At 72.3% G+C, this 56251-nt stretch carries 52 protein-coding genes and 1 pseudogene (1 of these 53 cut by a window edge); 32 read left to right on the top strand and 21 right to left on the bottom strand.

The genetic code is table 11. The features are described 5' to 3' along the window. Nucleotides 1-26: the 5' end (the start) of a DUF6343 family protein gene (locus ACH4OA_RS32840; RefSeq protein ID WP_397945780.1), read on the bottom strand. It extends 403 nt beyond the left edge of the window; the window shows 26 of its 429 coding nt (coding positions 1-26); it begins with the start codon at nucleotides 24-26; its stop codon lies beyond the left edge, outside the window. Nucleotides 27-185: 159 nt separating this feature from the next. Between ACH4OA_RS32840 and ACH4OA_RS32835 the strand changes: the two genes are divergently transcribed. After that, nucleotides 186-878 carry a class I SAM-dependent methyltransferase gene (locus ACH4OA_RS32835; protein ID WP_397973023.1) on the top strand — a complete coding sequence of 231 codons (693 nt, stop codon included), beginning with the start codon at nucleotides 186-188 and terminating at the stop codon, nucleotides 876-878. Between the two features lie 119 nt (nucleotides 879-997). Beyond that, on the top strand, nucleotides 998-1447 hold the full coding sequence (locus tag ACH4OA_RS32830; RefSeq protein ID WP_397940743.1) for a DoxX family protein: 450 nt from the start codon (nucleotides 998-1000) through the stop codon (nucleotides 1445-1447). A 216-nt stretch (nucleotides 1448-1663) separates the two neighbouring features. Here the strand turns inward: ACH4OA_RS32830 and ACH4OA_RS32825 are convergent, their stop codons facing one another. Next, a complete protein-coding gene (locus tag ACH4OA_RS32825) occupies nucleotides 1664-2512 on the bottom strand; it encodes a S4 domain-containing protein (protein ID WP_397973021.1) in 849 nt (282 codons plus the stop codon). Between the two features lie 122 nt (nucleotides 2513-2634). Between ACH4OA_RS32825 and ACH4OA_RS32820 the strand changes: the two genes are divergently transcribed. Further along, nucleotides 2635-3342 carry a uracil-DNA glycosylase gene (locus tag ACH4OA_RS32820; protein WP_397973019.1) on the top strand — a complete coding sequence of 236 codons (708 nt, stop codon included), beginning with the start codon at nucleotides 2635-2637 and terminating at the stop codon, nucleotides 3340-3342. Nucleotides 3343-3418: 76 nt separating this feature from the next. Here ACH4OA_RS32820 and ACH4OA_RS32815 read toward each other — a convergent pair whose 3' ends face one another. Next, nucleotides 3419-3874 (bottom strand): GNAT family N-acetyltransferase, encoded by a 456-nt coding sequence (locus ACH4OA_RS32815; protein WP_397940813.1) that lies wholly within the window; start codon nucleotides 3872-3874, stop codon nucleotides 3419-3421. Nucleotides 3875-4214: 340 nt separating this feature from the next. Between ACH4OA_RS32815 and ACH4OA_RS32810 the strand changes: the two genes are divergently transcribed. The 3 genes from ACH4OA_RS32810 to ACH4OA_RS32800 all read left to right on the top strand — a co-directional run bounded on the left by ACH4OA_RS32810 (nucleotide 4215) and on the right by ACH4OA_RS32800 (nucleotide 7335). Next, nucleotides 4215-6143, top strand: coding sequence for an FUSC family protein (locus tag ACH4OA_RS32810; RefSeq protein WP_397973017.1), 1929 nt, complete (start codon nucleotides 4215-4217; stop codon nucleotides 6141-6143). Between the two features lie 138 nt (nucleotides 6144-6281). Beyond that, entirely contained in the window at nucleotides 6282-6926 is a 645-nt protein-coding gene (locus tag ACH4OA_RS32805; protein ID WP_397940749.1) for a DUF899 domain-containing protein, read from the top strand. A 235-nt stretch (nucleotides 6927-7161) separates the two neighbouring features. Beyond that, nucleotides 7162-7335: a hypothetical protein gene (locus ACH4OA_RS32800; protein ID WP_365877052.1), complete on the top strand. Its 174-nt coding sequence runs from the start codon at nucleotides 7162-7164 to the stop codon at nucleotides 7333-7335. Between the two features lie 91 nt (nucleotides 7336-7426). On the opposite strand, the gene ACH4OA_RS32795 is transcribed toward ACH4OA_RS32800, so the two are convergent. Further along, nucleotides 7427-7831 carry a hypothetical protein gene (locus ACH4OA_RS32795; RefSeq protein WP_397940815.1) on the bottom strand — a complete coding sequence of 135 codons (405 nt, stop codon included), beginning with the start codon at nucleotides 7829-7831 and terminating at the stop codon, nucleotides 7427-7429. 80 nt (nucleotides 7832-7911) lie between these two features. Next, nucleotides 7912-8601 (bottom strand): ATP-binding protein, encoded by a 690-nt coding sequence (locus ACH4OA_RS32790; protein WP_397973014.1) that lies wholly within the window; start codon nucleotides 8599-8601, stop codon nucleotides 7912-7914. 216 nt (nucleotides 8602-8817) lie between these two features. Here ACH4OA_RS32790 and ACH4OA_RS32785 point away from each other — a divergent pair, with 216 nt between their 5' ends. Beyond that, nucleotides 8818-9678, top strand: coding sequence for a helix-turn-helix transcriptional regulator (locus tag ACH4OA_RS32785; RefSeq protein WP_365877048.1), 861 nt, complete (start codon nucleotides 8818-8820; stop codon nucleotides 9676-9678). Further along, nucleotides 9679-9933: a DUF397 domain-containing protein gene (locus ACH4OA_RS32780; RefSeq protein ID WP_365877046.1), complete on the top strand. Its 255-nt coding sequence runs from the start codon at nucleotides 9679-9681 to the stop codon at nucleotides 9931-9933. Between the two features lie 195 nt (nucleotides 9934-10128). On the opposite strand, the gene ACH4OA_RS32775 is transcribed toward ACH4OA_RS32780, so the two are convergent. Both ACH4OA_RS32775 and ACH4OA_RS32770 read right to left on the bottom strand, forming a co-directional pair. After that, nucleotides 10129-11616 (bottom strand): glutamate synthase subunit beta, encoded by a 1488-nt coding sequence (locus ACH4OA_RS32775; protein ID WP_397973011.1) that lies wholly within the window; start codon nucleotides 11614-11616, stop codon nucleotides 10129-10131. A 726-nt stretch (nucleotides 11617-12342) separates the two neighbouring features. After that, a complete protein-coding gene (locus tag ACH4OA_RS32770; protein WP_397973008.1) occupies nucleotides 12343-13038 on the bottom strand; it encodes an NAD(P)-dependent oxidoreductase in 696 nt (231 codons plus the stop codon). A 146-nt stretch (nucleotides 13039-13184) separates the two neighbouring features. On the opposite strand from ACH4OA_RS32770, the gene ACH4OA_RS32765 reads away from it, so the two are divergent. Then, nucleotides 13185-13529: a winged helix-turn-helix transcriptional regulator gene (locus tag ACH4OA_RS32765; RefSeq protein ID WP_397973005.1), complete on the top strand. Its 345-nt coding sequence runs from the start codon at nucleotides 13185-13187 to the stop codon at nucleotides 13527-13529. 43 nt (nucleotides 13530-13572) lie between these two features. Further along, on the top strand, nucleotides 13573-14205 hold the full coding sequence (locus ACH4OA_RS32760; protein WP_397940759.1) for a uridine kinase: 633 nt from the start codon (nucleotides 13573-13575) through the stop codon (nucleotides 14203-14205). Nucleotides 14206-14340: 135 nt separating this feature from the next. On the opposite strand, the gene ACH4OA_RS32755 is transcribed toward ACH4OA_RS32760, so the two are convergent. Further along, nucleotides 14341-15468, bottom strand: coding sequence for a magnesium and cobalt transport protein CorA (locus ACH4OA_RS32755; RefSeq protein WP_397973003.1), 1128 nt, complete (start codon nucleotides 15466-15468; stop codon nucleotides 14341-14343). A 194-nt stretch (nucleotides 15469-15662) separates the two neighbouring features. On the opposite strand from ACH4OA_RS32755, the gene ACH4OA_RS32750 reads away from it, so the two are divergent. Then, nucleotides 15663-16457: a methyltransferase domain-containing protein gene (locus tag ACH4OA_RS32750; protein WP_397973001.1), complete on the top strand. Its 795-nt coding sequence runs from the start codon at nucleotides 15663-15665 to the stop codon at nucleotides 16455-16457. 49 nt (nucleotides 16458-16506) lie between these two features. Here the strand turns inward: ACH4OA_RS32750 and ACH4OA_RS32745 are convergent, their stop codons facing one another. Beyond that, on the bottom strand, nucleotides 16507-17436 hold the full coding sequence (locus ACH4OA_RS32745) for a carbohydrate kinase family protein (protein WP_397973039.1): 930 nt from the start codon (nucleotides 17434-17436) through the stop codon (nucleotides 16507-16509). Next, complete coding sequence (locus ACH4OA_RS32740) at nucleotides 17421-18329, bottom strand: pseudouridine-5'-phosphate glycosidase (RefSeq protein WP_397972998.1); 909 nt, start codon at nucleotides 18327-18329, stop codon at nucleotides 17421-17423. Before ACH4OA_RS32740 ends, ACH4OA_RS32745 begins: the two co-directional genes overlap by 16 nt. A gap of 99 nt (nucleotides 18330-18428) precedes the next feature. On the opposite strand from ACH4OA_RS32740, the gene ACH4OA_RS32735 reads away from it, so the two are divergent. Further along, a complete protein-coding gene (locus ACH4OA_RS32735) occupies nucleotides 18429-18857 on the top strand; it encodes a VOC family protein (protein WP_397940765.1) in 429 nt (142 codons plus the stop codon). Nucleotides 18858-18965: 108 nt separating this feature from the next. On the opposite strand, the gene ACH4OA_RS32730 is transcribed toward ACH4OA_RS32735, so the two are convergent. Both ACH4OA_RS32730 and ACH4OA_RS32725 read right to left on the bottom strand, forming a co-directional pair. After that, nucleotides 18966-19520, bottom strand: a complete 555-nt coding sequence (locus tag ACH4OA_RS32730; RefSeq protein ID WP_365872723.1) for a methylated-DNA--[protein]-cysteine S-methyltransferase — start codon at nucleotides 19518-19520, stop codon at nucleotides 18966-18968. A 42-nt stretch (nucleotides 19521-19562) separates the two neighbouring features. Beyond that, entirely contained in the window at nucleotides 19563-20435 is an 873-nt protein-coding gene (locus ACH4OA_RS32725; protein ID WP_397940767.1) for a glycerophosphodiester phosphodiesterase, read from the bottom strand. 278 nt (nucleotides 20436-20713) lie between these two features. Between ACH4OA_RS32725 and ACH4OA_RS32720 the strand changes: the two genes are divergently transcribed. From ACH4OA_RS32720 to ACH4OA_RS32700, 5 genes are all read left to right on the top strand, one after another. Further along, on the top strand, nucleotides 20714-21592 hold the full coding sequence (locus tag ACH4OA_RS32720; RefSeq protein ID WP_397940769.1) for an MHYT domain-containing protein: 879 nt from the start codon (nucleotides 20714-20716) through the stop codon (nucleotides 21590-21592). 40 nt (nucleotides 21593-21632) lie between these two features. Continuing rightward, nucleotides 21633-23771, top strand: a complete 2139-nt coding sequence (gene uvrB, locus ACH4OA_RS32715) for an excinuclease ABC subunit UvrB (RefSeq protein ID WP_397972996.1) — start codon at nucleotides 21633-21635, stop codon at nucleotides 23769-23771. 171 nt (nucleotides 23772-23942) lie between these two features. Further along, entirely contained in the window at nucleotides 23943-24518 is a 576-nt protein-coding gene (locus ACH4OA_RS32710) for a TerD family protein (protein WP_365872715.1), read from the top strand. Between the two features lie 277 nt (nucleotides 24519-24795). Further along, nucleotides 24796-25797 carry a TerC family protein gene (locus tag ACH4OA_RS32705; protein ID WP_365872713.1) on the top strand — a complete coding sequence of 334 codons (1002 nt, stop codon included), beginning with the start codon at nucleotides 24796-24798 and terminating at the stop codon, nucleotides 25795-25797. 59 nt (nucleotides 25798-25856) lie between these two features. After that, on the top strand, nucleotides 25857-26957 hold the full coding sequence (locus tag ACH4OA_RS32700; RefSeq protein ID WP_365872711.1) for an ionic transporter y4hA: 1101 nt from the start codon (nucleotides 25857-25859) through the stop codon (nucleotides 26955-26957). A gap of 27 nt (nucleotides 26958-26984) precedes the next feature. Here ACH4OA_RS32700 and ACH4OA_RS32695 read toward each other — a convergent pair whose 3' ends face one another. Continuing rightward, entirely contained in the window at nucleotides 26985-28256 is a 1272-nt protein-coding gene (locus ACH4OA_RS32695; RefSeq protein WP_397972994.1) for an MFS transporter, read from the bottom strand. Between the two features lie 209 nt (nucleotides 28257-28465). Between ACH4OA_RS32695 and aroQ the strand changes: the two genes are divergently transcribed. Beyond that, nucleotides 28466-28939, top strand: a complete 474-nt coding sequence (gene aroQ, locus ACH4OA_RS32690; RefSeq protein ID WP_365872707.1) for a type II 3-dehydroquinate dehydratase — start codon at nucleotides 28466-28468, stop codon at nucleotides 28937-28939. 14 nt (nucleotides 28940-28953) lie between these two features. On the opposite strand, the gene ACH4OA_RS32685 is transcribed toward aroQ, so the two are convergent. From ACH4OA_RS32685 to ACH4OA_RS32665, 5 genes are all read right to left on the bottom strand, one after another. Further along, a complete protein-coding gene (locus tag ACH4OA_RS32685) occupies nucleotides 28954-29736 on the bottom strand; it encodes an amino acid ABC transporter ATP-binding protein (protein WP_397972992.1) in 783 nt (260 codons plus the stop codon). 10 nt (nucleotides 29737-29746) lie between these two features. Next, on the bottom strand, nucleotides 29747-30652 hold the full coding sequence (locus ACH4OA_RS32680; protein WP_397973036.1) for an amino acid ABC transporter permease: 906 nt from the start codon (nucleotides 30650-30652) through the stop codon (nucleotides 29747-29749). A 2-nt stretch (nucleotides 30653-30654) separates the two neighbouring features. Continuing rightward, a complete protein-coding gene (locus tag ACH4OA_RS32675; protein WP_365872701.1) occupies nucleotides 30655-31539 on the bottom strand; it encodes an ABC transporter substrate-binding protein in 885 nt (294 codons plus the stop codon). A gap of 473 nt (nucleotides 31540-32012) precedes the next feature. After that, on the bottom strand, nucleotides 32013-32669 hold the full coding sequence (locus ACH4OA_RS32670) for an MBL fold metallo-hydrolase (protein WP_397940778.1): 657 nt from the start codon (nucleotides 32667-32669) through the stop codon (nucleotides 32013-32015). A 64-nt stretch (nucleotides 32670-32733) separates the two neighbouring features. Further along, nucleotides 32734-33420, bottom strand: coding sequence for a maleylpyruvate isomerase family mycothiol-dependent enzyme (locus ACH4OA_RS32665; protein WP_397945788.1), 687 nt, complete (start codon nucleotides 33418-33420; stop codon nucleotides 32734-32736). Nucleotides 33421-33645: 225 nt separating this feature from the next. Here ACH4OA_RS32665 and uvrA point away from each other — a divergent pair, with 225 nt between their 5' ends. Next, nucleotides 33646-36699, top strand: coding sequence for an excinuclease ABC subunit UvrA (gene uvrA / locus ACH4OA_RS32660; RefSeq protein ID WP_397972989.1), 3054 nt, complete (start codon nucleotides 33646-33648; stop codon nucleotides 36697-36699). A 204-nt stretch (nucleotides 36700-36903) separates the two neighbouring features. Here the strand turns inward: uvrA and ACH4OA_RS32655 are convergent, their stop codons facing one another. Both ACH4OA_RS32655 and ACH4OA_RS32650 read right to left on the bottom strand, forming a co-directional pair. Continuing rightward, nucleotides 36904-37824: a carbohydrate kinase gene (locus tag ACH4OA_RS32655; protein ID WP_397972986.1), complete on the bottom strand. Its 921-nt coding sequence runs from the start codon at nucleotides 37822-37824 to the stop codon at nucleotides 36904-36906. Further along, nucleotides 37821-38948: a LacI family DNA-binding transcriptional regulator gene (locus ACH4OA_RS32650; protein ID WP_397972984.1), complete on the bottom strand. Its 1128-nt coding sequence runs from the start codon at nucleotides 38946-38948 to the stop codon at nucleotides 37821-37823. The genes ACH4OA_RS32655 and ACH4OA_RS32650 overlap by 4 nt, the downstream gene beginning before the upstream one ends. A gap of 371 nt (nucleotides 38949-39319) precedes the next feature. On the opposite strand from ACH4OA_RS32650, the gene ACH4OA_RS32645 reads away from it, so the two are divergent. Next, complete coding sequence (locus ACH4OA_RS32645; protein ID WP_397940788.1) at nucleotides 39320-39742, top strand: Rieske (2Fe-2S) protein; 423 nt, start codon at nucleotides 39320-39322, stop codon at nucleotides 39740-39742. An 87-nt stretch (nucleotides 39743-39829) separates the two neighbouring features. Here ACH4OA_RS32645 and ACH4OA_RS32640 read toward each other — a convergent pair whose 3' ends face one another. Next, nucleotides 39830-40777: a hypothetical protein gene (locus ACH4OA_RS32640; protein WP_397940790.1), complete on the bottom strand. Its 948-nt coding sequence runs from the start codon at nucleotides 40775-40777 to the stop codon at nucleotides 39830-39832. 545 nt (nucleotides 40778-41322) lie between these two features. On the opposite strand from ACH4OA_RS32640, the gene uvrC reads away from it, so the two are divergent. From uvrC to ACH4OA_RS32580, 12 genes and pseudogenes are all read left to right on the top strand, one after another. After that, the gene (uvrC, locus tag ACH4OA_RS32635) at nucleotides 41323-43509 is read left to right on the top strand and encodes an excinuclease ABC subunit UvrC (RefSeq protein WP_397940792.1); all 2187 of its coding nucleotides are present in this window, start codon (nucleotides 41323-41325) and stop codon (nucleotides 43507-43509) included. Continuing rightward, a complete protein-coding gene (gene rapZ, locus ACH4OA_RS32630; RefSeq protein ID WP_397945792.1) occupies nucleotides 43506-44591 on the top strand; it encodes an RNase adapter RapZ in 1086 nt (361 codons plus the stop codon). The genes uvrC and rapZ overlap by 4 nt, the downstream gene beginning before the upstream one ends. Then, nucleotides 44588-45655, top strand: a complete 1068-nt coding sequence (yvcK, locus tag ACH4OA_RS32625) for a uridine diphosphate-N-acetylglucosamine-binding protein YvcK (protein WP_365872681.1) — start codon at nucleotides 44588-44590, stop codon at nucleotides 45653-45655. Before rapZ ends, yvcK begins: the two co-directional genes overlap by 4 nt. After that, a complete protein-coding gene (gene whiA, locus ACH4OA_RS32620; RefSeq protein ID WP_030583311.1) occupies nucleotides 45646-46635 on the top strand; it encodes a DNA-binding protein WhiA in 990 nt (329 codons plus the stop codon). The genes yvcK and whiA overlap by 10 nt, the downstream gene beginning before the upstream one ends. 574 nt (nucleotides 46636-47209) lie before the next feature. Next, complete coding sequence (locus tag ACH4OA_RS32615; RefSeq protein ID WP_397972982.1) at nucleotides 47210-50164, top strand: M14 family zinc carboxypeptidase; 2955 nt, start codon at nucleotides 47210-47212, stop codon at nucleotides 50162-50164. A 298-nt stretch (nucleotides 50165-50462) separates the two neighbouring features. Further along, nucleotides 50463-51470 carry a type I glyceraldehyde-3-phosphate dehydrogenase gene (gene gap / locus ACH4OA_RS32610; protein WP_365872677.1) on the top strand — a complete coding sequence of 336 codons (1008 nt, stop codon included), beginning with the start codon at nucleotides 50463-50465 and terminating at the stop codon, nucleotides 51468-51470. 136 nt (nucleotides 51471-51606) lie between these two features. Then, a complete protein-coding gene (locus tag ACH4OA_RS32605; RefSeq protein WP_397972980.1) occupies nucleotides 51607-52818 on the top strand; it encodes a phosphoglycerate kinase in 1212 nt (403 codons plus the stop codon). Nucleotides 52819-52857: 39 nt separating this feature from the next. Further along, nucleotides 52858-53613: a triose-phosphate isomerase gene (gene tpiA, locus ACH4OA_RS32600; protein ID WP_365872741.1), complete on the top strand. Its 756-nt coding sequence runs from the start codon at nucleotides 52858-52860 to the stop codon at nucleotides 53611-53613. Nucleotides 53614-53720: 107 nt separating this feature from the next. Beyond that, nucleotides 53721-53948, top strand: coding sequence for a preprotein translocase subunit SecG (gene secG, locus ACH4OA_RS32595; RefSeq protein ID WP_365872673.1), 228 nt, complete (start codon nucleotides 53721-53723; stop codon nucleotides 53946-53948). Nucleotides 53949-54200: 252 nt separating this feature from the next. Next, nucleotides 54201-54536, top strand: coding sequence for an RNA polymerase-binding protein RbpA (locus tag ACH4OA_RS32590; RefSeq protein ID WP_010352468.1), 336 nt, complete (start codon nucleotides 54201-54203; stop codon nucleotides 54534-54536). A 207-nt stretch (nucleotides 54537-54743) separates the two neighbouring features. Continuing rightward, the gene (locus tag ACH4OA_RS32585) at nucleotides 54744-55937 is read left to right on the top strand and encodes an MFS transporter (RefSeq protein ID WP_397973034.1); all 1194 of its coding nucleotides are present in this window, start codon (nucleotides 54744-54746) and stop codon (nucleotides 55935-55937) included. Between the two features lie 52 nt (nucleotides 55938-55989). Next, nucleotides 55990-56251, top strand: a pseudogene (locus ACH4OA_RS32580) (glucose-6-phosphate isomerase); the annotation flags it as partial.

Below are 56251 nucleotides of genomic sequence, written 5' to 3'. Positions count from 1 at the left end.
GTCGCCGGTTCACTGCCCGTACGCATCGGCTCATCGCTCCTGTCCACAACGTACTCTTCGGCGACGAATCGGATCAATCGGGCGACACCTGCTTAATCTGGCCCGGCCCGGACCGCCGAGTGACTCGAACGGGTGAACCGCGGCGAGAGGGGAACGGGCGTGCGGACGCGGGCCGTTGTCCGGGCATGAGGATCGAGACGCGTGAGGGATACGAGGGCACGGGGCCGGGACCCGTCACCCCGGACGGCTGCGCGGTCGAGCTGTACGCACGGCTGCCGGTGGGCGACGAGCCGGACATCATCGCCGCGGCGGTGCCGGCCGGGGCGCACATCCTGGAGCTGGGCAGCGGAGTGGGCCGGGTGACCCACCCGCTCCTGGAGCGCGGCTTCACGGTGACGGCGGTGGACGAGTCCGCCGACATGCTGGCCCGGATCCGCGGAACACGCACGATACGCCGTCCGATCGAGCGCCTCGACCTGGGCGAGCGGTTCGACGTGGTGATGCTCGCGTCCTTCCTGGTGCACGCCGGTGACGAGGAGGTGCGCAGGGGCCTGCTGCGCACCTGCGCCCGGCACGTGGCGCCGGGCGGCTGCGTGCTGATCCAGCGGGAGGGCGCGAACTACCACACCGACGTGCCCAGGGAGCGGGTCGACCCGAGGGGCTTCACCGTCCGGATCGTGTCCGTGGAGCCGGCGGGGGACGGGGTGAACTCGGTCCACGCGGAGTATCTGTTCCCGGACGCGGTGTGGACCCAGACGTTCCTGTCCCGGCCGCTGACGAAGGAGCGGTTCGAGTCGGCGCTGGCGGAGGCAGGACTGAAGACGGACGCCTATCTGACACCGGACGGTATATGGGTCAGGGCCGTACCCGTCGCGTGACGGGCGCCGGGCCGCCGGACCTCCCGCACGAGCGATTCCGCGGCGACGGCCGATGAGTTCCCGGCGCGCGACCGGTCTACCCAGGCGAAAGCAACCGGCACGTCCACCAGGAGACCTCCATGTCCGAGACCACCGCTGCCGCCGGCTCCACGACACCCGCGGCCTCCGCCGGCCCCCGCCCGGCCCGGACGCGCGCCGCCCTGGTCACGCTGCGGGCCGTGCAGGTGCTGCTCGCCCTGTTCTTCGGCGTCGCCAGCGCCCTGCCCAAGCTGATAGCGCACCCGACCGCCGTCGAGTCCTTCGACAGGATCGGCTGGGGCAGCGGGGGCATGTACCTCATCGGCGCGCTGGAACTCGCCGGGGCGGTCGCACTGTTGGTGCCGGTGCTCCAGTCCCTGGCGGCGGTCGCCCTCGGCGCGCTCATGGTGGGAGCGTTCATTGTCCAGCTCACCGTGTTCGACGGCCAGAACGCGGCGACCCCGCTGATCCTGATAGCGCCCCTCGCCCTGATCGCCTGGACCCGCCGCGCCCACACCAGGGACCTGCCGCGGCTGCTGAACCGGCGGTGACACCCTCACCGGGGGCGTCATGTGGCCGTCGCTGTGCACTTGCCTGGCGGTAGAGGGGTACGGAGCCGCCGGCCTGCTGGCCTGCCTGGTCTCACGGGCGGGCGTGGGAGCACGGTCTCGTTGGCCGTTGGCCGTTGGCCGTTGGCCGGGCGCGGGTCGTTGGGTGCACGGTCTGGTTGGCCGCGCGCAGGCACGGGGTTGTTCGGTGTCTCTCGCTTACCGCCCGCGCCGTCGCCCGCCGGTTCCGCCACGGTCACTGGTTCCGCCACGGTCATCGGCGCTGCCACGACCGCTGCCACGGCCTCGGTCGCCGGCACCGGCGCGGCCACTGCCACGGCCGCGGTCACCAGCGCCGCCACGGCCGTCCGATCCGCCACGGCCGCCGGAGGGCCCGGGGCCACCCGCGCCGCTGACGCCGCCGGCCGCGGCGAGACCGGCGAAACCGCCGGGGGCGCCGGCGCTGAGGCTGCGGAGGCGTTCCAGCTCGCGGCGGTCCCGCTTGGTCGGGCGGCCGGTGCCCCGGTCGCGGAGGCCGGCGGGGGCGACGGCCTCGCGGGGCGGGGGCGGAGGGGAGTTGTCGATGTAGCACTGCGCGGCCACGGGCGCCCCGACCCGCTTGCGGATCAGGCGCTTGACGATCACGATCCGCTCGCGGCCCTCGTGCCGCAGCCGTACCTCGTCGCCGACGCGCACGGAGTAGGCGGCCTTCACCCGCTCGCCGTTCACGTGCACGTGCCCGCCCCGGCAGGCGGTGGAGCCGAGGGAGCGCGTCTTGATCAGCCGGACGGCCCAGATCCAGCTGTCGATACGGACGGTCTCGCCCTTGCCGGGCCCGGCGGCCTCGGCGGCGGCCACCGCGGCGGCGACCTTGGGGTCGAGCGGCTGCCGGGCGGGGGCGGCTCCCTCCACGGGGGGCGGGCCCTCGGTGGGGGCCGGCCCTTCGGTGGGAGGCAGGCCCTCGGTCGGGGGCGGGCCCTCGGCGGGGGAGGGGCCCGTGCCGTCCGGCAGGCCGGTCACGTCGGCGGTCCCACGGTCCACGTTCTCGTCCGCATCCTCGGAAGCCATGCCCCGACCTTAACGCCCTGGCGCCGCTGAGCCGGAAGCGTTTTCGCGGCTCCGGGCCGGGCGGGGCACCCCGCTTCCTTCCGGCCGCGTGACCCGGGCGGGCCGGGGCATACGGTGACGGTATGGACGACAGCAGCGCCCTCGCCCAGCTTGACCGGCGCGTCTCCGGCTGCCGGGCCTGCCCCCGGCTGGTCGAGTGGCGTGAGGAGGTGGCCCGTACGAAACGGGCCGCGTTCGCCGACTGGACGTACTGGGGGCGGCCGGTCCCCGGGTTCGGCCCCGCCGACGCCCGGCTGGCGATCATCGGTCTGGCCCCGGCCGCGCACGGCGGCAACCGCACCGGCCGCATGTTCACCGGTGACCGCTCGGGAGACGTGCTCTACCAGGCGCTGTACGACGTGGGGCTCGCCTCCCAGCCCACCTCCGTCAGCGCCGACGACGGTCTGGAGCTGTACGGCGTGCGGGTCACGGCACCCGTGCACTGCGCCCCGCCCGCCAACAAGCCGACCCCCGGCGAGCGCGACACCTGCCGCCCCTGGCTGGTGCAGGAACTGGGGCTGCTGCGACCGACGCTGAAGGCCGCGGTCGTCCTCGGCGCCTTCGGCTGGCAGGCCGCGCTGCCCGCGTTCGCCGAGGCGGGCTGGACCGTGCCCCGGCCCCGCCCGGCCTTCGCCCACGGCGCCTGGGTCGCGCTGGACGGCCTGGACCTCTTCGGCTGCTTCCACGTCAGCCAGCGCAACACCTTCACCGGCAAACTCACCACCGGCATGCTGCGCGAGGTCCTGACCACGGCGGCGGAGGCGGCCGGACTGCCGTACCGGCCGGGGTGACGGAGCCAGGGCCGCGTCTCACGCCGGCTCCCCCGGTTTCCGTCCACGGGCGCCAGACGCCTGCCCCGCTTCCGCTTCAGGGGCGCCAGACGTAGCGGACGTCCGGTTCGCGTTCCTCGTTGCGGCTGCCGTCGGTGCGCTCCACGGCGGTGAAGCCGTGCCGTTCGTAGAAGCGGTGGGCGGGCTCGTTCACCTGGAAGGTCCACAGGAACAGCCCGTCCGGGCTGCGCTCCTTGGCCAGTGCGACGAGCCGGTCCCCGATGCCCCGCCCGCGCCACCCGGGGTCCAGGTACAACTGGTCGAGCGACTCGCCGTCCAGCACCATCATGCCGACGATCCCGGCCCCGGCCGTCTCCGCCACCCAGGTGTCCAGCGCGGGCACCACGACGTCCCGGAACCAGCCGCGTACGGCGTCGTCGCCGTGCGGCCGGACGACCGTCGGCAGCGCGGCGCCGAAGGACCGCAGATAGACGTCGGCGACGGCGCGCGCGTCGGCGGCCCCGGCGGGGCGCAGCACGACCGGGTCCGGCACCGGGGCCGGACGGCCGGAGGGACGGGAGCGGGGGCGGGTCACGCGCCGGATCACGGAAGCGGCTCCTACGAGGATCGGCGGACAGTGGTCCCGCCAGGCGAACAGTCTTCCGATGATCGGACCTCACGGTCCCGGGCGCATCCGAAATACCGGCGCCCGAAGCCGGCGGGACCCGCGCCGGGGCATTGCGTTCATAAAGAAAACAGCCGGACCGGCAGCTTTCACACGGGCGAAACGTGAGCGTTCCGTTTGCGGAGGGAACGCGATCTACCGTAGGAGCACACCCACCGGCCACCGTCGTCCGAAGGCTCACCCCGCCCTCGTCCCGAACAGGAGCCCCGTGACCCGGCCCGCCGTACCCCTCTGGCTCGCCCACGCCTTCCGTGCCCAGCGCGGCCCCGTGCCCTGGAGCGCGGTGTGCCGGGGCGCGCTCGCCGCCGGGCCGTCGCTGCTCGCCGGGATGGCCCTCGGCCGGACGGCCGCCGGGGTGCTCGCCGCCATCGGCGCGATGCTGGCCGGCATCAACGACCGGCCGGGCAGCCGCCGGGCCTCGGTACGACGGCTCGGGGTGCCCGCGCCGGCCGGGGCGCTGGGGCTGCTCGCCGGCACCTGTGCCGGACAGGAGCTGTCCGCCGTACCGCTGACCCTGGTGCTCGCCGCGCTGGGCCTGGCCGCCGGGGCCGTCAGCGCGATCGGGCCCGTCGCCTCCGCCGCCGGCACCCAGCTCCTCGTCGCCGCGGCCGTCGGCGCCGGGATGCCGGCGGCCGAGCCCGGCTGGCAGCGGGCCCTGGCCTTCCTCGCCGGCGCCGGCTGGCTGCTCGTCCTGCGGCTGGTGCTGCCCACGCCCGGCTCGCTCGCCGGTGACGTCCGGTACGACGCGGAGCGCAACGCGGTCGCCGACGTGTACGACGCCATCGCCGCGCTCGTCGAGGCGGCGGGCGGGGAGCGGGCCACGGCCCGGCGGGCGGCGCTGACCGCCGCGCTCGACCACGCCCAGGACGCCCTCGCCGGGCCCCGGCTGCGCCGGTACGCCGGGTCCGCCGCCGAACGCCGGCTGCACGCGCGGTTCGCCGCGGCCCTGCCCCTCGCCGAGGCCGCCACCGCCCTGTACTGGACCGGCGAGCCCCTGCCGGCGCGGGCCGCGGAAGGCGCCCGGCGGCTCGCCGTGGCCGTCCGCCACAACGCCCGCACCGGCCCGCTGCCCGCCCCGCACCTCCCGCCCACCCGGCTGCGCTCTGGTGAAGCAGCGCTGGTGGGAGCCCCGGCGCTGCCCGCTCTGCGTGCCCTGGACGACGCCCTGCTGCGCGCCGCCGAGGCCTTCGACAGCGGCGAGGGCGCGCACCGCGGGCTGCTCGGCCGGCGACGGGGCGTGCGGCAGGCGCTGCGGGTGGCGCTCGGTGCCGGCGGGCGCGAGTACGGCCTGCGCGTCGCCCTCTGCTTCGGCGCCAGCGCCGCCATCGCCCAGGCCCTGCACCACACCCGCTGGTACGGGCCGCACGCGCACTGGTACTGGCTGCCCGCCACGGCCGTCTTCCTCGTCAAACCCGATCTCGGTCCGCTGGCCTCGCGGGTGCTGTGCCGGGCCGCCGGTACGGTGCTCGGCGCCCTGGTGTTCGCCGGCCTCGCCGCGCTGCTGCCCCGCCCGGCGGGCCTGATCGCGCTGGTGGCGCTCTGCGGCGCACTGATACCGGTCGCCACCCGGCACTTCGCGGCGCTCACCGCCGTCGCCACCGTCCTCGTGCTCGCCCTGGTCATGGCCGGCGGCGAACCGCAGGCGTCGGTCAGCCGGATCGGCGAGACCCTGCTGGCCTGCGCGCTCGTCCTGGTCGTGGGGCACCTGCCGATGCCGGGGGCACGGGGCGGCGGCGTACGGGACCGGCTCACGACGGCCGGCGGCGCCGCGCACGACTACCTCCGGCACGTCCTCGACGGGCCCGGAGACGGGCTCGCCGCCGGTCCCGGGGACCGCGCCGAGCGGTGGGCGCTGCGCCGCGAGGCCTACCGCACCCTCGCCGAGGCCCGCGCGGCCATCGCGCTCGCCGCCGCCGAGCTGCCCGCCCTGGCCCGGCACACCGAGGGCACGGACGCCGTCGCCGAGGCGCTGGAACGGCTCGTGGACACCACCACGGCCTGCGCCGTGCACCTCGACGACACCGGACGGCTCACCTCCCGGCACGTCCGCCGGCTGCGGGAGGCGCTGGCGGAGCTGGAGCGGCGGGGCGTACCGGGCGTGCGGGACGTACGGGTGCCGGCGTCCTCCGCCGCGTAACCGCACCGCCCGCCGTACGACGAAAGCGCCCAGCGATGGGCTCCGCCGAGACTGGCCGGAAAACCCACCCTGCCCGGCGATGAGTTCCGCGCCCGCCGACGGTCACTCCCCGAAACGCACCGTCGGACAGGAGGGCTCATGTCGTTTCCGGAGATCGTCTCGCGCGAGCAGTGGCGCGCGGCGCGCGAGGAGCTGCTGCGCAAGGAGGAGGCGGTCAGGCGGGCGCGCGAGATCCTGGCCGCCGAGCGCAGGCGGCTGCCCATGGTCGAGGTCGACCCGGGTTACGTCTTCGAGGGCGGTGACGGCAAGGCCACCCTGCTCGACCTCTTCGAGGGCCGGACCCAGCTCGTCGTCCACCACTTCATGTTCGCGCCGGAGTGGCGGACCGGCTGCCCATGCTGCGCGGCCTTCCTGGACCAGGTCGGCCACCTCGCCCATCTGCGTGCCCGCGACACCTCCTTCGCGGCCGTCTCCCGGGCGCCGTTCACCCGCATCCTGCCGTTCAAGGCGCGGATGGGCTGGGCGGTGCCCTGGTACTCCTCGTCGCACAGCGACTTCAACCGCGACTTCCAGGCCACCGTCGCGGCGGACGGCGGCCTGGCCGACCGCCCGGGCCTCAGCTGCTTCCTGCGCGACCACGACCGCGTCTTCCACACCTACTCGCTGTACGACGACGGGCTGGACGCCCTGGGCACCACGGCGGCCCTGCTCGACCTGACCGCCCTCGGCCCCCACCCGGCCGGCAGCGACCGGCTCCGGCTGCACGACGAGTACGACTACTGACCCGACGCGCGGGACGCGGGACACCGCGCCGCGGGACGCGGGACACGGGCGTACGACTCATGACAGCGCGCGTACGACCGGTGACACGGAAGGTGCTGTTCGTGTCACCAAGTGAACGGACTCTCACGGTCCGCGCCGAACCGGCGCCGGCATGGTCTCAGTACGGTCACCGAGCGGGCCGTTCCCGCTCTCCAGGGCGTTAACTCCTACGAGTTAAGACTTCTGGAGGTGCGAGATGGTGAACGGGCGAACAGTGCTCGAACGCTTTTCCGCCGGTGGTCCGCGAGGCTCCTGGCCCGCGGAGGAGTTCGCGCACGCGCGGCGTCAGGAAGGACTGCCCGCCGAGGTCGTCATGGACCTCGCGACGGACACGTTCCTGGTGATCGTCCGCGGCCGGACGGCCGAGTGAGCCGCGCCCGGGCCGCCGCCGGCGCGCTGTCGCCGGCCGCACCCGACAAGGCCCCCGCCTCCGTGTCACACCGGGTCGTGCCGCGCCGCCGCTACGCCGGTACGGCCCGCGACCAGTCCGGAGCCGTGCCCGTCACCCGGCACAGGGCCAGGTAGAGCGGGATGGGCGGGGTGTAGGGGACCGGGTCCGCCGGGCGGTGGATGAGCCGGGCGGTGCCGGAGACCGGCGCGCCCACCGCGTAGCGGGCCGGGGCCGGCCAGGGCAGGGCGTAGTCGGAGTCCGACGGGACGATCCACCACCAGTGCGAGCCGTCGGCGTACACGCATCCCACCCGCGGCAGCCAGGGGAGGACGAGCGGACCGAGGCGGTCCGGCACGGCCACCGCGTCGCAGCCGAGCGGAGTGGTCATGCCGTCCGGCAGGGACAGCCGGGGGCCCGGGTCCGGGGCCGGCCGCCTGCGTTGGAGACGGACGAGCGTGTTCAGCCCGAGGGTGATCTCCTGACCTGCGCCGCCGCCCCCGGAGCGCCGCGCACCGCCGCTCCCCGGAACGCTGCCCCCTGACGTGCCGGGGCCCGTCACCGGCGGTCTCCGGGATGACCCTGCTCGGGCTGTCGTCTGCTCGCCTCGGTCGGCTGGTCCTCGCCGGAGTCGTCCGGGCGGCCCGGCTTGGAGCGGGCGCCCCAGCCCAGGTCACCGCGCGGCTTGGCCGTGTCGTGGACGGTGTCGGCCCGGCGGGGCAACTCGGTCCGGTGAGGCAGTTCGGCCCAGACCATCAGTCCAGGGCCGTGCTCCTGGGCGCCCCAGGCCCGGCACAGCGCGTCGACGAGAAGCAACCCCCTCCCGTGCTCCTCGTCGGGTCGCTGCGGGGACGGGTGGGGCTCGCCAGGAGCACAGCCCTCGTCGCGTACGGCTATGCGCACCATGTCGTCGTGATCGTGCAGCTCGCACACCACCCGGCTGCTCGCCGTGTGCACGATCGCGTTGGTGACCAGCTCGGATATGACCAGGGCCGCGCTGTCACAGGTGTCCGCGCAGACCGACCAGCCGGAGAGCCGGGCCTGCGTCAGCCGTCTCGCCCGGGCCACGGAACCCGGATGCGCGGCCAGCTCGAACCGGAATCTGCGCCCGGCCGTGCCTGCGTGGAGAGGCGCACCCTCCAGCGGGTGAGCGGCGGCTCGCGCGGGGAAACCCCCACCGGCGCCGGGACCGCGACGGTCTGCGGCGGCGTCTGTTCCTAAAGGCGCGGACGGAATCACGCATGCCACTATCGTCCTGCCACGGACACTTGGCAAGAGTCACTCTGAAAATTGCAGAGTGCTGTATGACTCGGTGAGGGGCCGTGGCAGACTGCTCGCAACAGCACCTCGCGCGGCGCCAATTGAAGTCGTCGGAGATCCGGCCCGATCCCCCGAACGCACTTTCGAATGGCGCCGCAGGGCTGTCAGGAACGTTCCGTGGAGGCTTTCGGTGGAGGTGGCAGCGTGAGCGAGCCGCGGTCCGCGCCGACGGTGGGCCAGGTGGTCCTCGGCCGGCGCCTGCAGGACCTGCGGGAACGCGCCGGGCTCAAGCGCGAGGAGGCGGCCCGCGTCCTCCGCGTCGCCCCCGCCACCGTCCGCCGCATGGAGACGGCGGAGGTCTCCCTCAAGATCCCGTACGTGCAGCTCCTGCTGAAGGCCTACGGCGTCCCCGACGACGAGGCCGAGGTCTTCGTCCAGCTCGCCGAGGAGGCGAACCGGCCCGGCTGGTGGCAGCGGTTCCACGACATCCTGCCGGGCTGGTTCTCGATGTACGTCAGCCTGGAGGGCGCGGCCGGCCTCATCCGTTCCTACGACCCGCACTTCGTCCCCGGCCTGCTGCAGACCGAGGACTACGCGCGCGCGGTGCTGAAGTCCGGTGCCATCGGGCAGACGAGCCCGGACGACATCGAGCGCCATGTCGCCCTGCGCATGCAGCGTCAGCAACTGCTCACCCGTCCCGACCCGCCCCGCTTCTGGGCGGTGATGGACGAGACCGCGCTGCGCCGCCCGGCGGGTGGTCCGGAGGTGATGCGCGCGCAGATCGACAAGTTGCTTGAGGCCACGAAGCTGCCCCATGTGACGCTCCAGGTCGCCCCGTTCGCCAACGGCCCGCACCCGGGGACGTACGGGCCCTTCGTGCTGTTCCGATTTGCCATGTCAGAACTGCCGGACATGGTCTACAGCGAGTACCTGACCGGCGCCGTCTATCTGGACGCGCGCACCGAGGTGGCGACACACCTGGAGGTCATGGACCGCATGGCGGCGCAAGCCGCTACGGCACAACGCACGAAGGAGATCCTCCGGGATCTCCGCAAGGAGCTGTGAATGGATCGCATCATGCCGCGCGGACGCGTCTACAACGGGATGCCCGCGCGGGAGTTGGGCAGCGAGGGCTGGCACAAGCCCTGGAGCGGCGGCAACGGCGGAAACTGCCTGGAAGCGATGAAGCTGGCCGACGGCCGGATCGCCGTACGCCAGTCGACCGATCCGGACGGGCCGGCGCTGATCTACACCATGGCCGAGATGACCGCGTTCATAGAGGGCGCCAAGGCGGGGGTGGCCGACTTCCTGGTGTCCTGAAACCCACCGGCGGCCCGGCCCGACGGCCGGTCGGCGGTTTTTTGCGTTCTGCCCCGCTTTCCCTGGTCTCCCCTCCCGGGAACTCCTCGGCCACCGCCCACCACGAGCCCGGGAGCCCCAGGCGAAGCCGACACCGCCGCCACGAAGCTCCTTCGCCCCCTCTCCGGTCGTCCTCGCTCCTCGCGCCGCTCCCTCTCAGACCGCCATCGGCCGGTCCGCGGGCCCGATCGGGGCCGGGAGCCGGGAACTGCCCGTCAGATAGCGGTCGACGGCCGCCGCGACCGCCCGGCCCTCCGCTATCGCCCACACGATCAGCGACTGCCCGCGCGCCGCGTCGCCCGCGGCGAACACCCCGGGAACGTTGGTCGCGAAACCGTCGTCCCGGGCGATCGTGCCCCGCGGCGTCAGCGCCAGCCCCAACTGCCCGATCAGTCCGTCCTCCTGGTCGGGCCCGGAGAAGCCGAGGGCGAGCAGCACCAGGCCGGCCGGGAGGTCCCGCCCGGTGCCCGGCACCGGCAGCCGCCGCTCGTCGACCTCCACCAGGTGCAGCGACCGCACATTGCCCCTCCCGTCTCCCGTGAAGCGGAGCGTGGACGCCGCGAACAGCCGCGCGTCCGCGTCCGCCGCCGGTGCCGTCCGCAGGTCCCGCGCCTCCTCGTGCGCGGCCGACAGCCGGTAGACCCTCGGATACGTCGGCCAGGGCTCGGTGTCCTCGTCGCGCTCGGCATCCGGCTGTGCGTAGATGTCCAGCTGGGTGACGGACGCGGCCCCCTCGCGCACCGCCGTGCCCAGACAGTCCGCCCCGGTGTCCCCGCCGCCGACGATCACCACATGCCGGCCCGCGGCCGACAGCGGCGAGACCTCCAGATCACCCTCACACACCCGATTGGCCAGCGGCAGATACTCCATCGCCTGGTGTATCCCGTTCAACGTCCGTCCCGGCACCGGAAGTTCCCGCCACGCCGTGGCGCCCGTCGCGATCACCACCGCGTCGTACCGGGTCCGCAGCTCGGCCGCCGGTACGTCCAGGCCGACCGCCGTCGAGGTGCGGAACCTCGTCCCCTCCGCCCGCATCTGCTCGATCCGCCGCTCCAGATGCCGCTTCTCCATCTTGAACGCGGGGATGCCGTACCGCATCAGCCCACCGGCCCGGTCGTCCTTCTCGTACACCGCGACCGTGTGCCCGGCCCGGGTCAGCTGCTGCGCCGCGGCCAGCCCGGTAGGCCCGGAGCCGATGACCGCGACCGTCTTCCCGGACAACCGCTCGGGCGGCCGGGCCTGGGTGAAGCCCTCCTCCCACGCCCGGTCGGCGATCGCGCACTCGACGTTCTTGATGGTGACGGCCGGCTGGTTGATCGCCAGCACACACCCCGCCTCGCACGGCGCCGGACACAAGCGGCCGGTGAACTCCGGGAAGTTGTTGGTCGCGTGCAGCCGGTCGCTCGCCGCCCTCCAGTCCTCCCGGGCCACCAGATCGTTCCACTCGGGGATGAGATTGCCCAGCGGACAGGCCTGGTGGCAGAACGGGACACCGCAGTCCATGCAGCGGTCGGCCTGCTTGCTGACGATGGGCAGTAGCGCTCCCGGGACGTACACCTCGTCCCAGTCCCTCGCCCGCTCCTCGACCGGCCGCCGCGGCCACTCCTGGCGCGGCGTGGTCATGAACCCCTTGGGATCGGCCATGGCGTCTTCCTCGCGTACGGGCACCGCCGGCGCCGCGTGTACGAAGGGCCGTGCGTCATCCTTGCGGCACCCTTCCGGCCACGATACGTCCCGGCCGCCGACCGCGCAGGCGGGAAACAGGCGCTTTCTGCCGGGGGCCACCGGCAGCCGGCCAGCCACACCCGGTCCGGTGTTCCTCCGGTCCGGCTCCGTCTCGATCCACGTCCTCGCCTCCACCTCCCGCCACGCCCACACCACACTCTCCCGTCCGGCACGATCCGGCGCCGTCCCCGCACCGCGGCGCACCACCTCGGCGGCTGGTCGTACGGCCCGTCCGCGTGCGGCGCACCCGCCACGACCACCGCAGTCCCGGCCGGCGCCCGGCCACACCGGGCCCGGCCGACACCCAGCCGCATCGCGCCCGGCCCGTACCGACGCGTGGCCCGCGCTCGACCGGTCCCGCCCGGCCGGACAACCGGTGCAAAGCCGGAGGATCACGGCCGTGAACGCCACCGCGAACCGCTCGTCCTCCGCCGCCCGCGCCGATCCGGCACCAGCGGCGACAGCGGACCGCGCCGACGGCGACAGCGGACCATGCCGGCAGCCGGCACACCGCCCACGCGTGTCGGCGACCGGACGAGGACGAGCCGCCCGGGCAGCGGGAAGCGGGGAGCGGGAGGCCGCGGGAACCTCCCTGCGCGGTACTGCTCCCGGCCGCCGTCCACGCCTCTTACCCCGCTTACCCACTCACTCCACGGTCTCCTCCCGGTAGTTGAACACCGCCACTCGGGTACGGTGCCGCACCGGCCGCTCGATCTCGTCCACCACCGCCACCGCCAGATCCGCGTACGACAGCCACGGCGCACGTCCGTCATCCGCAAGCCGTTCCCCGCCGACGCGATACCGCCCTGTCCGGGCACCACCGGGGTCGAGGAACCCGGGAGGCGTCAGCATCACCCAGTCGACGGGCCCGTCCCCGCGTTCCCGCAGCCGGTGCAGCCCGGCCGTGTGCGCCAGCGCGAACGGCCGGATCCCGGGCGGGAAGGCGAGCGGGTCGTCCATCACCGGCCGCCCGTCCGCCCCGAGCAGGTTGGCGGCCAGCCCCACCGCGACGAGCCGGTCCACACCGGCCGACGCGAGCCCGTCGAGCAGCGCGTCGGCCGCCTTCACGAAGAACTCGGGGTCCAGCGTGTCGAAGCCCTGCTCCGGCCCGCTGAACGGCGAGACGGCATGCACCGCCCCCGCGTGCCCGCCGACGACTCCCGCGACCAAGCCGGGGTCGGTGACATCACCCGCTACGACCGTGACGTCCTCAGCGTCGAGATCCGGATACCGCGCCGGATCCCGCACCACGGCCGTCACCGCGAAGCCCCGCGCCCGTGCCTCGGCCGTCACCGCCCGTCCGGCCCGGCCCCCGGCCCCGAAGACCACGATCCCGCTCATCCACAACCTCCCGTCTCCGCACGCCTGTTGGCGTCCGACCGGGACGTTAGGGGCCGCACCCCCGGTTACCGCAACGGAACCGGCGTTACCCTCGACGGATGACCGACGCGACGGACCGAGGCCGTTCCGCACCTATCGATCCCGACATGTTCCACCCCCTGTGTCCGTCCTCGGCCATGCCCTTCCGGGTCGGCGACAAATGGTCCGGCATGGTCATCCGCTGCCTCGAGCACGGGCCGCGCCGCTTCGGTGAACTACGGGTCCCGCTCAAGGCCGTCACACCCAAGGTCCTCAGCGCGACCCTGCGCGCGATGGAACGCGACGGCCTGGTGACCCGCACCGCCTACGACGAGAACCCGCCCCGCGTCGAGTACGCGCTCACCCCGCTCGGCCGTTCCCTGATCCCCCTCCTCGACGCGGCCCGCGTCTGGAGCGAGATCCATCTCCCCGCCCTGCTCGCGGCCCGGCGCGCGGCCGACGCCCGCGCCTGACCGTTCTCGCCGCCGCACCGGACCACCCGGCATCATGGGCCGTGTGCGACTGGAAGCGATCACCTGGGACCGGCTGGCCGAGCGACTCGCCGACCGGCTGTCCGACGCGGCGCCGGCCGACGCGGGGGCCTGGCCGCGTGTCGGCTTCGACGGTGCGCCGGCCGCTCGGCCCGGAGACCTCGCCACGCGGGTCGGGGAGGCGCTGCGGGTGCGCGGCCGGCCCTCGCTGGTCGTCGGCACCGAGGGTTTCCTGCGCCCGGCCTCGCTGCGCCTGGAACACGGGCGGCGGGACGCTGAGTCGTACTACAGCGGCTGGTTCGACACGGGCGCCCTGTGGCGGGAGGTCTTCGGCCCGCTCGATCCCGGCGGCAGTGGGCGGATCCTGCCCGACCTGTGGGATCCGGTCACCGACCGGGCCACCCGCAGCCCCTACGTCCCACTCCCGCCCGGCGGCATCCTGCTGCTCCACGGCCCCCTCCTGCTGCGTCACTGGTTCCCGTTCGATCTGACCGTGCACCTCCTCCTCTCCCCGGGCGCCCTGCGCCGCCGCACGCCCGAGGCCGACCACTGGACGCTGCCCGCCTTCGAACGCTACGAGGCCGAGACCGACCCGGCCGGGACGGCGGACGTCCTGGTCCGCGCCGACGACCCGCGCCACCCCGCCTGGACCGGCTGACCCGCGCCACCCCGCCTGGACCGGCTGACCCGCGCCATCCCGTCTGGGCCGGCTACCCGCGTCCACCGGCCGGGACCGGCCCGGCGGACCCCGCCGCCCGGCTCCGCCGTCCGCCGCACCGGCGCCCCGCGCAGCTCAGAGCCAGCCGTTGCGCCGGAAGCCCCGGTACAGCGTCAGACACGCCACCGCCATCACGACCATGACCAGCGGATACGAGAACCGCCAGTGCAGTTCCGGCATATGGCGGAAGTTCATGCCGTACACCCCGCACACCATCGTCGGCACGGCGATCACCGCGGCCCAGGCCGTGATCTTCCGCATGTCCTCGTTCTGCGCGACGGTCACCTGCGCCAGATGCGCCTGCAGGATGGAGTTGAGCAGCTCGTCGAACGCGGCGATCTGGTCCTTGGCCCGGATCAGGTGGTCGAGCACGTCCCGGAAGTAGGCCTGTATCTCCGGGCCGACGACCCGTATGGGCCGGGTGGCCAGGTCCTCCAGCGGGCGGCCCAGCGGCACCACCGCCCGCTTCAGCTCCAGCAGTTCGCGCTTCATCTGGTAGATGCGGCCCGGGTCGAGCCGCGCGCCGTACTCCGAGAACACCTCCGTCTCGACCTGGTCGATGTCGCCCTGCACCTCGTCCGTGACGCTCAGATAGTCGTCGACGACATGGTCGGCGATGGCGTGCAGGACCGCCGCCGGCCCCTTGGCGAGTTGCACCGGGTCCGTCTCCAGCTCCTCGCGCAGCGGGCCGAGCGAGCCGTGCCGGCCGTGCCGTACCGTGATCACGAAGTCCCGGCCGGCGAAGACCATGATCTCGCCGGTGTCCACCACCTCGCTGGTCGCCGTCAGCCGTTCGTGTTCCACGTAGCAGACGGTCTTGAAGACCGCGAAGAGCGTGTCCCCGTAATGCTCCAGCTTCGGCCGCTGATGGGCCTCGACCGCGTCCTCCACCGCCAGCGGATGCAGGGCGAACAACTCGGCGACACCCGCGAACTCACGCTCCGTCGGCTCGTGCAGCCCGAGCCAGACGAAGCCCTCGCCCGTCTTGCGCACCAGCCGCACGGCATCCACCAGGTCGGCGCACCCGGACACGCGCACGCCGTCCTGGTACGTCACGCAGTTGACCACCGACGAGCCCAGGGGCGATCTGGCGGGATGGCTCAGGTCCACCCGCGGCCGGCGCCGGGCCAGCCGCGCCACCTTGCGCAGGCCGCCGACCCTGCCCAGCGCCGTGACCTTCCGCAGATTCCCTGCCATGGACATCCGGATCTCCCCGTGTGGATCCCCTCGCGCAACGCTCCCGCGCCTTGCTCCGCAAGTCTGCCAGTCCCGGGCAAAACGCGTGCGGACCTGTGGGAACGGGAAGTTCCGTTTGGTTCCCGCCTGTGGACAACCGGGTGCCCGAACTGCGGGAACAGGGCGGCCGGGGCGACCGGGACGCTGGGAGGATCGGCGGCATGACGTCATCCGACGGATACCTGCTCGACAACCGGCAGGACGAGGCCGGCCGGCGCTTCGACGCCTTCGCCACCCTCTTCGACCCCACGACCTTCCGGCACCTCGAAGCGCTCGGCGTCGGACCCGGCTCGCGCTGCTGGGAAGTCGGGGCCGGCGGCGCCTCCGTCCTGTCCTGGCTCGCCGCGAAGGTGGGGCCGGCCGGGCAGGTCGTCGCCACCGACATCGACACCTCGCGGCTCGTCTCCGCGGCCCGCCCGCCGGTGCGGGTCCTCGTCCACGACGTCGGCGCCGGGGAAGCACCGGGGGAGGGCTTCGACCTGGTCCACGCCCGGCTGGTCCTCGTCCACGTGCCCGACCGGGAGCGGGCCTTGCGGTCGATGGTCGAGTCGCTGCGGCCCGGCGGACGACTGCTGATCGAGGATGCCGACCCCGCCCTCCAGCCCCTGATCTGCCCCGACGAGCACGGCCCGCGGGAACGGCTCGCCAACCGGCTGCGCCACGGCTTCCGCCGGCTGCTCGCCGACCGCGGCGCCGACCTGTCCTACGGCCGCACCCTCCTGCGGCTGCTCCGGGAGGCAGGGCTGCACGGCGTGCAGGCCGACGCGTACTTCCCCGTGGCCTCGCCCGCCTGCACCGCCCTGGAGGTCGCGACGGTCCGTCAGATCCGCGACCGGCTCGTCGCCGCCGGCCTGGCCACCGACGCGGAGATCGACCAGCACCTGGCCGACGTGGAGTCCGGCACCATGGACCTGGCCACCGCCCCGTTGATCTCGGCCTGGGGGCGCAAGGCGTAACCGCCGTCCGAGACCGCCGGACCCCGTTCCCGCACGGCAAGGAAGTCACCTAACGCGTGTCGCCCCGGCGCGGTGGCCGGCCGCCGATCCGTCCCACCGCCTCGGCGCCCGCCCGGCAGCCCCGTGCCGCCGCCTCTTCCGGCTGAGCGCCCGCCAGCAGGGCGGCGAGAAAGGCCCCGGTGAAGGCGTCGCCCGCGCCCGTCGTGTCCCGGGGCGCCGCCGGCAGGGCCGGGACCCGGACCGCCGCGGTGCCGGAACGGGCCACCAGCGCCCCGTCCGCACCAATCTTGGCCACCACCAGCGGTACGAGCCGGCTCAGCTTGACCGCCGCGTCCGCGGGATCCGGCAGCCCGGTCAGCAGACACGCCTCGTCCCGGCTGGGCAGCAAGACGTCCAGCCCGCGTGCGAACGCCAGGAAACGGTCCACCCCCAGCTCCGATAGGAAGCCGGCCGAGGCCGGGTCCATGCTGACCGGCACACCCCGCGCGCGGGCCGCCGCGAGCGCCGTCTCGGCCAGTGCCCGGCTCGACTCCGTGAACAGCAGATAACCCGACAGATGCAGCCGGCCCACCCCGTCGAGCAGCGCGTCCGACCAGTCGGCGGGATCCAGCCGCAGGGACGCCCCGCTGTCCGTCAGGAACGTCCGCTCGGCCGCCGCACGCGTGTCGACGAGGCAGAGCACCGTCCCGGTCGCCGCCTCCGGATCCACCACGAGCCGGGGCCGCACACCGGCCGCGACCAGTTCCCGCTCGTGCCATGCCACGGCGTCCGTGCCGACCCGCCCCAGCAGCCGTACGTCCGGGCAGCCCGCGCGGGCCGCCCAGCAGGCCACGTTGGCGCCCGCGCCGCCCGGCACCGTCCGGATCGCGGCGGCCGTGTCGGTGCCGGCCGCGAGCGGTCCCCGGTGCCGGGCGACCACGTCGGTGACCACGTCCCCGACGACCAGCAGTGCTCGGCCCGCGTTCACTCCCCGGTCCAGGCCGTGGCGATCCGCGCCGCCAGCCGTACGTTGCCGCGCACCGCCGCCAGGTTGGCGTCCAGCGAGGCCCCGTCGGTGTGCCGGACCAGATAGTCCAGCAGGAACGGCGTCACCGCCTGCCCGCTGACACCCTGCCGTGCGCAGGCGTCCAGCGCGTCGGCGAGCACGCGCGCGTGCAGCCCGGGATCGAGCTGCTCCGCCTCCGGGACGGGACGGGCGACGATCAGCGCCGCGTCCGGCCCGGCCAGCGCGTCCTGGGCGCGCATGACGGCGGCGACCTGCTCCGGGGTGTCCAGCGTCCAGTCGACCGGATGGCCCGAGTCGGCCAGATAGAAGCCCGGGAACCGGTCCGTGCCGTACCCGGCGACGGCCACACCCAGCGTCTCCAGCCGCTGCAGCGTCGCCGGCACGTCCAGGATCGACTTCACGCCCGCGCACACCACCGTGATCCGGGTCCGCGCGAGCAGCCCCAGGTCGGCCGATTCGTCCTGGGACACCGTCCACTGCCGGTGCACACCGCCCAGCCCGCCGGTGGCGATCACCCGGATGCCCGCCAGCGCGGCGAGCCGTGCCGTCGCCGACACGGTCGTCGCCCCGCTGGCGCCCGCCGCCACGGCGAGCGGCAGGTCGCGGTGGCCGAGTTTCCGGACGCCGTCCTCGTTCGCGATCCGTGCCAGTTGTTCCTTGTCCAGACCGACCCGGGGCCGCCCGTCGAGCACGGCGACGGTCGCGGGTACGGCACCCTCCCGCCGTACCGCTTCCTCCAGCTCCAGCGCCACCTTCAGGTTGCGCGGACGGGGCAGACCGTGCGCGATGATCGTGGACTCCAGCGCCACCACCGGCCGCCCCGCGTCGATGGCCTCCCGGACTTCTTCCGACACCACCAGCACCACGTGCCCGCCTCCTGTCCGTCGGTCCCTTCTCATCTCTGGCGGGCGCCGGTCACGGCTAAACGCTTGTGGCGCGCGGGGGAGGCCACCAGCCTGGGACGTATGACGGACAACAGCACGCGCCTCGACCACGTCGTCCTGTGGGTGGCCGACCCGGTCGCCGCGGCGGCCTTCTACCAGACGGCCGTCGGTCTGGAACCGGTCGGCGTCGCCGAGTACACGGAGGGAAAGGCGCCCTTCCCCTCCGTACGCGTCAACGAGGAGACCGTCCTCGACCTCGCCCCCCGCTCCTTCGCCGCGCGGATGAGGATGCTGCCCGGGTCGGCCGACAGCGCCGGACACCCGGTCAACCACGTCTGCCTGGCCCTGCCGGCCGACGCCTTCGACGCCCTGCGCACCCGCCTGGAGGGACACGGGGTCCTCGTGTCGGGTATCGACCCCGGCCTGTCGGGCGCCCGCGGCAACGCCACCCGCAGCTTCTACTTCCGCGACCCCGACGGCAACGTCTTCGAAGTCCGGCACTACGACTGAGATCCGCCCCCACGACCAGGCCCTGGTCCGGAACAGGCCCGGCTCGCGGCCCGGCCAGGGAACGAAGGGCCCTGGCCGCGTGCGGCCGGCCCTCGCACCCGCGGCCGGTCAGAACAGCGGCTCGGGCAGCACACCCTCCAGCGCCAGCAGCTTCCGCTTGGTCTCCAGCCCGCCGCCGAAACCCCCGATGCCGCCGTGGCTCTCCACCACCCGGTGGCACGGCACCACCAGCGGCAGCGGATTGGCGCCCATCGCCGCGCCCACCGCCTGCGCCCCGCCGGGCTGGCCGACCCGGCCCGCCAGATCGCCGTACCCCACCACGGTGCCGTACGGCACACCGGCCGCCAGCTCCCGCAGCACCTGCCGGTTGAACCCGGAGATCAGCGACCAGTCCAGCGGCAGGTCGAAGGTGCTCCGCTCACCCGCGAAGTACGCCCGCAACTGGCGTATCGCCTCCGCCAGCAGCGGGGAGTCCGGATCCTCCACGGGCTCGCCGCCCAGCCGGGCGGCCAGCCGCTCCAGCGCCCGGTCGCGCACCGCGTCCGAGGCGTGGAAGACCACGTTGACCAGGCCCTCCGCGGTCGCCGCCAGCATCAGCGGGCCGATGGCCGTACCGACCACCGCCCACACGACCCGCCGCTCATCCTGCCCGAGGCTGTCCATGCGCCCACGGTACGACCCGCCACTGACAACGCCCGCCCGGATTCAGTCCGATTCCAGCGCCGTCCGCACCACGTCGGGCTTGTTGGTGATGATCCCGTCGACCCCGTAGGCGGCGACCCGGCGGGCTGCGGACGCGTCGTCCACCGTCCAGACGAACACCCCGAGCGGCCGGCCGTGCGGCCCGTGGAGGGCGTGCACCGCCGAGACGTACTCCCGGGTGAGCGACCCCTGTGAGGGGTTGACGAGATCCGCGAACCCCGCGAACCGGGGCAGCTGCGCCGCATCGGGTGCGCCGAGGTAGGCGGTGGTGACCGCCGGCTTCAGTTCGTGGACGGTCCGCACGCTGTCGGCGCTGAAGCTCTGCACGACCAGCCGCTCCCGGTGCCGGCCGTCCAGCCAGCCCTCGTTCCCGAGGAGTTTCAGCGTCTGCTGCTCGATGCCCGGGTACAGCTCCGGGCTCTTGATCTCCAGGAGCAGTTTCTCGTGATCGTGTTCGATCCGGCGCATGTACTGCTCCAGCGTCGGCACGCGCGCGCCCGCGTAGGCGGGGGAGAACCAGCTGCCCGCGTCCAGCCGGGCGATCTCCGCGGCCGTGAAGTCCCGCACTTTCCACGGAGCCCGGCCGGGATAGACGTCCTCGACGTCCGTGGTGCGCTCCAGGCTGTCGTCGTGCAGGACGACCAGCTCACCGTCCTTGGTGCGCTGGACGTCGTTCTCCACCCAGGAGAAGCCCAGCTCGGCGGCCTTGTCGATGGCGGCCAGCGTGTTCTCGGGCGCGTAGGCGGAGGCGCCCCGGTGGGCGATCACGGTGGGTGTCCCGCCGTCGCCCGCCCGGGCGGCGGAGCCGGGGCTCAGCAGGACCGTCGCCGTTCCCACGGCCGCGACGGCCAGGGCGGCGACCACGCGTGCGCGCATGCGTACTCCTCGCGTCGAGTGCGTACCGACAGCACCAGACTGACAGCTCCGCGTCAACGGCACCCGGGCGCACGACGACCACAGAGCGAGGCAGATGTGTCAGCTCCGCTCACCGGGGGCGCACATCTGCGGCCAGGACGTGTTTCTTTGCCGGAAAGTCGTTCGACCATTCCGGTGGGGGTCATACTCTCTGCGACAACCCTGACCGCCCGCGCGGTCCTGGGACGGGGGAACATTCAGGTATTCCGGGACGCAACAAAGCGGAAGGGCAGCCGCGGATGCAAGGCACGGTCGACGGATTCAGCTACGGGGCCGTCACCCCGTTGGTGGCCTATCTGATGGCCTGCCTCGGCGGCGCCCTCGGCCTGCGCTGCACCACCCGGTCCCTGCTGGTCACGCACTCCCGGCGCCCGGCCTGGCTGGCCCTCGGCGCGGCGGCGATCGGCTCCGGGATATGGACCATGCACTTCGTCGCCATGATGGGCTTCACCATCAAGGAGGCGCCGCTCCACTACGACGCGCCGCTCACCTACGCCAGCCTCGGGCTCGCCATCGTCATGGTCGGCGTGGGGGTCTTCATCGTCGGCTACCGGGGCGCCACCGGCACCCCGCTGTTCACCGGCGGCACGATCACCGGACTCGGCGTCGCCTCGATGCACTACCTGGGCATGGCCGGCGTCCGTTTCCACGGGCAGTTCACTTACAACACCTTCACCGTCGCGGCTTCCGTCGTCATAGCGGTCGTGGCCGCCACCGCCGCCCTGTGGGCCGCCGGGCAGGTACGGGGGTTCCTGTGGAGCGTGGGCGCGAGCCTGGTCATGGGGCTCGCGGTCAGCGGCATGCACTACACCGGGATGGCGGCCCTCCGCGTCCACCTCGACGGCGCCGGACACTCCGCCGCGGGCACGCCCGACGCGTCCGCGCTCGCGCCGATGCTGATCGGTCCGCTCGCCTTCCTGCTGCTCGCGGGCGTCGTGGTGATCTTCGACCCGTTGATGGTCGTGGGCGGTCCCGACTGGACGCCCGTCGAGCACAAACCGGGCGTCCCGGCCGCCGCGGTGCCCTCCCACACGGACCGCCATCCCGACCTCCACCAGGGCCGCCCGCCGGTCCGCCGGCCCGAGCACCACCGCTTCCGGACCCCGCAGAACCGCTGACCGGGGCCGGTTGTCAGTGGGGGGTCGTACGGTGGATGGCATGCGGCCCGTTTCCCACATCGAACGCACGGTGGCGCCCTTCGAGGTCGTCAGCCCCTACCAGCCCAGCGGCGACCAGCCGGCGGCTATCGCCGACCTGGCCAAGCGCATCGAGGCCGGTGAGAAGGATGTCGTCCTCCTGGGCGCGACCGGCACCGGCAAGTCCGCCACCACGGCGTGGATGATCGAGAAGCTCCAGCGTCCCACGCTGGTGATGGCGCCCAACAAGACGCTGGCCGCCCAGCTGGCCAACGAGTTCCGCGAACTGTTGCCGAACAACGCGGTCGAGTACTTCGTCTCGTACTACGACTACTACCAGCCCGAGGCGTACGTCCCCCAGTCGGACACCTACATCGAGAAGGACTCCTCGATCAACGAGGAGGTCGAGCGCCTGCGCCACTCGGCCACCAACTCGCTGCTCACCCGCCGTGACGTCATCGTGGTCGCCTCGGTCTCCTGCATCTACGGCCTCGGTACGCCGCAGGAGTACGTGGACCGCATGGTGCCGCTCCGGGTCGGCGACGAGGTCGACCGGGACGAGCTGCTGCGCCGCTTCGTCGACATCCAGTACACGCGCAACGACATGGCCTTCACCCGCGGCACCTTCCGGGTCCGCGGCGACACCATCGAGATCTTCCCGGTCTACGAGGAGCTGGCCGTCCGCATCGAGATGTTCGGGGACGAGATCGAGGCGCTGTCCACGCTGCACCCGCTCACCGGCGAGATCATCAGCGACGACCGCCAGCTCTACGTCTTCCCCGCCTCCCACTACGTCGCCGGCCCCGAGCGCATGGAGCGGGCCGTCAACGACATCGAGAAGGAGCTGGGGGACCGCCTGGCCGAGATGGAGAAGCAGGGCAAGCTGCTGGAGGCCCAGCGACTGCGCATGCGCACCACGTACGACATCGAGATGCTCCGCCAGATCGGCACCTGCTCCGGTGTGGAGAACTACTCGATGCACTTCGACGGCCGCGCCCCGGGCTCCCCGCCGAACACGCTGCTGGACTACTTCCCGGACGACTTCCTGCTCGTCATCGACGAGTCGCACGTCACCGTCCCGCAGATCGGCGCGATGTACGAGGGCGACGCCTCCCGTAAGCGGACCCTCGTGGACCACGGCTTCCGGCTGCCCTCCGCCCTGGACAACCGGCCGCTGAAGTGGGAGGAGTTCCAGGAGCGCACCGGGCAGACCGTCTACCTGTCGGCCACTCCGGGTGCCTACGAGCTGTCGCGCTCGGACGGCGTCGTCGAGCAGATCATCCGGCCGACCGGCCTGGTCGACCCGGAGGTCGTGGTCAAGCCCACCGAGGGCCAGATCGACGACCTGGTGCACGAGATCCGCAAGCGGACCGACAAGGACGAGCGGGTCCTCGTCACCACACTGACCAAGAAGATGGCCGAGGACCTCACCGACTACTTCCTGGAGCTCGGCATCCAGGTGCGCTATCTGCACAGCGACGTCGACACCCTGCGCCGCATCGAACTGCTGCGCGAGCTGCGTTCCGGTGAGTACGACGTGCTGGTCGGCATCAACCTGCTGCGTGAGGGTCTCGACCTGCCCGAGGTGTCGCTGGTGGCGATCCTGGACGCCGACAAGGAGGGCTTCCTGCGCTCCGGCACCTCGCTGATCCAGACCATCGGCCGCGCGGCGCGGAACGTCTCCGGCCAGGTTCACATGTACGCCGACAAGATCACCCCGGCGATGGAGAAGGCCATCGAGGAGACCAACCGCCGCCGGGAGAAGCAGGTCGCCTACAACAAGGCCCGCGGCATCGATCCGCAGCCGCTGCGCAAGAAGATCAACGACATCGTCGCGCAGATCGCCCGGGAAGAGGTCGACACCGAACAGCTCCTCGGCTCCGGTTACCGCAACACGAAGGACGGCAAGAACGCGAAGGCGCCCGTTCCCGCGCTCGGCGGCAAGGCGGCCAAGGGCGCCAAGGCGGGCAAGGCCGTCAAGGGCAAGACGGTGCCCACGGACCGTCCGGCGGCCGAGCTGGCCGAGCAGATCGAGGAGATGACCGAGCGCATGCGGGCCGCCGCGGCGGAGCTGCAGTTCGAGGTCGCGGCCCGGCTGCGTGACGAGGTCGCCGAGATGAAGAAGGAACTGCGTCAGATGCGGGAGGGCGGCCTCGCCTGAGCCCGCGCGTCACCGTCGGCCTCGGCCATAAGCGTCAAGTGTTGCAACACCGACACAAAGCGCGGGCCGAGGCCGGCGCCGCCGGTGGCCGTGCGTAGGGTTCTGGACGACCGCGGCGTGCGCAGCGACGGCTCGGCGCGGCACCAGGGACTGTCGAGAGGGGAAACAGCCGTGTCCGTCAACTTGTCCAAGGGTCAGGCCATCAGCCTGGAGAAGAACGACGGGGCGACCCTGACCGCGGTCCGCATGGGACTCGGCTGGCAGGCGGCGAAGCGGCGTGGCCTGTTCGGCTCCCGCACCCGCGAGATCGACCTGGACGCGTCGGCGGTCCTCTTCGCCGGCCAGGAGCCTCAGGACGTCGTCTTCTTCCGCCACCTGGTGAGCGAGGACGGTTCCGTGCGGCACACCGGTGACAATCTCGTTGGCGGCGTCGGCCGGGGCGACGACGAGGCGATCCTGGTGGACCTGCAGCGCGTCCCGGCCCACATCGACCAGATCGTCTTCACGGTGAACTCCTTCACCGGCCAGACCTTCGAAGAGGTGCAGAACGCCTTCTGCCGGCTCGTGGACGAGACCAACGGCCAGGAACTCGCCCGCTACACCTTGGCCGGCGGCGGCGAGTACACCGCCCAGATCATGGCCAAGGTGCACCGCGCGGGTCCGGGGTGGACGATGACCGCCCTCGGCGCCCCGGCCGACGGCCGCACGTTCCAGGACCTGATGCCGGCGATCCTGCCGCACCTCTAGCCCCGGACCGCCCGCCCTCCTGCGGGGCCCACGGCTTACGTCAAGTACTAGTAAAAGTAGTCTGTCCTGCGGACTTGGATTTCACTTTACTCAGCTCTTTACCTTTCCTTGGTGATTGGGGTACTGTTTTCCCTACGGAGGGGAGTACTCCCCAAGTGCGGCGCACCCGTCAGTACGGACCGGTTCCGGTCCCGGGGCGCCGGCCCGACACGGGCGGAAGAGACCTCCGGCAGCGACAACGCTGATGTGTTCACCGTCACGCAATGCCGGAGGTGCAGTGGAAGTCTCCATGACCCTGTGGGTCCTCACCATCGTGGGTCTCGCCGCCCTGATCGCGGTCGACTTCTTCATCGGTCGCAAGCCGCACGAAGTGTCGATCAAGGAAGCGGGTATCTGGACGGTCGTCTGGGTCACCCTGGCCGGTCTGTTCGGTCTCGGCCTGTTGCTCTTCGGCGGTGGTCAGCCGGCCGGCGAGTTCTTCGCGGGCTTCATCACCGAGAAGTCGCTGAGCGTCGACAACCTCTTCGTCTTCGTCCTGATCATGGCGAAGTTCGCGGTGCCCGTTCAGTACCAGCAGCGCGTCCTGCTCGTCGGCGTTCTCATAGCCCTGGTCCTGCGGGCCGCCTTCATCGCCGCCGGGGCCGCGATCCTCGCCAGTTTCTCCTGGGTGTTCTTCCTCTTCGGCGCCTTCCTGATCTGGACCGCCTGGAAGCTGGTCCAGGAGGCCCGCGCGGACCAGGACGACGAGGAGTTCGAGGAGAACAAGCTCCTGAAGGCCGCGGAGCGCAAGTTCGGCGTGGCCGACCGGTACCACGGCACCAAGCTGTGGATCCAGCAGAACGGCAAGCGCGTCATGACGCCGATGCTGGTCGTGATGCTCGCCATCGGCACCACGGACGTGCTGTTCGCCCTGGACTCCATACCCGCGATCTTCGGCCTGACCCAGGACCCGTACATCGTCTTCACCGCCAACGCCTTCGCCCTGATGGGGCTGCGCCAGCTCTACTTCCTCATCGGCGGACTGCTCAAGAAGCTGGTCCACCTCTCCTACGGGCTGTCGGTCATCCTCGGCTTCATCGGCGTCAAGCTGGTGCTGCACGCCCTGCACGAGTCGGGCGTCCACGTGCCCGAGATCGGTATCCCGGTCTCGCTCGGCGTGATCTGCGCGGTCCTCGCCGTCACCACCGTGACCAGCCTGCTCGCCACCCGGAAGCAGGAGGCCGCCGAGACGGCGCGCGCCGGCGGCGAGGGCGCCCGCAAGGACAGCGTCGACGTCTGACGGCCCCAGCACGAAAAGAACGGAATGCGAACCCTGCACGCCTCTGCGAACATCGCCGCATGATCCCTCGGCTCCGATCGCTCACCCATCAATGGACGATCCTCGTGCCGGTCCTCGCGGTCGTCCTGCTGCTCTTCACCTGGGGCCGGGACCTTCCCGGCGCCGTCGTCGGCGTGGTGACCCTGGTCCTCGCGGGATCCGTCCTGGCGGCGGTGCACCACGCCGAGGTGATCGCCCACCGGGTCGGCGAACCCTTCGGTTCCCTGGTCCTCGCGATCGCCGTCACGATCATCGAGGTGGCCCTGATCGTCACCCTCATGGCCGACGGCGGCAGCAAGAGTTCCACCCTCGCCCGGGACACCGTCTTCGCCGCCGTGATGATCACCTGCAACGGTATCGTCGGGATCTGCCTGCTCGTCGCCTCCCTGCGGCACCGCACGGCCGTCTTCAACCCGGAAGGCACCGGCGCGGCGCTGGCGACCGTGGCGACGCTGGCCACGCTCAGTCTCGTCCTGCCGACCTTCACCACCAGCAGGCCCGGACCCCAGTTCTCAGCCGTCCAGCTGACCTTCGCCGCGCTGTCCTCACTGATCCTCTACGGGCTGTTCGTGACCACCCAGACCGTGCGGCACCGTGACTACTTCCTGCCCATCACCCGGCAGGGTGCGGTCATCACCGCCGACGACCACGCCACGCCCCCGCCCGTGCGCACCGCCTGGCTCAGCCTCGGTCTGCTCGGACTGGCCCTGATCGGCGTGGTCGGGCTGGCCAAGAGCGTGTCGCCCACCATCGAGTCGGGTGTGGCGGCGGCGGGCCTGCCGCACGAGGTGGTCGGTGTGATCATCGCGCTGCTCGTCCTGCTGCCCGAGACGATCGCCGCGCTGCGCTCCGCCCGCCGGGACCGGGTGCAGACCAGCCTCAACCTCGCCCTCGGCTCCGCCATGGCCAGCATCGGCCTGACCATCCCGGCCGTGGCCCTCGCCTCCGTCTGGCTGTCCGGACCCCTCGTGCTCGGTCTCGGCTCGACCCATATGCTGCTGCTCGCGCTGACCGTGGTGGTCAGCTCCCTGACCGTGGTCCCCGGCCGGGCCACACCGCTCCAGGGCGGCGTCCACCTGGTGCTGTTCGCGGCGTACCTGGAACTGGCGGTCAACCCGTAGCCGGTGAGCGGCGCGCGGCGTGTCCGCTCAGCCCGTGACCGGTTCCGCCGCCGGCGCGGGCACCGGACGCGTCTCCGGCAGCAGCGCGAAGCACACCAGGCTGATCAGCGCGATGCCCGTCAGATACACGCCCACGCCCCACGGGATCCGTCCGCCGCGCTCCGCGAGCGTCGTGGCCACGATCGGGGTGAGGGCGCCGCCGAGGACCCCGCCCAGGTTGTAGCCCACGGCGGCGCCCGTGCAGCGCACCCGGGGCTCGTACAGTTCCGGCAGATAGGCGGCGATCACCGCGAACATGGTGACGAAGGCGAGCAGGGCACCCAGGATGCCAAGGAACATCAGCAGCGGCTCGCCGGTCGCCAGCAGCGCGACCAACGGGAGCATCCACAGGACGGAGGCCGCGCACCCCGTCAGACACATCGGCCGGCGCCCGTACCGGTCACCGACCAGCGCGACGACGGGAATGAGCGCGCCCTCCACGAGCACCGCGCCCATGACGCACATCAGCATGACCGTGCGGCTCACACCGAGCCGTTCCGTGGCGTACGCCAGCGACCAGGTCGTCACCGCGTAGAACACCGCGTAGCCCACGGCCAGCGCTCCGGCCGTCAGCAGCACCAGCCGCCCGTGGTGCCGTACGACCTCGACGATGGGCACGCGCGCGTGGTCGTCGATCTCCAGGAAGCTGGGGCTCTCCGTGAGGGACGAGCGCAGCCACAGCCCCGCCAGGGCGAGCGCGCCGGCCGCCCAGAACGGCACCCGCCAGCCCCAGCGCGCGAACTCCGCGTCGGACAGCGCCGCCGACAGCGCGAGCACCACCGCGTTGGCCAGGACGAAGCCCACCGCCGGCCCCACCTGGGGGAAGCTGGTCCACAGAGCGCGCCGCCGGGCGGGCGCGTGCTCGGCGGTCAGCAGTACCGCTCCGCCCCACTCCCCGCCGAGCCCGAGCCCTTGCAGGAAGCGCAGGACGAGCAGCAGCACGGGCGCGGCCACGCCGATGGTCCCGTAGGAGGGCACACAGCCCACCGCGACCGTGGAGGCGCCGGTGAGCAGCAGCGAGGCGACGAGCACCGGCCGCCGCCCGCGCCGGTCCCCGAGATGCCCGAACAGCACCGAGCCCAGCGGCCGGGCCACGAATCCCACCCCGAACGTGCCGAACGCCGCCAGCGTGCCCGCGACCGGCGAGAACGTGGGGAAGAACAGCGGCCCCAGGACCAGGGCCGCCGCCGTGCCGTAGACGAAGAAGTCGTAGAACTCGATCGCCGTCCCGGCGAGCGAGGCGGCGGCGAGCCGTGGCATGGACGGGGAGTGTGCAGCCTGTGCGTCGCGCATGCCGGGTCAACTACCCACAGTGATCAGGAGTTACGGGGGCGTACGGTGGTGATCACGGGACGGGGGTGCGCGCCCTGGCGACCGGCGCACACGGCCGCCGGCCGTCCCGGCCGGCGTGATAGACCGGGTCCGACCGGCGGACGCAGCCGCACCGCCCCGAACGGACCGGAGGAACCGTGCCCCGCACCCTGGCCAACGCCCCGATCATGATCCTCAACGGGCCCAACCTGAACCTGCTCGGCCAACGCCAGCCGGAGATCTACGGCCGGGAGACGCTGGCCGACGTGGAGGCGCTCTGCGCCGAGGCGGCGGCGGCGCACGGCGGCACGGTGGACCTCCGCCAGTCCAACCACGAGGGCGAACTGGTCGACTGGATCCACGAGGCGCGGCTCGGCCACTGCGGGATCGTCATCAACCCCGGCGCCTACTCGCACACGTCGGTCGCCCTCCTGGACGCGCTCAACACCTGCGACGGCATGCCCGTGCTGGAGGTCCACATCTCCAACATCCACCGGCGCGAGTCGTTCCGGCACCACTCGTACGTCTCCCTGCGCGCCGACGGCGTGATCGCCGGATGCGGAGTGCAGGGCTACGTGTTCGGCGTGGAACGGGTCGCGGCGCTGCTCGGAGCGGCGCGGGCGGAGGCGTAATCCCGCGCGCGGGACTACAGCCGGCCCGCCTCCACGATCCGGCGCAGGAAGCGCCGGGTGCGCTCCTGCCGCGGATCGCCGAAGACCTGCTCGGCGGTGCCGCGCTCCAGCACGACCCCGCCGTCCAGGAAACACACCTGGTCGGCGACGTCCCGCGCGAACCCCATCTCGTGCGTGGCGAGCACCATGGTCATGCCCTCGTCCTTCAGGGCGCGGACCACCTCCAGCACCTCGCCCACCAGTTCGGGGTCGAGCGCGGCCGTGATCTCGTCCAGCAGCAACAGCCGGGGCCGCACCGCGAGCGCCCGTACGATCGCCACACGCTGCTGCTGGCCGCCGCTGAGCCGGTCCGGGTAGGCGCCGGCCTTCCCGGCGAGACCGAGGCGCTCCAGCAGCTCCCTGGCCCGTTCCTCGGCCTCCGCGCGGGCGACGCCGTGCACCCGGCGCGGCGCGAGGGTGATGTTGTCGAGCACGGTCATGTGCGGGAACAGGTTGTACGCCTGGAAGACGACGCCGATCCGGCGCCGTACCGCGTCCTGGTCCGCCCGCGGATCGGTGATCTCCTCCCCGTCCAGCCAGATCGCGCCGTCGTCGATGTCCTCCAGCAGATTGGCGCAGCGCAGCAGCGTGGACTTGCCCGAACCGGAGGCGCCGATCAGCGCGGTCACCGTGTGCGGGGCGACCTCCAGATCGATGTCCCGCAGGACCACCGAACCGCCGAAGGTCTTGCGGACGGACTCCATCCGCAAGGCGGGCGCGCCGCCCGCGGACGTGCTCTCGGACGTGCTCACGGACATCCTCCCCGGGTCACAGGGACCCTCCCTGGGCCCGCTGCCGGTCCATCCGGGCCGTCACCCAGTCGGTGAACCGGGTCATCGGGATGGTCAGCGCCACGAACACCAGTCCCGCGACGATGTACGGCGTGTAGTTCAGACTGCGCCCCACGATGATGTCGGCCGCCCGCACCGCGTCCACCGCGCCCCCGATGGAGACCAGACCGGTGTCCTTCTGCAACGACACCAGGTCGTTGAGCAACGGGGGCACCTGGCGGCGCACCGCCTGCGGCAGGACGACGTAGCGCAGGGCCTGCCGGTTGGTGAGGCCCAGCGAGCGCGCCGCCGCGCGCTGCGAGGGGTGGACGGACTCGATGCCCGCCCGGAAGACCTCCGCCACGTACGCCGAGTACGTCAGCGTCAGCGCCGTACCGCCGAGCATGACGGGGTCGACCGTCACGCCCTGCAGCCGCAGCGCCGGCACGCCCAGAACGACGATCATCAGATTGATGATCAGCGGCAGGCCGCGGAAGAAGTCGGTGTACGCCGCCGCCAGCACCCGCAGCGGGAAGAAGACCGGGCCGCGCAGGGTCCGGGCGATGGCGATCAGCATGCCGAGCACCAGGACGGCGGCCCCGCAGACCACCAGCAACCGGAGGTTCAGCCACAGCCCGTCGAGGACCTTCGGGAACGCCTCGCGTGCGTAGTGCGCGCTGAAGAAGGTCTCCTTGGTGCGCGGCCAGCCGGGGGCGCTGACGACGACCAGGTAGAGCACGACGGCCGTGCCGAGGGTCGACAGGGCCGCGACCGCCGTGGCGCGGCGGGCACGCGCGCGCCGGTAGCGCTCGCGTGCAAGGCGCCGCTCGGAGGGCGCGTACCCGTCGCCGGTCATGTGACCCTTGGCGTCCGCCTCCTCCCGGGCCGGCTCGCCCTCGGTCATCGTCACTTGAGCACCGGGGCGTCGACGGCGTCCGAGAGCCACCGCTTCTCGATCGCCGCCAGCGTGCCGTCCTCGCGCAGGGCGTCGACGGCGGCGGTCACGCACGGGGTCAGCGCGCTGCCTTTGTCCAGCACCAGCCCGAACTGCTCGGGCGTGCCGCCCTGGTGCTCGAACTGCCCGACGATCCTCGCGTCCGTGACCTCCGCGGCGGTGATGTAGAACGCCGTCGGCAGATCGGTGACGACGGCGTCCACCTGGCCGTTCCGCAGGGCGGACTTGGCCTGGTCGTTCTTGGCGTAGACGGCCGCCTCCCGGGCCGGTTTCACCACGTCGGTGATGTAGTCGAGGCTCGTGGTGCCCACCTGGGCGCCCAGCTTGAGCTTCCTCAGGTCCGCGATGCTCGTCGCCTTCGCGGCCTTGCCGCCCTTCAGCGCGATGACGGCCTGGCGCACGTCGTAGTAACCGGAGGAGAAGTCCACGGCCTTCTTGCGCTCGGCGCTGATCGACACCTGGTTGATGTCGAAATCGAAGGTCTTCACCCCCGGCGCGAACGCCTTGTTGAACGGCACGCTCTGCCAGACGACCGCGCTCTTGCCGTATCCCAGCCGCTTGGCCACGGCATAGGCGACCGCCGACTCGAAGCCCTCGCCGTTCGCGGGCTTGCCGTCCTTGAACCAGGGTTCGTACGCCGGTTCGTCCGTCGCGATCGTCAGCTTCCCGGACGTCTTCGTGGGCGACGCGCCCTTGGCGCAGGCCTTCGAGGCCGGCCCTGACGGGGCGGCCGACGCCTCCCCTTCGGGCTGCGGCGCGCAGCCGACGGCGGTGGCGAGCAGGGCTACGGTGGCGGCGGCGACCGCGCGGCGCAGAGTACGAGGGGCAGGACGCATGGCGGGAGAGTGGCAGTGAACGCCGCGTCTGTCCAGGTCACGGCCGTAGATGTCCGCATAGTGGGAGCGGGTGTTGCGGCGGTGTGAACACGGCCGGAAGCGGCACGCCACGCGCGCGTGCCCGGTGCCTGGGCCGCCGGCCGAGGGCGGGGATGAAGACCGGCGGCCTCTACCGCCCGGGAACCGTCGTCCCGGGCGGGGCTGCTACCAGTTGACCGCGCGAAGGCGTTCCGCGGGAGTGCGCACGGGGGCCCGCCGCAGGCGAAGGAATCACACGGGGCGCGTGGGGAGGCGGCGCGCGCCGGGCGTGTGTGCGGGCGCATATCGGCTCCGCCGGCCGGTCGTCACGGACTCGCCAGGCCGCGCAGCCTGCCACGACACGCGCGCAGGCGCGTCCGGAGGGCGAGGCGCCGTCCGGGCGCCCGGGGTCCGTTTCCGATGACCGTCCGTCCCCGTCCGGCCTCCGGCCCCGCTCACCACCCGCGCGCGTGCCACTCCGGCAGATGCGGCCGCTCCGCGCCCAGCGTCGTGTCGTTGCCGTGTCCCGGATAGACCCACGTCTCGTCCGGCAGCACCTCGAAGAGCTTCGTCTCCACGTCGTGGATCAGGCTGGCGAACGCCTGCGGGTCCTTGCGCGTGTTGCCGACCCCGCCGGGGAAGAGGCAGTCGCCGGTGAAGACGTGCGGGTGGCCGTGCGGGTCGTCGTAGACCAGCGCGATCGAACCGGGTGTGTGCCCGACCAGATGGCGCGCCGTCAGCTCCACCCGACCCACCCGGATGACGTCGCCGTCGTCGACGAGGACATCGGTGGGCACGGGGATGCCGGCGGCGTCGTCGCGCCCCGCGTACGTACGCGCGCGCGTGGCCGCGACGACCTCGGCGAGGGCCTGCCAGTGATCGCCGTGCTGATGCGTGGTGACCACGGACGCGATGCCGTCGTCACCGATCATGCCGAGAAGCGTCCCCGCCTCGTTGGCCGCGTCGATCAGGAGCTGCTCGTCGGTGGCCCGGCAGCGCAGCAGATAGGCGTTGTTGTCCATCGGGCCGACCGCGATCTTGGTGATCATCAGGTCTTTCAGCTCGTGCACATCCGCCGGTCCGCCGACCTTGACCTCTCCGGAGTACGTCATGTCCGCAGCCTATAGCGGGAGGGCCCCCGGCCCCACAGCCGGAAGACCCCGTCCCGCGCCGGGCCTACAGCGGGGGCAGCTCCGGCAGCTCTCCGCCGTCCGTCTTCAGCGCCGCGCCGTCGCGGCGCCCGGCGAGCCACCCCACCAGGTCCGCCGGCAGGCCGGTGACCGTGATCTGCGGCACGTCGGCCTCCCGTCCGGTGGTCCACGCGCGCGTGCCGTCCGTGAGACGGGTCGCCGGGATGCCGGGCCGGCCGGAGAACCGGTCCGCGAGGAAGTCGGTCTCCCGCTCCAGGAACTCGGCCGGGAGGTCCTCCAGCTCGTATCCGATGCCCAGGTCCACGTGGTGCAGCTCCACCTCCGCCCACCGGCGGAACGGCACCCGTGACGCGGAGTCGGTGACGCCGTTACGCAGCTCGACCGTGCGCGACCAGTCCGCGGGCGCCTCCCCGGCCGTCCGGAACCGGGCCGCGCTCTCCCGCAGGTCGGTGATCTGCTCCTCCAGGGGCCGGTCCGCGCCCCGCTCGATGTCGTCGTCCCGCTGCCCGGCGCTCGCGTACATGGGGCGGCCCGAGAGGACGTTCACGAGGGCGTCCGCGTTCCGGGCCAGGTGGGCGAGGACATGCCCGCGGCTCCAGCCCGGCAGCCGTGACGGCTCGGCCAGCGAGGCGTTGTGCAGAGCGGCGACCGCGGTCAGCAGCCGATCGGTCGCCTCACGTACACGGACCAGGTCATGAGCGTGATCAATCATGGCGCCGACCCTAGTCCGGCCACACCTTCGGGTGAAGGACGCGCATCCCGACCGTGAATCGAACGTACGTGCTATATGGTCGAAGGTGGCATCGGGCATGCTGGAGGGCCGGGGGTTGTTATGCAACCGGGCAATCCGCCCCGACGTTGTCAGTGGCTCCCCCTAGTCTGAAGAAGCACAGGGGCCCTGCTCCTGTCACTTCTCTCAAGAAAGGTGCGGACCGGCGTGGCCGACCGTCTCATCGTCCGTGGCGCGCGCGAGCACAACCTGAAGAATGTCTCGCTCGACCTGCCGCGTGACTCGCTCATCGTCTTCACGGGCCTGTCCGGGTCGGGCAAGTCCTCCCTGGCCTTCGACACGATCTTCGCGGAGGGCCAGCGTCGTTACGTGGAGTCGCTCTCCTCGTACGCGCGGCAGTTCCTCGGCCAGATGGACAAGCCCGACGTCGACTTCATCGAGGGCCTCTCCCCGGCGGTCTCCATCGACCAGAAGTCGACCTCGCGCAACCCGCGCTCGACGGTCGGCACGATCACCGAGGTCTACGACTACCTGCGCCTGCTCTTCGCGCGCATCGGCAAGCCGCACTGTCCCGAGTGCGGCCGCCCGATCTCGCGGCAGTCGCCGCAGGCCATCGTGGACAAGGTGCTGGAGCTGCCGGAGGGAAGCCGTTTCCAGGTGCTCTCGCCGCTCGTGCGCGAGCGCAAGGGCGAGTTCGCCGACCTCTTCGCCGACCTGCAGACCAAGGGCTACTCCCGTGCGCGCGTGGACGGCCAGACCATACAGCTGTCCGAACCGCCGGCCCTGAAGAAGCAGGAGAAGCACACCATCGAGGTGGTCGTCGACCGCCTCACGGTGAAGGACTCCGCCAAGCGCCGCCTCACCGACTCCGTGGAGACGGCCCTCGGCCTGTCCGGCGGCATGGTCGTGCTCGACTTCGTCGACCTCCCCGAGGGCGACCCGGAGCGCGAGCGGATGTACTCCGAGCATCTGTACTGCCCGTACGACGACCTGTCCTTCGAGGAGCTGGAGCCCCGCTCCTTCTCCTTCAACTCGCCCTTCGGCGCCTGCCCCGAGTGCACCGGCATCGGCACGCGCATGGAGGTCGACCCGGAGCTGATCGTCCCGGACGAGGACAAGTCCCTGGACGAGGGCGCCATCCACCCCTGGTCGCACGGGCACACCAAGGACTACTTCAGCCGTCTGACCGGCGCCCTCGCGGACGCCCTCGGCTTCCGCACGGACATCCCCTTCGCGGGCCTGCCGCAGCGCGCCAGGAAGGCCCTGCTGTACGGCCACAAGACCCAGATCGAGGTGCGCTACCGCAACCGCTACGGCCGGGAGCGCGTCTACACCACTCCCTTCGAGGGAGCGGTGCCCTTCGTCAAGCGCCGGCACAGCGAGGCCGAGAGCGACGCCAGCCGCGAGCGCTTCGAGGGGTACATGCGCGAGGTGCCCTGCCCCTCCTGCGAGGGCACGCGGCTGAAGCCGATCGTCCTCGCGGTCACGATCATGGGCAAGTCGATCGCCGAGGTCTCCGCGATGTCGATCAGCGACTGCGCGGACTTCCTGGGCGAGCTGAAACTGAGCGCGCGTGACAAGAAGATCGCCGAGCGGGTCCTGAAGGAGGTCAACGAACGCCTGCGCTTCCTGGTCGACGTCGGCCTGGACTACCTCTCGCTCAACCGCGCGGCCGGCACCCTGTCCGGCGGCGAGGCCCAGCGCATCCGCCTGGCCACCCAGATCGGCTCCGGTCTCGTCGGCGTCCTGTACGTCCTGGACGAGCCGTCCATCGGTCTGCACCAGCGCGACAACCACCGGCTGATCGAGACGCTGGTCCGGCTGCGTGACATGGGCAACACGCTCATCGTCGTGGAGCACGACGAGGACACGATCAAGATCGCCGACTGGATCGTGGACATCGGTCCGGGCGCCGGCGAACACGGCGGCAAGGTCGTGCACAGCGGCTCCGTGAAGGAACTGCTCGACAACACCGAGTCGCAGACCGGCGCATACCTCTCGGGGCGCAAGTCGATCCCGCTCCCGGACGTCCGGCGCCCGCTCGACCCGTCCCGGCACCTCACCGTGCACGGCGCCCGCGAGAACAACTTGCAGGACATCGACGTGTCCTTCCCGCTGGGTGTCTTCACGGCCGTCACCGGCGTCTCCGGATCCGGCAAGTCGACCCTGGTCAACGACATCCTGTACACGCACCTGGCCCGCGAGCTGAACGGCGCCCGGACCGTCCCCGGACGGCACACCCGCGTCGAGGGCGACGACCTGGTCGACAAGGTGGTGCACGTCGACCAGTCCCCGATCGGCCGGACCCCGCGGTCCAACCCGGCGACGTACACCGGCGTCTTCGACCACATCCGCAAGCTGTTCGCCGAGACGACCGAGGCGAAGGTCCGGGGTTACCTGCCCGGCCGCTTCTCCTTCAACGTCAAGGGCGGCCGCTGCGAGAACTGCGCGGGCGACGGCACGATCAAGATCGAGATGAACTTCCTCCCGGACGTCTACGTCCCGTGCGAGGTCTGCCACGGCGCCCGGTACAACCGGGAGACCCTGGAGGTCCACTACAAGGGCAAGTCCATCGCCGAGGTGCTGAACATGCCGATCGAGGAGGCCATGCACTTCTTCGAGGCGGTCCCGGCGATCTCCCGTCACCTGCGGACGCTGAACGACGTCGGTCTCGGGTACGTCCGCCTCGGCCAGTCCGCCACCACCCTCTCCGGTGGTGAGGCGCAGCGCGTCAAGCTGGCCAGCGAGCTGCAGAAGCGGTCCACCGGACGCACGGTCTACGTCCTGGACGAGCCGACCACCGGTCTGCACTTCGAGGACATCAGCAAGCTGCTCACGGTGCTCGGCGGACTCGTCGACAAGGGCAACACGGTCATCGTCATCGAGCACAACCTCGACGTGATCAAGACCGCCGACTGGATCGTGGACATGGGTCCCGAGGGCGGCGCCGGCGGTGGCCTGGTGGTCGCCGAGGGCACGCCGGAGGAGGTCGCCGGGGTGCCGGCGAGCCACACGGGCAAGTTCCTGCGGGAGGTCCTGGGCGCCGACCGCATCAGCGACGCCGGCCCGGTGAAGGCCCAGCGTGGCACCACCAAGAGGAAGACGGCCGCCGCCAAGGCACCGGCCAAGAAGGCGGTGACGGCCAAGGTCGACAGCACCGCCGCCAAGGCGAAGGCGAACGGCACCACGGCCAGGAAGGCCGCCACGGCCACGAAGAAGGCGACGCCCGCGAAGAAGACCACGCGGACCCGGACCGCCTGAAACGGCCGGTCCGGAGAGCGACGGGAACACGGTCCGTCTTCGTCCCGGCACATGCAGTGAGAAATCCGGCGCCCTGCGGGAACTTCCCGCGGGGCGCCGCTCGTTCCTCGATCAGCACGGACCGGTCCGTGCTGACAGACGGACCCTCGCAGGCCGTGGGCCCGGACGCACCTTGTCAACAGCACAGAAGAACAGATAGATCGCTCAGAGCGCGGCCGGATCACCCAGCTCCGCCGCGTACGGCGGCTCGGCGCCCGCCCGCGAGCAGGTGACCGACGCCGCCCGTGCCGCGAAGCGCAGCAGCCGCGTCCAGCCCTCCGTCCCGAGGACGGCGAGCGCTTCCCGGGACAGCGTGTCCCGGACGGCCAGCCCGTGCAGCAGGGCCGCGTTCACCGTGTCCCCGGCCCCGATGGTGTCCACGACATCGACCTTCTCACCCGGCACGGAAACCTCCGCGCCCTCCCGGGTGAACACGGTCAGTCCGTCACCGCCCCGTGTGACCACCACGGCCGCCGGCCCCGCGGCCAGCCACTCGCGCGGCGTGCCGCCGAGCCACGCCGCGTCCTCCGCGGACAGCTTCAGCAGCGTCACCGAGGGCAGCCAGCCGCGGAAACGCTCCCGGTAGGCGTCCGCGTCCGGGATCAGCCCCGCCCGGACATTGGGGTCGAGCGCGGTGAACAGCCCCTGCCCGGCGGCGGTGTGCAGCAGCGCCTCATAGGCGCTCGCCCCGGGCTCCAGGACGAGCGAACAGGTGCCGAAGGACACCGCGCGGGTACCGGCGGGGAGCGCCGCCGGGGCGGTGAACAGGCGGTCGGCGGTGCCGTCGACATAGAAGGAGTAGGCGGCCGAGCCGCCGGCGTCGAGCGTGGCCACGGCGAGGGTCGTCGGCTCCGGCCCCCGCTGTACGCCGGACACGTCGACCCCGGCCCGCCGCAGCCCGTCGAGCAGGGCCTCGCCGAACGCGTCGTCCGACGTCCGCGAACAGAAGGCGGTGGGGGAGCCGAGCCTGCCGAGGGCCACGGCGGTGTTGTACGGGCCGCCGCCGAGCGCCGGCTTCAGGTCCGCGAGGGCACCGGCGCCCTGCGGTACCAGGTCGATCAGTGCCTCACCGGCGACGACGATCACGAGGCGGTTCCCTTCTCGGACAGCGTGGATGATGCGGTGCTCCCGTCCGCCCCGGCGGGCCCCGGATCCTCCGGGCAGCCGCAGGACGTGCGGTGGACGAACGCGCACGGCAGCCGGACCGTCCGGGCCGGCCGGTCCGGCTCGGCCAGCCGGTCCAGCAGCACCCGGACGGCCTGCGCGCCCAGCTCCCGGCTGGGCTGGGCGATGGCGGTCAGTCGCGGCGAGAACAGGTCGGCCCAGGGGAAGTCGTCGAAACAGCACAGGGCGATGTCGTCCGGCACGGACCGGCCGTGGCGGCGCAGCGCGCGCAGGGCGCCGATGGTCATCGCGTTGTTGGCGGTGACGAGAGCCGTGGGCGGCTCGGGCAGGCCGAGCAGGGCGGCGGTGGCCCGCCCGGCGCCGTCCGACTCGGAGCGGCCGGACAGCAGAAGCCGTTCGTCGTACTCCAGACCGGCGGCGGCGAGGCCCGCCCGGTAACCGGCGACACGCTCATCGGTGGTGCTGAGTCCGGGCAGGCCCGCGATCAGACCGATCCGGCGGTGCCCCCGTCCGGCGAGGTGGGTCACGAGCAGGGCCGTCGGCGCGCTGCTCTCGGCACAGACCTGGTCGAAGCGGTACGCGCTCGCGGACGGGGCGGCACTGGTGTCGCCAGGCGGCAGGCCCTCCGTCGTGCGCGCGGTGACGAGCCGGTCCAGGAAGACCGCCGGTACGGCGTGGCGGCGCAGATAGCCCACGAGGTCGCGGGGGTCGGCGGACGGGGCGACGATCACGCCGTCCACCCGGCGCTCATGGAGGAGCTGTACGGCCCTGCGTTCGTGCCGGGGGTCGTCGTGCGGGTCGGCGATGAGCAGGCTGTAGCCCGCCTCCAGAGCGGCGGTCTCGACGCCGTGCAGGATCTCCGTGAAGTACGGGTTGCCGATGGCCGACACCGCGAGGCCGATGGAACGGGTGCGCGAGGTCACCAGGGAGCGGGCCAGGGTGTTGGGCGTGTAGCCGAGGGCGTCGACGGCGTCCAGCACGGCCTGGCGGGTGCGGGGGAGCACCGGGCGGGTGCCGTTGAGGACATGGGAGACGGTGGCCACGGAGACACCGGCGCTCCGGGCGACATCCGCCATCGTGGCCATCGTGCTCCTCTCCCGGCCCTGCACCGCGCCTCTCAACCGACAAGCCGACGAGAACCCAGCCGGCCCACCCGCCGGCCAGCCCGGTCCCGGCCGCCCTCCGTACCGACCCGCGCCCTCCGACCCGGCCGGTCAGTCCTGGTCGGCCGCAAGCGGCTCTCTGGCCGGGACGCTCTCCTCGGCGACCTTCCGGCCGGGACGCTATCGCATGCCCCCGCCCCGCGTAAACGCTTACGTAAGCGTTTGCGTGCCCGCGTTCCGACCGTGGCCCCTCGCTCCGCGTCCCTGCCGCCTCCTGCCCGCCCCGCTCCCCGGCCGCTCACTCTGTCCCGGTATCGTGCGCTCCGCACATCCCTTGACCCCTGGAGTCCCAGATGCCCGCCCGCTCCTCCGCGAGCCGCCGTACCGTCCTTCGAGGGGCCGCCGTGGTCCCGGTCGCCGGGCTCGGCCTGGCGGCCTGCGCGGCCCCGGACGGCAGCGGTGCGGCCACGCCGACCGCGCCCGTCGACCTCGGCAAGGACAGCGAGGTCGCCGAGGGCGGGGCGAAGCTCTACCGGGACCAGAACGTGGTCGTCAGCCGAGGCAAGGACGGCACGCTGAAGGCGTACAGCACGATCTGCACGCACGCCGGGTGCCCCATCAACAAGCTGGAGGGGACGACCCTGATCTGTCCCTGCCACGGCAGCCGGTTCGACGCGGTGACCGGCAAGGTGATCGAGGCGCCGGCCACCGCCCCGCTGACCGAGCTGACGGTCAAGGCCGCGAACGGCAGGATCATCGCCGGACCGGCCGACTGACCGAGGAGCCACGGCCGGCCGGCCGGACAACCGCCCGGAACGGGCACCGCGGCCCGGTCGGCGGGCGGGCGGACGGCGGCTGACCGCTCACTCCCAGTCCCAGGCGATCCCCACGATGCCCGGCCGGATCCGCGGCTCGACCAGATGGGCGCTGTGATGCGGGCCGGTCACGGGCAGTTCCTGCCGGCCGGTGCGCGGGGCCGCCGCCGAATGCTGGGAGAAGCGGTGGCAGCGCACCGGCAGGGCCGCCGGATCGAAGCGCACCTGGAGCGCGTACTGCCCGCCGGGAAAACCGCACCGGTGCAGATACTCGCGGGACGGTCCGGCGGTGCCGTCCTCGATGGCGTACCGGAAGAGGAAGGTGTCGCCGGAGTCCAGCCGGGTGCCGAAAAGCAGCTCGGCCACCAGGACACCGGTACTCCGGTCCCACCGGACCCGGCCGGTGCGGCAGTTCTCCAGCGCGTGCACGGTGACGCGGCGGGGGTCGCCGCCCGGGTCGCCGTGGTGGACGGCGACGAAGCGGTCGACGCCGTCGCGGTGGGCGCGCACGATGTGGTGGGCCTCGCGGCCGGCCAGTTGCCGCCGGGCGCCGATCCGGACGCATTCGTGGTGGCCCAGGCTGCGCAGCCCGCCGTCCAGGGACCAGCCGAGGTCGGCGGTGAGCCGGTCCCGGACGTCCGAGGCATGGATCAGGGAGCGGTAGGAGGGGCCCGCCGGGCGACCGGCCGCCGCCCGCTCGTCGGACTCGGTGAGCAGCCGGATCAGCGACTCGTCGGGCAGTTCGAGGATCTCCTCCAGGGCCCGTACGGCGCGCAGCGACTCCGGGCGCTGCGGGCGGCGGGCGCCCTGTTGCCAGTAGCTCAGACTGGTGACGCCCACCCTGACCCCGTGGCGCGACAGATGGTGCTGCACCCGCTGGAGCGGCAGCCCGCGTGCGGCGATCGCGGCGCGCAGCGCCACGTGGAAGGGACCGCCCCGCAGGGCCGTGGCCAGTTCCGCGGTGGGGATGTCCGCGTGTTCCGTGGCATGCCGCATGCCGGGGGCCTCTCTGTGAGGTGTCGCTACGGCTGGTCGTACCGCCTGCGCGAGTGTCGTGGGGCCACCCCCGTGGGCGCTGCCGGCACCCGTGGCCGGGCCCGCCGCGCCCGCACGCCTGTGTGCACGGCCCCGATTCCCCCGCATTGAAGCGTGTTGACCAGAACCCGACAACACCCTGGGCGCGGTCGCTCCGGAGGACTGGCCGGACCTCGCCGGTACGCGGCCCCCGGCGCAGGACGGCGTGGGACGTGGCGGGCCTGCTCCCGCATCCCGCCGAGGAGCGGAGGACGGGCCAGGTGTCCCCGGCATGTCCGGAACCCGTCCACCGGATGTCCGGGGCCGGCTTCGCGGGCACCGGCCCAGGACCTTGGAGGGGGCGGCGTGCCGGTGCGAGGCGCCCGACGGCCGGCGCGAGACGTCTGCCGGGCGACACTCTCGCGGCGCGTCCCACGGCCCCCGCGGGCCACCGCCGCCCGCAGCACCGGGCCGGGGTTATCCACAGGCCCGACGCGGTGTCGGTGCTCGCCAGTAGGGTGTGAGACATGGCCGACCCCTCCAGCTACCGCCCCAGGCCGGGTGAGATCCCGGACTCTCCCGGGGTGTACAGGTTCCGCGACGAGCACCGCCGGGTGATCTACGTCGGAAAGGCGAAAAGCCTGCGCCAGCGCCTGGCGAACTACTTCCAGGACCTGGCGAACCTGCACCCGCGCACCCGGACGATGGTGACCACCGCCGCGTCCGTGGAGTGGACCGTGGTGTCCACGGAGGTCGAGGCGCTGCAGCTGGAGTACTCCTGGATCAAGGAGTACGACCCCCGGTTCAACGTCAAGTACCGCGACGACAAGAGCTACCCGTACCTCGCGGTCACGATGAACGAGCAGTTCCCGCGGGTGCAGGTGATGCGCGGTCACAAGAAGAAGGGCGTGCGGTACTTCGGGCCGTACGCCCACGCGTGGGCCATCCGGGACACCGTCGACCTGCTGCTGCGGGTGTTCCCGGTGCGCACCTGCTCCACCGGTGTCTTCAAGAACGCCGCCCGCACCGGCCGCCCCTGCCTGCTCGGCTACATCGGCAAGTGTTCCGCGCCCTGTGTCGGCCGCGTCACACCCGAGGACCACCGGGAGCTGGCCGAGGAGTTCAGCGACTTCATGGCCGGCCGCACCGGCACCTACCTCCGCCGTCTGGAGAAGCAGATGACGGAGGCGGCCGAGGAGATGGAGTACGAGCGGGCGGCCCGCCTGCGCGACGACATCGGGGCCCTGAAGAAGGCCATGGAGAAGAACGCGGTCGTGCTCGCCGACGCGACCGACGCCGACCTCATCGCCGTCGCCGAAGACGAGCTGGAGGCGGCCTTGCAGATTTTCCACGTGCGCGGCGGCCGGGTCCGCGGTCAGCGCGGCTGGGTGACCGACAAGGTCGAGGAGGTCACCACCGGCGCCCTGGTCGAGCACGCCCTCCAGCAGTTGTACGGCGAGGAGAGCGGGGACGCGGTGCCCAAGGAGGTGCTGGTCCCGGCCCTGCCCGAGCCGGTCGAGCCGGTCCAGGACTGGCTGGCCGCCCGCCGCGGGGCGAACGTGTCGCTGCGCATACCGCAGCGTGGCGACAAGAAGGCCCTCATGGAGACCGTGCAGCGCAACGCCCAGCAGGCCCTCGCGCTGCACAAGACCAAGCGCGCCTCCGACCTGACGACGCGCTCGCGCGCGCTGGAGGAGATCGCCGAGGCCCTGGACCTGGACAGCGCCCCGCTGCGGATCGAGTGCTACGACATCTCCCACCTCCAGGGTGACGACGTGGTGGCCTCCATGGTCGTCTTCGAGGACGGGCTGCAGCGCAAGAGCGAGTACCGCCGCTTCCAGATCAAGGGCTTCGCCGGCCAGGACGACGTCCGGTCCATGCACGAGGTGATCACCCGCCGGTTCCGGCGCTACCTCGCCGAGAAGGAACGCACCGGGGAGTGGGCCGACGGTTCCGGGGTGGACGGCTCCGACGGTTCCGGAGCGGACGGCTCCGCCCTGTCGGCCGCCCTCGCCGGCGGCTCCGGCGCCGAAGGCGTCCTCGCCGGTGCCGAGGGTGCCCTCGCGGGCGGCGACGGCGCGCTCGGCGGTCCGGAGGTGATCACCGACTCCCTCAAGGACGACGACGGCCGGCCCAGGAAGTTCGCCTACCCGCCGCAGCTGGTGGTGGTCGACGGCGGTCAGCCGCAGGTCGCGGCGGCCCGGCGGGCCCTGGACGAACTGGGCATCGACGACATCGCCGTGTGCGGTCTCGCCAAGCGCCTGGAGGAGGTCTGGGTGCCCGGCGAGGACGACCCGGTGGTCCTGCCCCGTACCAGCGAGGGCCTCTACCTGCTCCAGCGCGTCCGCGACGAGGCACACCGCTTCGCGATCACCTATCAGCGCACCAAGCGGGCCAAACGCTTCCGCGCGGGCCCGCTGGACGACGTCCCCGGCCTCGGCGAGACGCGCAAACAGGCGCTCATCAAGCATTTCGGCTCGGTGAAGAAGCTGCGGTCCGCCACAATCGAGCAGATCCAGGAAGTGCCCGGGATAGGCCGGAAGACGGCCGAGACCATCGCCGTGGCCCTCGCCCAGGCGGCCCCGGCCGCACCTGCCGTGAACACGGCGACCGGAGAGATCATTGAGGACGAGGAACCCGGTACGACGGGGGGTTCCTCGGGGGAGCCCGTGACCGCGGGCGTCCCGGACGAACGACGGGGGCAGGAGACATGACGGAGCACGACGCACAGCCCACAGCGCAGCGAGATCAGACGGACGGCACCACGGGCGGCGCCGCCGCCCGGCAGGACACGGCCCGGCAGGACACGGGCCAGGACACAGCCCGGCCGCACACGGGCCAGGACACGGCCCGGACCGACGCCGGTCAGGGCGCGGGCCAGGACAACGGAGCACAGGTGAGTACGGGCAGCGAGACAGCCGGGGCCGGCGAGGCCGCCATTCCCGAGCTGGTGATCATCTCCGGTATGTCCGGAGCCGGCCGGTCCACGGCGGCCAAGTGTCTGGAGGACCTCGGCTGGTTCGTCGTGGACAACCTCCCGCCCGCCCTCATCCCCACCATGGTGGAGCTGGGCGCCCGCTCGCAGGGCAACGTGGCGCGGATCGCGGTCGTCGTGGACGTGCGCGGCCGGCGCTTCTTCGACAACCTGCGCGAATCCCTCGCCGACCTGGACACCCGGGGCGTCACCCGGCGGATCGTCTTCCTGGAGTCCTCCGACGAGGCCCTGGTCCGCCGCTTCGAGTCGGTGCGCCGCCCGCACCCGCTCCAGGGCGACGGGCGCATCGTGGACGGCATCGCCGCCGAGCGGGAACTGCTGCGCGAACTGCGCGGCGACGCCGACCTGGTGATCGACACCTCCAGCCTCAACGTGCACGAGCTGCGCGCCAAGATGGACGCCCAGTTCGCGGGCGAGGAGGAGCCCGAGCTGCGGGCCACCGTGATGTCCTTCGGCTTCAAGTACGGCCTGCCGGTCGACGCCGACCTGGTCGCGGACATGCGGTTCCTGCCCAACCCGCACTGGGTCCCGGAGCTGCGCCCGTACACCGGCGTCAACGAGGAGGTCGCGGCCTACGTCTTCAACCAGCCCGGCGCCAAGGAGTTCCTCGACCGGTACGCCGAGCTGCTGCGGCTGATCGCCGCCGGCTACCGGCGCGAGGGCAAGCGGTATGTGACCATCGCCATCGGCTGTACCGGAGGCAAGCACCGCTCGGTCGCGATGTCGGAGAAGCTCGCCGCGCGTCTCGCGGCCGAGGGCGTGGAGACGGTGGTCGTACACCGGGACATGGGACGGGAATGACGGAACGTACACCGCGGCTGGGCAGACTGCGCCGGATGGTGCCCGAGGCGCGCTCCGGCCGCCCGGTCGAGGCCCGCGGGGGCCGGCCCCGCCGGCGCGGCGCCCAGCCCAAGGTGGTCGCGCTCGGCGGCGGCATGGGCCTGTCCGCGTCGCTCGCCGCGCTCCGCCGGATCACCGGCGACCTCACCGCCGTCGTCACCGTGGCCGACGACGGCGGCTCCAGCGGCCGGCTCCGCGACGAGCTGGGCGTGCTGCCGCCCGGCGACCTGCGCAAGGCGCTCGCTGCGCTGTGCGGTGACGACGACTGGGGCCAGACCTGGGCCCGGGTCATCCAGCACCGCTTCCAGTCCCAGGGTGATCTGCACGAGCACGCGGTCGGCAACCTGCTGATCGTCGCCCTGTGGGAGCAGCTCGGCGATCATGTGCAGGCGCTGGACCTGGTCGGCAAGCTGCTCGGCGCGCACGGCCGCGTGCTGCCCATGTCCGCCGTGCCGCTGGAGCTCCAGGCCCTGGTCAAGGGGCATGACCCGGAGCGCCCGGACGACGTGGACACGGTGCGCGGGCAGGCCACCGTCGCCCTGACGCCCGGCGAGGTGCAGTCGGTGCACCTCGTGCCCAACGACCCGCCCGCCGTCCCCGAGGCCGTCGCGGCGGTCCTGGACGCGGACTGGGTGGTGCTGGGCCCCGGCTCCTGGTTCTCCTCGGTCATCCCGCACCTGCTGGTGCCCGATCTGCTGGACGCCCTCACCGAGACGAAGGCGCGCCGGGTGCTCTCCTTGAACCTGGCGCCGCAGCCGGGAGAAACCGAGGGCTTCTCACCGCAGCGTCATTTGGAGGTTTTGGGGCGACACGCCCCTAAACTCGCCCTGGACGTGGTGCTGGCCGACGAGGCCGCCGTGCCCGACCGTGACTCGCTCACCGAGGCCGCCAAGCGGCTGGGAGCCGCGGTCGAGCTGGCGCCGGTGGCCCGGCCCGACGGAACACCCCGGCACGACCCGGAGCTGTTGGCCGCCGCGTACGACCGTATTTTTCGGATGCATGGAAGGATCGGCCCATGGCGATGACGGCAGCGGTGAAGGACGAGATCTCCCGGCTCCCCGTCACCCGGACCTGCTGCAGGAAGGCGGAGGTCTCCGCCATCCTGCGCTTCGCCGGCGGTCTCCACCTGGTGAGCGGGCGCATCGTGATCGAGGCCGAGCTGGACACCGCGATGGCGGCGCGCCGGCTCAAGCGGGACATCCTGGAGATCTTCGGGCACAGCTCCGAGCTGATCGTGATGGCGCCCGGCGGGCTGCGCCGCGGTTCGCGGTATGTCGTACGGGTCGTCGCGGGCGGCGACCAGCTCGCCCGGCAGACCGGCCTGGTCGACGGGCGGGGCCGGCCGATCCGCGGGCTGCCCCCGCAGGTGGTCTCCGGGGCGACCTGTGACGCGGAGGCGGCCTGGCGCGGGGCCTTCCTGGCGCACGGCTCGCTGACCGAGCCCGGCCGCTCCTCCTCCCTGGAGGTGACCTGCCCCGGCCCGGAGGCGGCGCTCGCGCTGGTCGGCGCCGCCCGCAGACTCTCCATCGCCGCGAAGGCCCGCGAGGTGCGCGGCGTGGACCGGGTGGTCGTCCGGGACGGTGACGCGATCGGCGCGCTGCTCACCCGGCTGGGCGCGCACGAGTCGGTGCTGGCCTGGGAGGAGCGCCGGATGCGCCGCGAGGTGCGGGCCACGGCCAACCGGCTCGCCAACTTCGACGACGCCAACCTGCGTCGCTCGGCCCGTGCCGCCGTGGCCGCCGGCGCCCGGGTCCAGCGCGCCCTGGAGATCCTGGGCGACGAGGTTCCCGAGCACCTCGCCGCCGCCGGACGGCTGCGCATGGAGCACAAGCAGGCGTCCCTGGAGGAACTGGGCGCGCTCGCGGACCCGCCGCTGACGAAGGACGCGGTCGCGGGCCGTATCCGCCGGCTGCTGGCGATGGCCGACAAGCGCGCCGCCGACCTGGGCATCCCGGGTACGGAGGCCAACCTCAGCGAGGAGCTGGCGGACAACCTCGCCGGCTGACCCGGCCCGCCCGCCCCGCCGGTGCCGAGGCAGCCACCAGCCCATCGGCACCGGCCACCGCCCAGGCACCCCCCTCCGGCCGGCCCCGGCCGCTGCCCGGCAAGTCCGGTCACACGCAGCAGACCCTGCCCGGCGAGCCCGGTCTACGAGTACCGGCCACTGCCGCCCCGCCCGGCGGTTCCGGCCCGCGCCCCCCGCCACCGCCCGGCAAGTCCGGTCCACCCACACCGGCCGCTGCCCGGTAAGCCCGGTCACGGGGAGCAGACCCTGCCCGGCAAGTCCGGTCACGCGCACCAGATCCGGCCCGGCGCGTCCGGTCACGCACACCGGCCGGTGCCCAGGCGCATCCCCGGCCCGCGGCCACCGACGGCTACTGCCCACTCAGCCGTCACTGAGCCCCCGTCAAGTCCCCTCAGCCGTCCTCCCGGTCGCCGCCAAAGGCTGGTAATCCGGCCCACCGGTACCACCTCTCACTCGTACACCACCCGTCCGCGAGGCACTCTTGACTCGGTCACCGAGTGACATGAGCCTGGCCTCTGTTCGCCGCTGTTGCGGACCACCTGTAGGGGGGTTCATGAGACACAGAGTGAGATCGATCCTCGCTGTCGGCGCGCTGGTGATCGGCGGAGCCGTCCTCGCACCCACGGCCCAGGCGCGGAGTGGGAACCCGGCGCCGTCCGGGCCGGACGAGGTCAAGGTCTTCCAGGCCGAGGTCACCAAGAAGCAGGTACCCCTGCTGCTCCAGGCCGGCCAGGACGGCCACGAACTCGGCCGGCAGGCGGCCGGAGGCGGCCGGACCCGGGTCGAGGTCTACCTCACCGACCGGCAGGCCGCGCATCTGCGCGCGCAGGGCGTCGCCCTCACCGAGCACACCCTGTCGGCCAAGGCGGAGGCCCGGACCGAGGACGCCGCGCAGAGCGTGTTCCGTCCGTACGGCGCGAGCGGCGGGCTGAAGGAGGAGATCCTCCGCACCGCGCGGGTCCACCCCAACCTCACCAAGGTCGAGTCCATCGGCAGGACCGTCAAGGGCCAGGACATCCTCGCGCTCAAGCTGACCCGGAACGCGAAGAAGTCCGAGGACGGCTCCCGGCCGGCCGTGCTCTACATGTCCAACCAGCACGCGCGCGAGTGGATCACCCCGGAGATGACCCGGCGGCTGATGCACTACTACCTGGACCACTACACGAGCGACAAGCGCGTCAAGAGGCTCGTCGACTCGACCGAACTGTGGTTCGTCCTGTCGGCCAACCCGGACGGCTACGACTACACCTTCCAGGACTCCGGCACCCGTCTGTGGCGCAAGAACCTGCGGGACGTCAACGGCGACGGCGTCATCGGCACCGGCGACGGCGTCGACCTCAACCGCAACTTCCCCTACAAATGGGGCTACGACGACGAGGGTTCGTCCCCCAACCCCACCAGCCAGACCTACCGCGGCGCGAGCCCCGGCTCCGAACCCGAGACCAAGGCCCTGGACGCCTTCGAAAAGCGCGTCGGCTTCCGGTACGGCATCAACTACCACTCCGCCGCCGAACTCCTCCTCTACGGGGTGGGCTGGCAGGTGGCCACTCCCACCCCCGACGACGTCCTCTACCGGGCGCTGGCCGGCACGCCCGCCAACCCGGCCATCCCGGGCTACCGTTCGCAGGTCTCCTCGGAGCTGTACACCACGAACGGCGAGGCGGACGGCCACGCGTCGAACGTCAACGGCATGGCGATGTTCACTCCGGAGATGTCGACCTGTCAGACCGCGTCCGACAGCGACCCGGACGACGCCTGGCGAAGCCAGGACTGCCAGTCGGTCTTCAACTTCCCCGACGACGAGAAGCTGATCCAGCGGGAGTTCGCCAAGAACATCCCGTTCGCGCTCGCCGTCGCCGAGACCGCCGCGCACCCCGACCGGCCGGCCTCCCCGGTCGGTCTGGACGCCGCCGACTTCACCCCGGCCGCGTTCACCACGTCGTACTCCCGGGGCGCGGACCAGCGGGTCTCGGTCGTCGTCCGCAAGGCGCTGCGGGACAAGGAGCTGAAGTACCGCGTCAACGGCGGCCGCACGCTCGACCAGGCGCTGCGGCCCTGGCGGGGCGGCGAGACCTACGGCGGCGAGGACAACCTGTACTTCGACGAGTACCGCGCCAAGGTGCAAGACGGCGAGCCGGGCGACAAGGTCGAGGTGTGGTTCACCGGCGAGACCGGGAGCGGCAGGAAGGTCTCCAGCACCCACTTCACGTACACCGTCGCGAAGCGGCCGGGGGCGGACACGCTCGTGGTCGCCGAGGAGGGCGCGGCGGCCACACAGGCGCGGACGTACGCGGACGCGCTGAGAGCCGCCGGACACCGCGCCCTGGTCTGGGACGTGGCCGCGCAGGGCGCCCCGGACCCGCTCGGCGTGCTGGGCCACTTCCGGACGGTCGTGCACTACTCCGCAGCGGACGGCCCCGGCAACGCCACCCAGCTCGCGCTGCGCGCCTACCTCAACGAGGGCGGCAGGCTGATCGAGGCCGGCGAGCTGGCCGGCGGCAGCGTCGACCTCGGCGACGGCACCCTGTCGGACGACTTCAGCCAGTACTACCTGGGCGCCTACAGCCGGACCTCGACGAAGGGAGCCACCGGTTTCACCGGCTCCGGCGCGCTCGACGGCTTCACCGGCGCCCTCGGCGACGCGCCCGGCAACCCGCTGGACCGGGCCGGTACGTACGGCGTCACCTCCGACGAACTGCCGGTCGCCGCGTACCCGCAGTTCGCGAGCGCGGGCGCGGGGACGTTCGCCGGGACGGTCAACCCCTACGGGCCGTACGCGGGCACCTCCATGGCCGCCGCCGTGCACACCGACGACGCCTACAAGCGCCTCACCCGCACCCTCGACCTCACCGGTGTCACGGCCGCCGACAGGCCGGCACTGAGCGCACGGCTGCTGTGGGACACCGAGCCGGGCTACGACCACGCGGTGGTGGAGGCGCACACCGTGGGCGCCGACGACTGGACGACCCTGCCGGACAGCGGCGGGGCCACGCGGACGGCGGTGCCGGACGAGTGCGGGGGCGGGTTCCTGATCGGCGAGCACCCGTGGCTGAAGCACTATCTGACCCTGGCCGGGAACTCCTGCGCCGCGAGCGGGACGACCGGCTTCTGGAACAGCCTCACCGGCCGCTCGGCCGGCTGGCAGCGGGTGGACTTCGACCTGAGCGCGTACGCCGGGAAGTCCGTCGAGGTCTCCCTCGCCTACATCACCGACCCGGGCAGCGGCGGGCACGGTGTCCTCGCCGACGACGCCTCGCTGGTCGTGGGCGGCACGGCGCGGGAGACCGAGGGCTTCGAGACCTCGCTGGGCGCCTGGCGGGCGGCGGGACCGCCCCCGGGCAGCCCGGCGGTCCTGAAGGACTGGACCCGCACCGGGACCCTGTTCCGGACCTACGGCGCGGTCACCACGGACGACACCGTGCTGCTCGGCTTCGGTCTGGAACAGCTCGCGTCGGCGGCCGACCGGACGGCTCTGCTGAGGAAGGCGTTCGCCGCGCTCGACAGGTGAGCGGAGTCCTCTCTCAACGGTGCGCGGAACAGGCGTTCCTCATGTGAGCCGACCCGCTCACGAACGAGTGAAAATGGCGCCCAGAGTGCCCCGTATTCCGTGACAAACGCGGATGATTACGTTGCCGATCCGAGGCGGTCCGTACCCCTACTGACGGGTACGGACCGCCTGCCCGTGTATGGGGCGTCTCGATGTCACCCAGGGGCCCTCAGAGAGGTAGGGTCGGGGGTGGTCGGGGACATCCCAAATACAGCTCGCCGGCACCGCATGGCCGGCGTACCAACGAGGAGATCGGTTCGTGACGATCCGCGTAGGCATCAACGGCTTCGGCCGCATCGGGCGTAACTACTTCCGCGCGCTGCTGGAGCAGGGTGCGGACATCGAGGTTGTGGCTGTCAACGACCTGGGTGACACCGCGACCACCGCTCACCTGCTCAAGTACGACACCATCCTGGGCCGGCTCAAGCAGGAGGTGTCCCACACCGCCGACACGATCACCGTCGACGGCCACACCATCAAGGTGCTGTCCGAGCGCAACCCGGCGGACATCCCGTGGGGTGAGCTGGGTGTCGACATCGTCATCGAGTCCACCGGCATCTTCACCAAGCGCGAGGACGCCGCCAAGCACATCGCGGGCGGCGCCAAGAAGGTCCTCATCTCGGCTCCGGCCAAGGACGAGGACATCACCATCGTGATGGGCGTCAACCAGGACCAGTACGACCCGGCGCAGCACAACGTCATCTCCAACGCCTCCTGCACCACCAACTGTGTGGCGCCGATGGCCAAGGTCCTCGACGAGAACTTCGGCATCGTCAAGGGTCTGATGACCACGGTGCACGCGTACACGAACGACCAGCGCATCCTGGACTTCCCGCACAAGGACCTGCGCCGCGCCCGTGCCGCCGCCGAGAACATCATCCCGACGACCACCGGTGCCGCCAAGGCCACCGCCCTGGTCCTGCCGCAGCTCAAGGGCAAGCTGGACGGCATGGCCATGCGCGTCCCGGTCCCGACCGGCTCGGTCACCGACCTGGTCATCGAGCTCGGCCGCGAGGTCACCAAGGAAGAGGTCAACGCCGCCTTCCAGAAGGCCGCCGAGGGCGAGCTGAAGGGTCTCCTCGAGTACACCGAGGACCCGATCGTCTCCTCCGACATCGTCAACTCCCCGGCGTCCTGCACCTTCGACTCCTCCCTGACCATGGTCCAGGAGGGCAAGAACGTGAAGGTCATCGGTTGGTACGACAACGAGTGGGGCTACTCCAACCGCCTTGTGGACCTCACGGTCTTCGTCGGCAACCAGCTCTGATCGCAAACAGCAGGACCACGAAGTGAGAGCAGGGCCCGGCCAGCGCACCGCCGCGCTGCCCGGGCCCTGCTCTCACGTACCGAGCGCGCCCTTTTACGATCAGGTGCACCAAGAGCCCTCCTTTGGAGTCCACTCAATGAAGACGATCGACGAACTTCTCGCCGACGGCGTGAGCGGCAAGCGGGTTTTCGTCCGCGCCGACCTCAATGTGCCGCTGGCCGACGGGACGATCACCGACGACGGCCGCATCCGCGCCGTCCTGCCCACCGTCAAGGCCCTCGCCGAGGCGGGCGCCAAGGTGGTCGTCGCCTCGCACCTGGGCCGCCCCAAGGGCGCCCCGGACCCCACCTTCTCGCTGCTGCCCGCGGCCGAGCGACTCGGTGAACTGCTCGGCGCCCCGGTCGCCTTCGCACAGGACACCGTCGGCCCGGCCGCGCACGACGCCGTCGACGGCCTCCAGCCGGGCCAGGTCGCGGTCATCGAGAACCTGCGCTTCAACCCGGGCGAGACGTCCAAGGACGACGAGGAGCGCGGGGAGTTCGCCGACCGGCTCGCCGCCCTCGCCGATGTCTACGTGGGCGACGGCTTCGGCGCCGTCCACCGCAAGCACGCCTCCGTGTACGACCTCCCGGCCCGGCTGCCGCACTACGCCGGCTACCTGATCGCCACCGAGGTCGGCGTCCTGAAGAAGCTCACCGACGACGTGAAGCGGCCGTACGCGGTCGTGCTCGGCGGTGCCAAGGTCTCCGACAAGCTGGGCGTCATCGACCACCTCCTGGAGAAGGCCGACCGCATCCTCGTCGGCGGCGGCATGGCCTACACCTTCCTCAAGGCCCAGGGCCACGAGGTCGGCATCTCCCTGCTCCAGGAGGACCAGATCCCGGCGGTCAAGGAGTACCTGAAGCGCGCCGAGGAGCGCGGCGTGGAGTTCGTCCTCCCCGTCGACGTCCTCGTCGCGCCCGAGTTCCCGGACCTGAAGACCAAGGCCCCGGCCCACCCCACCACGGTCGCCGCGAACGCCATCCCGGCCGACCAGGAGGGCCTGGACATCGGCCCGGAGACCCGCGAGCTGTACGCCGCGAAGCTGGCCGACGCCGCGACCGTCTTCTGGAACGGCCCGATGGGCGTCTTCGAACACCCCGACTACGCCGAGGGCACCAAGGCGGTCGCCCAGGCACTCGTCGCGTCGGACGGCTTCACCGTCGTCGGCGGCGGCGACTCCGCCGCGGCCGTGCGTACGCTCGGCTTCGACGAGAACGCATTCGGCCACATCTCGACCGGTGGCGGCGCCTCCCTCGAATACCTCGAGGGCAAGACGCTCCCCGGCCTCGCCGCACTGGAGGACTGACCCTTGGCAGCATCCAATCTCTCCGGGCGCACGCCGCTGATGGCGGGCAACTGGAAGATGAACCTCAACCACCTCGAGGCCATCGCCCACGTCCAGAAGCTGGCCTTCGCGCTGGCCGACAAGGACTACGAGGCCGTCGAGGTCGCCGTACTGCCGCCCTTCACCGACCTGCGCTCCGTGCAGACCCTGGTCGACGGCGACAAGCTCAAGATCAAGTACGGCGCCCAGGACATCTCGCAGCACGACTCCGGCGCCTACACCGGCGAGATCTCCGGGCCGATGCTGGCCAAGCTGAAGTGCACCTACGTGGTGATCGGCCACTCCGAGCGCCGTCAGTACCACCACGAGACCGACGAGCTGGTCAACGCCAAGGTCAAGGCCGCCTTCAAGCACGGCCTCACCCCGATCCTGTGCGTGGGCGAGGAGCTGGACGTCCGCGAGGCGGGCAACCACGTCACCCACACCCTCGCCCAGGTCGAGGGCGGTCTGAAGGACCTGCCGGCCGAGCAGGCCGAGACCGTCGTGATCGCCTACGAGCCGGTGTGGGCCATCGGCACCGGCAAGGTGTGCGGCGCCGAGGACGCCCAGGAGGTCTGCGCCGCCATCCGCGCCAAGGTGGCCGAGCTGTACACGCAGGACGTGGCCGACAAGGTCCGCATCCAGTACGGCGGCTCGGTGAAGTCGGGCAACTGCGCCGAGATCATGGCCCAGCCCGACATCGACGGCGCCCTGATCGGCGGCGCCTCGCTGGACGCCGACGAGTTCGTCAAGATCGTGCGCTTCCGCGATCAGTGACCCCGCCGTGAGTAGGCGGTAGCGGCGATACGTCGTACTCTTGCGGGGGCACAGCCGAAGCGCTGTGCCCCCGTCGTCCATCCGAATCCGAGGAAGTTGGTCCAGCCGTGGTTTTGGGGTTCTCGATCGCCCTGATCATCTTCAGCCTGCTGCTGATGCTGCTGGTGCTGATGCACAAGGGGAAGGGCGGCGGCCTGTCCGACATGTTCGGTGGCGGCATGCAGTCCTCCGTCGGCGGCTCCTCGGTCGCCGAGCGCAACCTCGACCGGATCACCATCGTGATCGGTCTGCTGTGGTTCGCGTGCGTCATCGTCCTCGGCATGGTGATGAAGTAGCACGGCCGACGCGGGCGGGCGCGCACGGCGCGAACCGGCCGAACGTCCGGCACATGCCGCATATTCCACACGTAAAGCCCCATGTTCGGTACGCGCCCCCGGGCGCGGCCTATCATGGGGCTTGCGTCTTGGTGTGGGGGGCCGGTAACTCCAATCACTGGACGCGCGTTGGGCCTTACGTAGACTGAGGCGCTCGCGGCGAAGCGAAACGCCGACTAGCTTCGCGGCACCATCACGCAGGGAGTTACGACCGTGGCAAGTGGCAACGCGATCCGAGGTAGCCGGGTCGGGGCGGGGCCGATGGGCGAGGCCGAGCGCGGCGAGTCCGCACCGCGTCTGCGCATCTCCTTCTGGTGCTCCAACGGGCACGAGACGCAGCCCAGCTTCGCCAGCGACGCGCAGGTCCCCGATACCTGGGACTGCCCGCGCTGCGGCTTCCCGGCCGGTCAGGACCGGGACAACCCGCCGGCCCCGCCGCGCACGGAGCCGTACAAGACGCACCTCGCGTACGTACGCGAGCGGCGCAGCGACGCGGACGGCGAGGCCATCCTCGCCGAGGCGCTCGCCAAACTCCGAGGCGAGATCTAGGACTTGTCACCGGCCGGGTGCCCACGGGCGCCCGGCCGGAGCCGTCTGCGCCGCCCGCGGCCGGCCGATGCCCGTCGATTGTCAGTGGTGCCCTCTACGGTGTGTGCATCGGCGCATCTCGGGGGGCAACGGGTGGCAGTGGTCGCGGTGGAGAGCAGGAGCGCACCGTCCTGGCGCGGGGGATTCGGGCGGCTGTGGACCGCCGCCGTGATCTCCCGGTTCGGTGACGCGCTGCGCGCGTCCGCGCTGCCGTTGCTCGCCGTGCGCCTCACCGACGATCCGTTCCTCGTCGCCTCCGTCTCCGCCTGCGGCTATGTGCCGTGGCTGCTCTTCGGGCTGCTCGGCGGCGCCCTCGCTGACCGCGTCGACCAGCGGCGGGCGATGTGGCTGGTGGACACCGTGCGGGGCCTGCTCGTCGCCGGTTTCGCCCTCGCGGTGGGCCTCGGACACGCCGGTGTCCCGCTGCTGATCGCCCTCGCCTTCTCGCTCACCGCGCTCCAGACGCTCTTCGACAACGCCGCCACGGCCCTGTTGCCGTCCTTGGTGCAGCGCGCGGCACTGGGCAGCGCGAACGCCCGGCTGATGACCGGTCAGCAGGTCGCCGGGGGACTGCTGGCGGGCCCGTTCGTGCCGCTGCTGCTGGCCGCCGGGGCGTTCCTGCCGTTCGCGGCCGACGCGGGCACCTATCTGGTGGCCGCCGCTCTCGTGGCCTCCCTGCGCAGACCGCCGCCCGGGCGGGCGCCACGCCCGGCCGGCAGCACCCTGCGCGCCGAGATCGGCGCGGGCCTGCGCGTCCTGGGCCGCGACCGGGTGCTGCGCGCGGTCTGCGCGGCCACCCTGCTGTGCAACATCGGCATGGGCGCCCTGATCGCCACGCTGGCCCTGCACGTGACCCGCTGGCTGGACGCGGGCGACACCGGCTATGCCGCCGCCATGACGGCGTACTCGGCCGGCGCGCTGGCGGGCGGCTTCCTCGCCCAGCGGATCGCGGCCCGCACGGGCCGGGTCCGGGCCCTGCTCCTCGGCTGCGCGGTCCAGACGGCCGCGCTGCTGCTCATCGGCTCCGTGCGGCAGGTGTCCGCGCTGGTCGCCGGGATGGTGCTGCTCGGCGCGATGACCATGGTGTGGAACGTCAACCAGGTCACCCTGATGCAGCACCGCAGCCCCGAGGCGATGACGGGCCGGGTCTCCTCGGCGTTCCGCACCGCGTCGACCTCCGGTGCCCCGCTCGGCGCCTTCCTCGGCGGGGCCGCGGCCGGTCTGGCCGGCCTCAACGCGCCCGCTCTGCTCGCGGCCGTCCTGTTCGGCGCGGCCGTCGTCGCGCTGATACCGGTCCGCGGGGCGGAGAGATCCGTCGCCGCCCACGAGGAGGGCGTCATGACCGCTCGCACGGGCGGCTGATCAATTAGGTTGGAACACCTGGGACAGGCACGAAAGAAGGCTGAAGTCGGATATGAACGCTCACGGCCGTACCAGGCTCGACCAGACGCCCGAGTGGACCGCTCTCGCCAAGCACCGGGAGGAGCTGGCGGATGCCCGGCTGCGGGAGCTGTTCGCCGCCGATCCGGCGCGCGGCACCCGGTACACGCTCCAGGTGGGCGACCTCCACCTCGATTACTCCAAGCACCTGGTCACCGACGAGACGCTCCGTCTGCTCCAGGAACTGGCCGCCGCGACCGGTGTGTTCGGGCTGCGGGACGCGATGTTCCGGGGTG

The sequence above is a fragment of the Streptomyces sp. NPDC017095 genome, assembly GCF_044332325.1.
In the GTDB taxonomy this organism is placed as follows: domain Bacteria; phylum Actinomycetota; class Actinomycetes; order Streptomycetales; family Streptomycetaceae; genus Streptomyces.
Note: the sequence above shows the minus strand (reverse complement) of the source record. Positions and strands in the feature narration are given on the sequence as shown.

What these genes read in the sequence shown, in the direction of transcription:
- ACH4OA_RS32800 (WP_365877052.1), top strand. Translation starts at nt 7,162, where the DNA reads ATGGTGAACGGGCGAACAGTGCTCGAACGCTTTTCCGCCGGTGGTCCG.
- ACH4OA_RS32670 (WP_397940778.1), bottom strand. Translation starts at nt 32,669, where the DNA reads ATGACGTACTCCGGAGAGGTCAAGGTCGGCGGACCGGCGGATGTGCAC.
- uvrC (WP_397940792.1), top strand. Translation starts at nt 41,323, where the DNA reads ATGGCCGACCCCTCCAGCTACCGCCCCAGGCCGGGTGAGATCCCGGAC.
- ACH4OA_RS32750 (WP_397973001.1), top strand. Translation starts at nt 15,663, where the DNA reads ATGACGTCATCCGACGGATACCTGCTCGACAACCGGCAGGACGAGGCC.
- rapZ (WP_397945792.1), top strand. Translation starts at nt 43,506, where the DNA reads ATGACGGAGCACGACGCACAGCCCACAGCGCAGCGAGATCAGACGGAC.
- ACH4OA_RS32820 (WP_397973019.1), top strand. Translation starts at nt 2,635, where the DNA reads ATGGACGACAGCAGCGCCCTCGCCCAGCTTGACCGGCGCGTCTCCGGC.
- ACH4OA_RS32680 (WP_397973036.1), bottom strand. Translation starts at nt 30,652, where the DNA reads ATGACCGAGGGCGAGCCGGCCCGGGAGGAGGCGGACGCCAAGGGTCAC.
- ACH4OA_RS32725 (WP_397940767.1), bottom strand. Translation starts at nt 20,435, where the DNA reads ATGCGCGCACGCGTGGTCGCCGCCCTGGCCGTCGCGGCCGTGGGAACG.
- ACH4OA_RS32640 (WP_397940790.1), bottom strand. Translation starts at nt 40,777, where the DNA reads ATGCGGCATGCCACGGAACACGCGGACATCCCCACCGCGGAACTGGCC.
- ACH4OA_RS32665 (WP_397945788.1), bottom strand. Translation starts at nt 33,420, where the DNA reads ATGATTGATCACGCTCATGACCTGGTCCGTGTACGTGAGGCGACCGAT.
- ACH4OA_RS32700 (WP_365872711.1), top strand. Translation starts at nt 25,857, where the DNA reads ATGATCCCTCGGCTCCGATCGCTCACCCATCAATGGACGATCCTCGTG.
- ACH4OA_RS32775 (WP_397973011.1), bottom strand. Translation starts at nt 11,616, where the DNA reads ATGGCCGATCCCAAGGGGTTCATGACCACGCCGCGCCAGGAGTGGCCG.
- ACH4OA_RS32780 (WP_365877046.1), top strand. Translation starts at nt 9,679, where the DNA reads ATGGATCGCATCATGCCGCGCGGACGCGTCTACAACGGGATGCCCGCG.
- ACH4OA_RS32650 (WP_397972984.1), bottom strand. Translation starts at nt 38,948, where the DNA reads ATGGCCACGATGGCGGATGTCGCCCGGAGCGCCGGTGTCTCCGTGGCC.
- ACH4OA_RS32695 (WP_397972994.1), bottom strand. Translation starts at nt 28,256, where the DNA reads ATGCCACGGCTCGCCGCCGCCTCGCTCGCCGGGACGGCGATCGAGTTC.
- whiA (WP_030583311.1), top strand. Translation starts at nt 45,646, where the DNA reads ATGGCGATGACGGCAGCGGTGAAGGACGAGATCTCCCGGCTCCCCGTC.
- yvcK (WP_365872681.1), top strand. Translation starts at nt 44,588, where the DNA reads ATGACGGAACGTACACCGCGGCTGGGCAGACTGCGCCGGATGGTGCCC.
- uvrB (WP_397972996.1), top strand. Translation starts at nt 21,633, where the DNA reads ATGCGGCCCGTTTCCCACATCGAACGCACGGTGGCGCCCTTCGAGGTC.
- ACH4OA_RS32735 (WP_397940765.1), top strand. Translation starts at nt 18,429, where the DNA reads ATGACGGACAACAGCACGCGCCTCGACCACGTCGTCCTGTGGGTGGCC.
- ACH4OA_RS32720 (WP_397940769.1), top strand. Translation starts at nt 20,714, where the DNA reads ATGCAAGGCACGGTCGACGGATTCAGCTACGGGGCCGTCACCCCGTTG.
- ACH4OA_RS32830 (WP_397940743.1), top strand. Translation starts at nt 998, where the DNA reads ATGTCCGAGACCACCGCTGCCGCCGGCTCCACGACACCCGCGGCCTCC.
- ACH4OA_RS32645 (WP_397940788.1), top strand. Translation starts at nt 39,320, where the DNA reads ATGCCCGCCCGCTCCTCCGCGAGCCGCCGTACCGTCCTTCGAGGGGCC.
- ACH4OA_RS32605 (WP_397972980.1), top strand. Translation starts at nt 51,607, where the DNA reads ATGAAGACGATCGACGAACTTCTCGCCGACGGCGTGAGCGGCAAGCGG.
- ACH4OA_RS32730 (WP_365872723.1), bottom strand. Translation starts at nt 19,520, where the DNA reads ATGGACAGCCTCGGGCAGGATGAGCGGCGGGTCGTGTGGGCGGTGGTC.
- ACH4OA_RS32675 (WP_365872701.1), bottom strand. Translation starts at nt 31,539, where the DNA reads ATGCGTCCTGCCCCTCGTACTCTGCGCCGCGCGGTCGCCGCCGCCACC.
- ACH4OA_RS32755 (WP_397973003.1), bottom strand. Translation starts at nt 15,468, where the DNA reads ATGTCCATGGCAGGGAATCTGCGGAAGGTCACGGCGCTGGGCAGGGTC.
- ACH4OA_RS32805 (WP_397940749.1), top strand. Translation starts at nt 6,282, where the DNA reads ATGTCGTTTCCGGAGATCGTCTCGCGCGAGCAGTGGCGCGCGGCGCGC.
- ACH4OA_RS32835 (WP_397973023.1), top strand. Translation starts at nt 186, where the DNA reads ATGAGGATCGAGACGCGTGAGGGATACGAGGGCACGGGGCCGGGACCC.
- ACH4OA_RS32615 (WP_397972982.1), top strand. Translation starts at nt 47,210, where the DNA reads ATGAGACACAGAGTGAGATCGATCCTCGCTGTCGGCGCGCTGGTGATC.
- ACH4OA_RS32770 (WP_397973008.1), bottom strand. Translation starts at nt 13,038, where the DNA reads ATGAGCGGGATCGTGGTCTTCGGGGCCGGGGGCCGGGCCGGACGGGCG.
- tpiA (WP_365872741.1), top strand. Translation starts at nt 52,858, where the DNA reads ATGGCGGGCAACTGGAAGATGAACCTCAACCACCTCGAGGCCATCGCC.
- ACH4OA_RS32685 (WP_397972992.1), bottom strand. Translation starts at nt 29,736, where the DNA reads ATGTCCGTGAGCACGTCCGAGAGCACGTCCGCGGGCGGCGCGCCCGCC.
- ACH4OA_RS32765 (WP_397973005.1), top strand. Translation starts at nt 13,185, where the DNA reads ATGTTCCACCCCCTGTGTCCGTCCTCGGCCATGCCCTTCCGGGTCGGC.
- ACH4OA_RS32825 (WP_397973021.1), bottom strand. Translation starts at nt 2,512, where the DNA reads ATGGCTTCCGAGGATGCGGACGAGAACGTGGACCGTGGGACCGCCGAC.